General features: G+C 39.8%; 46 protein-coding genes, 1 tRNA gene and 1 rRNA gene (1 of these 48 running past the window's edge). 35 read left to right on the top strand and 13 right to left on the bottom strand.

Annotation, left to right across the window (positions count from 1 at the left end; translation table 11 throughout):
• Positions 1-84: 84 nt before the first annotated feature.
• Positions 85-196 (top strand): 5S ribosomal RNA (gene rrf / locus DFQ12_RS12055).
• Positions 197-861: 665 nt separating this feature from the next.
• Positions 862-4,728 (top strand): TIM-barrel domain-containing protein, encoded by a 3,867-nt coding sequence (locus DFQ12_RS12050; protein WP_120259151.1) that lies wholly within the window; start codon positions 862-864, stop codon positions 4,726-4,728.
• A gap of 246 nt (positions 4,729-4,974) precedes the next feature.
• Here DFQ12_RS12050 and DFQ12_RS12045 read toward each other — a convergent pair whose 3' ends face one another.
• From DFQ12_RS12045 to DFQ12_RS12035, 3 genes are all read right to left on the bottom strand, one after another.
• Positions 4,975-5,853 carry a pirin family protein gene (locus DFQ12_RS12045; protein WP_120259150.1) on the bottom strand — a complete coding sequence of 293 codons (879 nt, stop codon included), beginning with the start codon at positions 5,851-5,853 and terminating at the stop codon, positions 4,975-4,977.
• 175 nt (positions 5,854-6,028) lie between these two features.
• On the bottom strand, positions 6,029-6,346 hold the full coding sequence (locus tag DFQ12_RS12040; protein ID WP_120259149.1) for a hypothetical protein: 318 nt from the start codon (positions 6,344-6,346) through the stop codon (positions 6,029-6,031).
• Positions 6,347-6,769, bottom strand: a complete 423-nt coding sequence (locus DFQ12_RS12035; RefSeq protein WP_120259148.1) for an OsmC family protein — start codon at positions 6,767-6,769, stop codon at positions 6,347-6,349. It abuts the gene before it with no gap.
• A gap of 233 nt (positions 6,770-7,002) precedes the next feature.
• Here DFQ12_RS12035 and DFQ12_RS12030 point away from each other — a divergent pair, with 233 nt between their 5' ends.
• Both DFQ12_RS12030 and DFQ12_RS12025 read left to right on the top strand, forming a co-directional pair.
• A complete protein-coding gene (locus DFQ12_RS12030) occupies positions 7,003-7,713 on the top strand; it encodes an outer membrane beta-barrel protein (RefSeq protein ID WP_147420396.1) in 711 nt (236 codons plus the stop codon).
• Positions 7,714-7,715: 2 nt separating this feature from the next.
• On the top strand, positions 7,716-8,294 hold the full coding sequence (locus tag DFQ12_RS12025) for a TMEM175 family protein (protein ID WP_120259146.1): 579 nt from the start codon (positions 7,716-7,718) through the stop codon (positions 8,292-8,294).
• On the opposite strand, the gene DFQ12_RS12020 is transcribed toward DFQ12_RS12025, so the two are convergent.
• From DFQ12_RS12020 to DFQ12_RS12005, 4 genes are all read right to left on the bottom strand, one after another.
• Positions 8,288-8,854: an AAA family ATPase gene (locus tag DFQ12_RS12020; protein WP_120259145.1), complete on the bottom strand. Its 567-nt coding sequence runs from the start codon at positions 8,852-8,854 to the stop codon at positions 8,288-8,290. The genes DFQ12_RS12025 and DFQ12_RS12020 overlap by 7 nt on opposite strands.
• Positions 8,855-8,934: 80 nt before the next feature.
• Positions 8,935-10,023 carry a DUF6688 domain-containing protein gene (locus DFQ12_RS12015; RefSeq protein ID WP_120259144.1) on the bottom strand — a complete coding sequence of 363 codons (1,089 nt, stop codon included), beginning with the start codon at positions 10,021-10,023 and terminating at the stop codon, positions 8,935-8,937.
• A 31-nt stretch (positions 10,024-10,054) separates the two neighbouring features.
• Positions 10,055-10,513, bottom strand: a complete 459-nt coding sequence (locus DFQ12_RS12010) for an SRPBCC family protein (RefSeq protein ID WP_120259143.1) — start codon at positions 10,511-10,513, stop codon at positions 10,055-10,057.
• Between the two features lie 19 nt (positions 10,514-10,532).
• Positions 10,533-11,351, bottom strand: a complete 819-nt coding sequence (locus DFQ12_RS12005; RefSeq protein ID WP_208642516.1) for a hypothetical protein — start codon at positions 11,349-11,351, stop codon at positions 10,533-10,535.
• A gap of 199 nt (positions 11,352-11,550) precedes the next feature.
• Here DFQ12_RS12005 and DFQ12_RS12000 point away from each other — a divergent pair, with 199 nt between their 5' ends.
• Together DFQ12_RS12000 and DFQ12_RS11995 are read left to right on the top strand one after the other, a co-directional pair.
• The gene (locus DFQ12_RS12000) at positions 11,551-12,084 is read left to right on the top strand and encodes a hypothetical protein (RefSeq protein ID WP_147420395.1); all 534 of its coding nucleotides are present in this window, start codon (positions 11,551-11,553) and stop codon (positions 12,082-12,084) included.
• Between the two features lie 58 nt (positions 12,085-12,142).
• Complete coding sequence (locus DFQ12_RS11995; protein ID WP_147420394.1) at positions 12,143-12,628, top strand: hypothetical protein; 486 nt, start codon at positions 12,143-12,145, stop codon at positions 12,626-12,628.
• Positions 12,629-12,696: 68 nt separating this feature from the next.
• Here the strand turns inward: DFQ12_RS11995 and DFQ12_RS11990 are convergent, their stop codons facing one another.
• From DFQ12_RS11990 to DFQ12_RS11980, 3 genes are read right to left on the bottom strand one after another with little or no spacing between them, the layout of a single operon-like run.
• Entirely contained in the window at positions 12,697-13,926 is a 1,230-nt protein-coding gene (locus DFQ12_RS11990) for an RNA polymerase sigma factor (RefSeq protein ID WP_244211720.1), read from the bottom strand.
• 44 nt (positions 13,927-13,970) lie between these two features.
• Entirely contained in the window at positions 13,971-14,309 is a 339-nt protein-coding gene (locus DFQ12_RS11985; RefSeq protein ID WP_120259140.1) for a YciI family protein, read from the bottom strand.
• Positions 14,310-14,358: 49 nt separating this feature from the next.
• The gene (locus DFQ12_RS11980; RefSeq protein WP_120259139.1) at positions 14,359-14,832 is read right to left on the bottom strand and encodes a carboxymuconolactone decarboxylase family protein; all 474 of its coding nucleotides are present in this window, start codon (positions 14,830-14,832) and stop codon (positions 14,359-14,361) included.
• Positions 14,833-15,055: 223 nt separating this feature from the next.
• On the opposite strand from DFQ12_RS11980, the gene DFQ12_RS11975 reads away from it, so the two are divergent.
• The 3 genes from DFQ12_RS11975 to DFQ12_RS11965 all read left to right on the top strand — a co-directional run bounded on the left by DFQ12_RS11975 (position 15,056) and on the right by DFQ12_RS11965 (position 20,382).
• A complete protein-coding gene (locus DFQ12_RS11975; RefSeq protein WP_120259138.1) occupies positions 15,056-15,760 on the top strand; it encodes an MgtC/SapB family protein in 705 nt (234 codons plus the stop codon).
• A gap of 65 nt (positions 15,761-15,825) precedes the next feature.
• The gene (gene mgtA, locus DFQ12_RS11970) at positions 15,826-18,531 is read left to right on the top strand and encodes a magnesium-translocating P-type ATPase (protein WP_208642515.1); all 2,706 of its coding nucleotides are present in this window, start codon (positions 15,826-15,828) and stop codon (positions 18,529-18,531) included.
• Positions 18,532-18,624: 93 nt separating this feature from the next.
• Positions 18,625-20,382, top strand: a complete 1,758-nt coding sequence (locus DFQ12_RS11965) for a DUF885 domain-containing protein (RefSeq protein WP_120259136.1) — start codon at positions 18,625-18,627, stop codon at positions 20,380-20,382.
• Between the two features lie 98 nt (positions 20,383-20,480).
• On the opposite strand, the gene DFQ12_RS11960 is transcribed toward DFQ12_RS11965, so the two are convergent.
• Positions 20,481-21,449, bottom strand: a complete 969-nt coding sequence (locus DFQ12_RS11960; protein WP_120259326.1) for a GlxA family transcriptional regulator — start codon at positions 21,447-21,449, stop codon at positions 20,481-20,483.
• 137 nt (positions 21,450-21,586) lie between these two features.
• Between DFQ12_RS11960 and DFQ12_RS11955 the strand changes: the two genes are divergently transcribed.
• The 11 genes from DFQ12_RS11955 (at position 21,587) to DFQ12_RS11905 (ending at position 31,541) form a co-directional block, all read left to right on the top strand.
• On the top strand, positions 21,587-22,009 hold the full coding sequence (locus tag DFQ12_RS11955) for an SRPBCC family protein (protein WP_120259135.1): 423 nt from the start codon (positions 21,587-21,589) through the stop codon (positions 22,007-22,009).
• A gap of 21 nt (positions 22,010-22,030) precedes the next feature.
• Positions 22,031-22,450, top strand: coding sequence for a DoxX family protein (locus DFQ12_RS11950; RefSeq protein WP_120259134.1), 420 nt, complete (start codon positions 22,031-22,033; stop codon positions 22,448-22,450).
• Positions 22,451-22,558: 108 nt separating this feature from the next.
• Complete coding sequence (locus tag DFQ12_RS11945; RefSeq protein WP_120259133.1) at positions 22,559-23,008, top strand: SRPBCC family protein; 450 nt, start codon at positions 22,559-22,561, stop codon at positions 23,006-23,008.
• Between the two features lie 22 nt (positions 23,009-23,030).
• Positions 23,031-23,417, top strand: coding sequence for a VOC family protein (locus tag DFQ12_RS11940; protein ID WP_120259132.1), 387 nt, complete (start codon positions 23,031-23,033; stop codon positions 23,415-23,417).
• A gap of 70 nt (positions 23,418-23,487) precedes the next feature.
• A complete protein-coding gene (locus DFQ12_RS11935; protein WP_208642514.1) occupies positions 23,488-24,456 on the top strand; it encodes a dimethylarginine dimethylaminohydrolase family protein in 969 nt (322 codons plus the stop codon).
• Between the two features lie 133 nt (positions 24,457-24,589).
• Positions 24,590-25,105, top strand: coding sequence for a GNAT family N-acetyltransferase (locus DFQ12_RS11930; RefSeq protein ID WP_208642513.1), 516 nt, complete (start codon positions 24,590-24,592; stop codon positions 25,103-25,105).
• A 192-nt stretch (positions 25,106-25,297) separates the two neighbouring features.
• Entirely contained in the window at positions 25,298-26,182 is an 885-nt protein-coding gene (locus DFQ12_RS11925; RefSeq protein WP_120259130.1) for an ABC transporter ATP-binding protein, read from the top strand.
• Positions 26,175-29,819, top strand: coding sequence for a M1 family aminopeptidase (locus DFQ12_RS11920; protein WP_120259129.1), 3,645 nt, complete (start codon positions 26,175-26,177; stop codon positions 29,817-29,819). The genes DFQ12_RS11925 and DFQ12_RS11920 overlap by 8 nt, the downstream gene beginning before the upstream one ends.
• Before the next feature lie 166 nt (positions 29,820-29,985).
• On the top strand, positions 29,986-30,579 hold the full coding sequence (locus DFQ12_RS11915) for a hypothetical protein (RefSeq protein ID WP_120259128.1): 594 nt from the start codon (positions 29,986-29,988) through the stop codon (positions 30,577-30,579).
• A gap of 64 nt (positions 30,580-30,643) precedes the next feature.
• Positions 30,644-31,096 (top strand): nuclear transport factor 2 family protein, encoded by a 453-nt coding sequence (locus DFQ12_RS11910; protein WP_120259127.1) that lies wholly within the window; start codon positions 30,644-30,646, stop codon positions 31,094-31,096.
• 157 nt (positions 31,097-31,253) lie between these two features.
• On the top strand, positions 31,254-31,541 hold the full coding sequence (locus DFQ12_RS11905) for a hypothetical protein (RefSeq protein WP_120259126.1): 288 nt from the start codon (positions 31,254-31,256) through the stop codon (positions 31,539-31,541).
• Positions 31,542-31,699: 158 nt separating this feature from the next.
• Here DFQ12_RS11905 and DFQ12_RS11900 read toward each other — a convergent pair.
• Positions 31,700-31,773, bottom strand: a tRNA-Ile gene (locus DFQ12_RS11900).
• An 89-nt stretch (positions 31,774-31,862) separates the two neighbouring features.
• Here DFQ12_RS11900 and DFQ12_RS11895 point away from each other — a divergent pair.
• From DFQ12_RS11895 to DFQ12_RS11860, 8 genes are all read left to right on the top strand, one after another.
• Positions 31,863-32,495, top strand: a complete 633-nt coding sequence (locus DFQ12_RS11895; RefSeq protein ID WP_208642512.1) for an HAD family hydrolase — start codon at positions 31,863-31,865, stop codon at positions 32,493-32,495.
• A gap of 90 nt (positions 32,496-32,585) precedes the next feature.
• Entirely contained in the window at positions 32,586-32,780 is a 195-nt protein-coding gene (gene rpsU, locus DFQ12_RS11890; protein ID WP_046672133.1) for a 30S ribosomal protein S21, read from the top strand.
• A 103-nt stretch (positions 32,781-32,883) separates the two neighbouring features.
• Positions 32,884-33,765, top strand: coding sequence for a tyrosine-type recombinase/integrase (locus tag DFQ12_RS11885; RefSeq protein WP_120259124.1), 882 nt, complete (start codon positions 32,884-32,886; stop codon positions 33,763-33,765).
• A gap of 14 nt (positions 33,766-33,779) precedes the next feature.
• Positions 33,780-34,139, top strand: coding sequence for a ribosome hibernation-promoting factor, HPF/YfiA family (gene hpf, locus DFQ12_RS11880; RefSeq protein ID WP_120259123.1), 360 nt, complete (start codon positions 33,780-33,782; stop codon positions 34,137-34,139).
• Positions 34,140-34,453: 314 nt separating this feature from the next.
• Positions 34,454-34,828, top strand: coding sequence for a DUF6686 family protein (locus tag DFQ12_RS11875; RefSeq protein ID WP_120259122.1), 375 nt, complete (start codon positions 34,454-34,456; stop codon positions 34,826-34,828).
• Between the two features lie 386 nt (positions 34,829-35,214).
• On the top strand, positions 35,215-35,742 hold the full coding sequence (locus DFQ12_RS11870; protein WP_120259121.1) for a ferritin: 528 nt from the start codon (positions 35,215-35,217) through the stop codon (positions 35,740-35,742).
• A gap of 136 nt (positions 35,743-35,878) precedes the next feature.
• Complete coding sequence (locus DFQ12_RS11865) at positions 35,879-38,644, top strand: TonB-dependent receptor (RefSeq protein ID WP_120259120.1); 2,766 nt, start codon at positions 35,879-35,881, stop codon at positions 38,642-38,644.
• A gap of 79 nt (positions 38,645-38,723) precedes the next feature.
• Positions 38,724-39,692, top strand: a complete 969-nt coding sequence (locus DFQ12_RS11860) for an NAD(P)H-quinone oxidoreductase (RefSeq protein WP_120259119.1) — start codon at positions 38,724-38,726, stop codon at positions 39,690-39,692.
• Here DFQ12_RS11860 and DFQ12_RS11855 read toward each other — a convergent pair.
• The gene (locus tag DFQ12_RS11855; protein WP_120259118.1) at positions 39,681-40,544 is read right to left on the bottom strand and encodes an AraC family transcriptional regulator; all 864 of its coding nucleotides are present in this window, start codon (positions 40,542-40,544) and stop codon (positions 39,681-39,683) included. The two genes, DFQ12_RS11860 and DFQ12_RS11855, sit on opposite strands and share 12 nt — an antisense overlap.
• A gap of 143 nt (positions 40,545-40,687) precedes the next feature.
• Here DFQ12_RS11855 and fucP point away from each other — a divergent pair, with 143 nt between their 5' ends.
• From fucP to DFQ12_RS11820, 7 genes are all read left to right on the top strand, one after another.
• Positions 40,688-41,953, top strand: coding sequence for an L-fucose:H+ symporter permease (gene fucP / locus DFQ12_RS11850; RefSeq protein ID WP_120259117.1), 1,266 nt, complete (start codon positions 40,688-40,690; stop codon positions 41,951-41,953).
• 9 nt (positions 41,954-41,962) lie between these two features.
• Entirely contained in the window at positions 41,963-42,295 is a 333-nt protein-coding gene (locus DFQ12_RS11845) for an L-rhamnose mutarotase (protein ID WP_120259116.1), read from the top strand.
• A 3-nt stretch (positions 42,296-42,298) separates the two neighbouring features.
• Positions 42,299-43,957 (top strand): UxaA family hydrolase, encoded by a 1,659-nt coding sequence (locus DFQ12_RS11840; protein WP_120259115.1) that lies wholly within the window; start codon positions 42,299-42,301, stop codon positions 43,955-43,957.
• A gap of 21 nt (positions 43,958-43,978) precedes the next feature.
• Positions 43,979-45,292, top strand: a complete 1,314-nt coding sequence (locus tag DFQ12_RS11835) for an alpha-L-fucosidase (RefSeq protein ID WP_120259114.1) — start codon at positions 43,979-43,981, stop codon at positions 45,290-45,292.
• 2 nt (positions 45,293-45,294) lie between these two features.
• Positions 45,295-46,059 (top strand): SDR family NAD(P)-dependent oxidoreductase, encoded by a 765-nt coding sequence (locus DFQ12_RS11830; protein WP_120259113.1) that lies wholly within the window; start codon positions 45,295-45,297, stop codon positions 46,057-46,059.
• A 62-nt stretch (positions 46,060-46,121) separates the two neighbouring features.
• A complete protein-coding gene (locus tag DFQ12_RS11825; protein ID WP_120259112.1) occupies positions 46,122-46,979 on the top strand; it encodes a fumarylacetoacetate hydrolase family protein in 858 nt (285 codons plus the stop codon).
• A 25-nt stretch (positions 46,980-47,004) separates the two neighbouring features.
• Positions 47,005-47,819 carry the 5' portion of an amidohydrolase family protein gene (locus DFQ12_RS11820; RefSeq protein WP_120259111.1) on the top strand. 13 nt of this gene lie beyond the right edge of the window, so the window shows 815 of its 828 coding nt (coding positions 1-815); the start codon lies at positions 47,005-47,007; its stop codon lies beyond the right edge, outside the window.

The raw sequence follows: 47,819 nt of genomic DNA, 5'->3' as shown, positions 1-47,819 counted from the left end.
TTAGACGTGTGCGTGGACCAGAGCTATGTGGGACCTGAAAGGATCTCGGTACTCATATCTCCTATCTCACATCTAAAAAAAACTTTAGGTGCCTATATCGGCGGTGTCTACCTCTTCCCATTCCGAACAGAGCAGTCAAGCCCGCCAGAGCCGATGGTATTGCCGTAACAGGTGGGAGAGTAGGTCGGTGCCTTTTTTTACACGGAAGCCCTTGCTGGAAACAGTCAAGGGCTTCTTTCGTTTACATACTTCCCAAAAGGTTCCAGAGAAAATGGCGCCGCGATAAAGCCCACCGGGATGACGCTCGGAAAAGAGGCACAGATGTTCCGCAACCCTATTATCTGGTACAAAGCTGTATGGCTCTGGCCCAAAAGCCACACTGGAATCCACTCCCGAAAACCACTAAGGGATAAGACTCCACAACCGTACTATCCGTACAGATCTGTATGGTATTGCTCTGAGGTATTGCGCTACTACCTTGTAATATATTTCCCAGCGATTACTGGCCCCGCCAAGACAAAAATTCCAGAAGAATGATGCCTCTGCTCCCCAATGTCACAGAGGGATCCAGCTCCGCAACCGTACTATCCGTTACAGATTTATATGGCCCTGATCTAAGGTGTTGCGTGATGACTGCCTTTATATACTTTCCAGAAAACGATGCATTGAGGCAGCAGCGAAAGCTCCGCTAAAAATTACTTTACTCCTGCAACATTATTATTGGACAATCGTTTGCATTCCTGAAGCTCTTTTTTACTTGGATTTACTATTGTATTATTGTTATGTTAATTTAACAGCATCTTGCTGCCTATCCCAAAGATGGAAAAGCAATTGTGCTATTCAATATTATAAATTATATACATGAAGATATCTTTTTGGAGTACAAAAGCGCAAGTTAGTTTGTTGGTTGGATTGGCTTCTCCGTTTATTTTTCAAACGAATAGAGTCAGTGCCATGGCTAGCACAGTCGCTTATTATCAGATAGAACAGCGCTCTACTGTTAGCAAAATTATTGCTGTGCAGAAAATTAACCCAACAACAGTAGAGATTGTATATGACAACAACCAAAGACTGACATTGGATTTCTATGGAAATCATATTTTCAGGATGTTCCAAGATATACACGGTGGGATTATTCGCGATCCGGAAGCAAAACCTGACGCGAAGATCCTTGTCGAACAGCCACGAAAAGCAGTGGATAACTTGGAAGTAAAGGACGATGGTAGTAAGGCGATAATAACGACCAAAGACATCATATTTTCCATAGATAAGCAGACAGCACAGTTTAGTATCCTAAATCGTAATACGAACAAAGTCGTCGTAGAGAGTTTAAAGCCTATCGCTTTCGAATCTAAGCAAGTGAGCTTAGAATTAAAAGAAAACAAGGATGAGTACTTCTTCGGCGGGGGCGTTCAGAATGGACGGTTTTCCCATAAAGGTAAAGCGATCGCAATAGAAAACCAAAATAGCTGGACGGATGGCGGTGTAGCATCACCCACACCTTATTTTTGGTCAACCAATGGTTATGGGTTTATGTGGCATACCTTTAAAAAGGGGAATTATGCATTTGGTACAAAACCAAAAGGAACAGTTAAACTCACTCATGATACAGATTACCTTGATGTCTTTTTTATGATCAATGACGGTACCGTACCGCTATTGAATGATTTCTATCAGTTAACGGGTAATCCTATTCTTCTTCCAAAATTTGGCTTATATGAAGGTCACCTAAATGCATATAATCGGGATTTTTGGAAAGAGGATGAAAAGGGGATTCTATTTGAAGATGGTAAACGTTATAAAGAAAGCCAAAAAGACAATGGTGGTACGAAAGAATCATTAAATGGTGAAAAAGGTAATTACCAATTTTCAGCTCGTGCGGTGATCGATCGTTATAAAGCGCATGATATGCCTTTGGGGTGGATTCTACCCAATGATGGTTATGGTGCTGGATATGGTCAGACTGAAACATTGGATGGTAATATCAATAATCTAAAAGAATTTGGTAATTATGCACGTAAAAATGGCGTGGAAATCGGTTTGTGGACACAGTCTGATTTACACCCCAAAGACAGTATCAGTGCATTATTGCAAAGAGATATCGTTAAGGAAGTGCGCGATGCTGGTGTACGGGTATTGAAGACAGATGTTGCTTGGGTAGGCCCAGGTTATTCCTTTGGTTTAAATGGCGTTGCTGACGTGGGGCATACGATGCCTTATTATGGTAACGATGCACGGCCATTTATTATCTCATTAGACGGTTGGGCTGGGACGCAACGTTATGCCGGTATTTGGTCAGGGGATCAAACAGGTGGTGTATGGGAATATATTCGATTCCATATTCCAACCTATATCGGTTCTGGACTGTCCGGACAGCCAAATATCACTTCCGATATGGATGGTATTTTTGGAGGTAAAAATTTCAAAGTCAACATTAGAGACTTTCAATGGAAAACATGGACACCAATGGAACTGAATATGGACGGTTGGGGATCCAATGAAAAGTATCCTCATGCGCTGGGTGAACCCGCGACTTCCATTAATCGCCTCTACCTCAAGTTGAAATCACAATTGGTTCCTTATAGCTATAGTATTGCTAAACAGGCCGTCGATGGTTTGCCAATCATCCGTGCGATGTTTTTGGAACAGGCAAATCAGTATACACTTGGTAAGGCAACGCAGTACCAATATCTGTATGGACCGAATTTTTTGGTTGCACCGATCTATCAGGAAACACGTGTAGATGAGAAAGGCAATGATATTCGCAATGGTATTTACTTGCCAGATGGAGAGTGGATCGACTATTTTACAGGTGAGAAGTATAAAGGCGGGCGTATCATTAATAATTTTGATGTGCCAATCTGGAAACTCCCTGTGTTTGTTAAAAATGGTGCTATCATCCCGGTCACTAATCCCAATAATAATGTGCAGGAAATCAAGAAGGATCAACGTATTTACGAGGTTTATCCATCTGGGAATTCCGATTTCATAGAATATGATGATGATGGGAAAACTGAAGCCTATCGTTACGGAAAAGGAGTGAACACAAAGATTTCTTCTCAACAGAAAGATAATAAAGTGTTGTTCACAATAGCGCCATCACAAGGTGAATTCGAGGGCTTCGAGAAGGCGAAATCGACTGAAGTTCGCTTTAATGTGACTGGGGCACCAAAGAAGGTAACAGCCAAAGTGAACAAAAAAGGTGTAAAACTTCAAGAGGCTCATTCACTAGCAGAGTTTAATGGCTTAGAAAATGCCTATTTCTATGATGCACAGCCTAATCTGAATCAATTTGCGACAAAGGGATCAGAATTTGAGAAAGTTGCCTTGATTAAAAATCCGATGGTATTGGTGCGTATTGGTAAACAGGATGTGTCATCGACTGCGATTGAAATACAAGTTGATGGTTTCCAATTTACGCCGGCTGATAAGTATTTATCACAGACAGCTGTACTGATCGCTCCGACAGCCAAAGTAACGGATAGTAATACACAAGCTTATACTATAACACCAACTTGGGAGAAAATTGCCAATGCGGACTATTATGAGATCGCTTTCAATGACCTGATCTACTCGACCATTAAAGACAATCAATTGCTCTTTGAAGGTTTAGACGCTGAGACGGATTATGCCTTTAAAATTAGGGCCGTCAATAAAGCCGGTGCTTCCGATTGGAGTACATTCGCCGCAAAAACAAAAGCTAATCCGTTAGAATTTGCGATCGAGGGTATTAAAGCAGAAACTTCTGCAGACAATCAAGGTGGCAATGGCATCAATAAGTTGTTCAACTATGATGAAGGGGACATGTGGCATACCAAATGGGGGCAAACTGCTGTTCCGTTTGACATGACACTAGATCTGAAATCGGTCAATCAACTGGATAAATTTGAGTATCTTCCTCGTACAGATGGTGGCAACGGAATCATTTTAAAAGGGAAAGTATTTTATAGCAATGACAAAGACACCTGGACTGAGGCTGGAAGCTTTGACTGGAAGCGTGATGGTGAAATGAAGCAATTTAATTTTAGCCAACATCCTGTCGCTCGCTTCATTAAGATTTCGGTTACAGAAGCTGTCGGAGGTTTTGGCTCAGGTCGTGAACTCTATGTCTTTAAGGTGCCGGGATCGACTAGCTATCTACCGGGAGATATCAATAATGACCGTCTGATCGACCAAAATGATTTGACTTCTTATATCAATTATACTGGATTAAGAATGGGTGACGGCGATTTTGAGGGTTATGTGAGTAATGGTGACGTCAATAAAAATAATCTGATTGATGCCTATGATATCTCAAATGTTGCTGCAATGATCGAAGGTGGAGCGAAACCAACCAAAGAGGAGAAAGTTGCTGGTAAGCTGAAATTGACAGCCTCCAAGACTACCTTGAAGTCTGGTGATATCGTTGAAATAGCGGTCAGTGGTGAAAACCTTAAAGCGGTCAACGCACTTAGCTTTGCATTGCCTTATAATCAAGGAGATTTTGAGTTTGTGGGAATAGATCCATTACAGCTGAAAGAGATGAGTAATTACACCAATGACCGTCTGCATACAAACGGTAGTAAAGCGTTGTATCCTACTTTTGTGAATTTGGGCAATAAGGAAACACTGAATGGTTCTGAAATTCTGTTTAAGATTAAGCTGAAAGCCAAACGTAACGTTAATTTCAATTTAAAGGCTGTAGATGGTATTTTAGTTGATAAAAAACTCAATTCGATAAGCTTTTAGAAAGTAAAGGCAAACCCCTGAACATTGAATCTTTGAAAAGAGACGATAGGGGATACAAATAGAATCAAACAAAAACGAGGGTATCCAATAGCTGTTTTGGATACCCTCGTTTTTTGTAAAATCATGCGAACAGTGAAACTGTAATTTTGCTGGTCATTATCCCTGAACTTGTTCGACAATGGAAGCTATGAAGCTAATCTATGTCTTGATTATCAATGGGAATAGTAGCTTCAAGATGATGTTTCGTTAGTTTAATATCATGTTGAGATCCATCAAAAGGATTTCGGTATCTGCTGAGGTCGCCGTGAGTTTAATTTCTGAAACATCCCAGATTCCAAAGCCATCTCTTGTTTCCAATTCTTGTCCTTCAACATTGATACTTCCGCTGATGACGAATATATAAACACCATTTCCAGCTTGTTTAATATTATAATTTGTGCTGATACCATGGTCAAAATGTCCCATATGGAACCAGGCATCCTGATGTATCCATACGCCTTCGTCTGACGGATCTGGTGAGAGGATCTGCTGCAACTTATTGTGTCTTTCTGATCTATCCAGGGTAATCTGGTCGTACCGAGGTGCTACATTGCGTTGATTCGGATAGACCCAGATTTGTAAAAATTTAACAGCCTGATCGTTATTTTTATTGTATTCACTATGCATGATACCCGTTCCTGCACTCATGACTTGGATATCTCCCTTTCGAATAATGGCTTGATTCCCCATGCTATCTTCATGCTCCAGGTCCCCTTCTAAAGGAATACTGATAATTTCCATATTATCGTGCGGATGTAATCCGAACCCTCTGCCTGCGGCAACGATATCATCATTCAACACACGGAGTACACCAAAATGCATGCGTTCGGGATTATGGTAATTGGCAAAACTAAAGGTATGATTACTCTGCAACCAACCATGATTTGCATGACCTCGGCTCGTTGCTTTATGGAGTACACTATGGCTTTCCAATTGATCTGAATCGTAATGGACGGCATTGGCATCTAGTGCTTCCAAAGGTTCTATTTCGTCGATGTCATTCTTCATAATACGTGCTGAAGCAGCGCTTGCAGCGAATATGCCGGAACCTAAGAGCCCCTTTTTTATGAAATTTTGTCTATTCATGATCTTCGTATTGATGTATTCAAAATTAATCTACCAAGGATTAATTTTCATTGAACTAGTTTAATAAAAGCCTTGTAATCGAAATTTATAGCTTTCGGAAAATTGGCAAATATGCCTGATGATGGAGATTATTTGCCTTTGAGAAATTTTAGGATATATCTTGAAAGTCTCTCGCTTATTTATCGGGAATCAAATCAGGGAATAAGCTATAAATTTCATTTTTCAAAAGCCCGCTTCCGCCGCCATAATGTTTTATTAAACCTATAGAGTGGTTTAAATGCGCTAAATAGTCTGTGATTTCAGCCTCTTCCTGAGTCGATAGACCAGAGCTCAACAACAGGATATCACCAGGATATTCTGAGAGGTAATTCTTACAGGTGGAAAGATCCTGTTGAATAACGGCCTGCCATCCCTGATTGCTTTCTATAATCCGCTTTAACGTTTGGAGAATTTCTTCGTTTTTTCCAAATACGATAATGACCAAATTTTTCATCTAAGGGTTGGTTTTCATAGTTGTATTGACGATCGCGTTGCCCTTTAGTATCTTAGAAATCGGACATTCGTCGGCAATTTGCTGAAGACGCAATACAGTGTCTTCTTCAACAGCCTGTCCGAATGAAATTTCACGGTCAAAATAAGTAACCACTTGTTCTTTTTCAATTCGTAGATACATATTTGCTGATACCTGAATCTCATCGATGTTAAGTTCCTTTTTGTCAATATACATGCGTAAAGTTGCTAATGTACAGGAAACGAGGGAAGAGATCAATAAGGTATACGGATCAGGACCGAGATCTTTTCCACCAAGTTTCTCAGGTTCATCCGTAATAAGTTCACCATTTCGCCATAAGATGGTTGTTTTATATTTTTGTTGGCCGATATGACCGCTGACGGGATTCTCTAGAATATATTTCATACAATTTTCTCTTTTGCTTCTTGTAAAACAAAATTAAAGTCGAATTGATTCAATTCCATTGATGTAGTTCAATAAATATGGAAAAGATCGAAAAAATGGCTTTTTATTTACCCGCTTATACCCATAGCTATCTGTTACGCGATGGAATGAAAAATATCTCTTCGAAAAATTAAATGCTAATGTAAGTTCAATCGCATAAATTTTCTTAATTTTAGTTTGTTTTTACTTTTTTTATGATGAAGAGATTTTTATTTATTGCATGTATAGCTAGTACAGTTCCATTTGCAGCTTTTTCACAGTCCCACGAGCTTCGTGTTGGTATCACTTCGGGGGTTTCCAATTTTACGGGATCTGGAAGCACTGCCAAGAGTAACCTCAATGGTTCGAGTCAACAGGAGTATTATACCAATAATCCTTACGGTAAGAAGTATGGGATTAATTTGGGGGGTGCAGTGAATTACCGTTATGTCTTTGCGAATAATTTTCTTTTAGGGGTAGAGGGAGCTTTTGAACGTCTACAGACCAAGGTTGACCTCGAAGGCAGCGAATTCGCCAATGGTAGTCGCGGACTGACCAAACTCAATCAACAGTTTTTGAATTTTAATCCCTTTGTTGGTTATCGTGTTTATTTTGAACCGATGACAATGGATATGCAATTCGGTGTTGATGTAGCGAAGACCTTGAGCATCAAAGAAAATGGAAGTATTGAAGACAAGAATGGCAATAAAACAAGCTTTACACATGATAGAGGAAAAGCAATTGATGTGGATATCCGCCCGCGACTACAGTTTAATGTCAATTATGATCGTTATACGATTTTTGCAGGTTATTCGTGGGGCTTAAAGGATTATCTCGATGGGTTAATTGGAGCTAACCCAGGGCCGGCGCGCTTGAATGTATTTCGCCTGGGACTGCAATATCAATTTTTAACACCCAGTTTATAGAAATGACTAAAAGCCGGCTAGAAGCTTTCAGTGATGGTGTATTGGCCATTATTATTACTATTATGGTACTTGAATTAAAAGTTCCAGAAGGCTATACTTTTGCTAATCTAAAACCACTATATCCCAAAATCATATCCTATATTGTCAGTTTTATTTATGTAGGATTGTACTGGAACAATCACCACCATTTATTCCAGATTGTTAGGAAAGTCAACGGTAAAGTACTTTGGGGCAATTTACACCTCTTATTCTGGCTATCTCTGATGCCAGTGACAACCAATTGGATCGGTGAATCCCATTTTGAACGTGATCCTATTATTGCGTATGGCGTTGTATTGATTATGTGCTCTATATCCTATAACATTGTTGAATATTTTGTTATCCAGATCGAAGGGGAGGAGTCCGCATTAAAGCGGGCGGTTAAATCCAAAACCAAAGAAAATATTTCTACAGCACTGTATTTTCTTGGGATCGGTATATCTTTTATAAATCCCTACATCAGTCTAATGATGTACGGTACGGTGGCCATTATGTGGCTAATTCCGGATCGTCGAATCGAAACGTTAATGAAAGATCAATAATCTGTTGATCTGAGTGCGTCAAGTATAAATTGATAACGTTGTTCGACCGTTGTTTTAGGTATTTCTACAACCTCATATCCAAGCTGCTCATATACATTTTTCATCTGATTGAATGTGGCTTCGGCCTCTTCCCATGTTTGTTTTCGCTCATTATCGGTTTCATAAATTTCCTGCCAAGGGGGGAGGATAAATATCTTTTTATAATAGCGGTGTGCTTTGGCTTCGGCAAGCAGGGATTCTTCGATAATTAGATTTTCCATTTCGATATAGGCCAGTGTATCAGGAATACCACGGTCAAAAAAGACATAGCCTGGATCTGTAGCGCTTTCTTGTAATTCATGAAGGAAACTGTTCGTGGACGCAGCCAACATCAATGTCGCATAGTATTGTCTGTTTTTCCAGGGTAAACCATCACCATTGCTATCCAATTGTTCTTTAATGATTCTACGTGCATCTTCCGGTACAGTTCTATACCCCTGTTTTTGTAGTTCGTTAAGTAGTGTGGTTTTGCCTACACCGGGTCCCCCGGTGAGGACAATAAAATAATTTGTCTGATCCATATTAAAAAAATGTCATACCCTTCCAATACAGCCCAGCATTGTCTGTTTGAAGGATATTATTGTGTAATAATCGAAAATGATTAAGCGTATTGTTTGGCGATTTTCTTCTCTGGTTCTATATATAACGTATATAAAAAGAAAAGAAATATATACTCCAGTGGTTTCATCATCATGTAGGTCAGATTTGATGCCCTGACCGAGTTGATTCTGGTGGAGATATTATATCCGTATCTGTCGTAAAAAGAACGTACATAACGATGAAGGACTGGAGATAGATCACTTAAAATTTCTTCAAAAGCATTAGCTACCAATAGTTGACGGTTAACAATGATCGTATTTCCATGTCGCTTACCTAAGCGTAGTGGCTTCACAACTGTTGGATCACCTTTGGCAGCCACTGTACAAAGGTAATGTCCACGGTGATCTAAAATAGGAGGGTGCATTTTTTGAGAGAAAGCCCAGGTCGTGGTCTCCGTGAATACCTTGGCCATTGAATCGCTATCTTGACCAAATAGAATAAGAATTGTGGTCACCACGAGAAAGACAGGAACGAGCAGGATAAGCGCCCATAGCGGATAATCTAATTTGGATGAGAGCAATATATTGATCTTGTTCAGTATGGGATTGCGATAAGTTCTGTGCAAGGATGTCTCTCTCTCCTGGCGGATGATCTTCCAGATAAAGCCTATGCCAAAACAGAAACAGAAAAGAGGCGTGAAAATAAAGTAAAATGTTCCTTCATTACCAACATAGATACTTAGGGTAGATGTATCGTGATAACTTACCTGAGTCAATACAAAGATACTGATTATTGATCCGATCATCAAAATAATGAGGGCGAGGACAAGAGGAATAGGTGGTATTTTCCGGCCTTTTATCCAAATAGCCATCACAGCGACATTGAAAGCAACAAAATAGATAAACAATGATAAGGCATGTTTTCCGCCAAAAGGTAAGTAACAAGCACCGTCAACAGGATCAACAGCCTCATGATATTGACTGGAATGGGTTAATAGACCAACTCCAGAGATCGCTAAGGACAGGATGTAGCCAATAATAACAGCATATTCAACAAAGGATATCTTTTTATTCTGTCTTTTAATTGCAGAGCGCAGTAGATAGATCAATCCGGCAAATAAAGCAACAACAATGAAAAATATAATGTACATGATAGCAAATAAGATTATTAGGCGAATGTAATCAAATCATTGTTTCTAATTCATGTTCAAGGCGATCAAAGTTTTCTTCATTTTTATCCATGACAAAGCTTTTGATTTTGTTGCATTCTTCAGTAGTATTGAATATCATTCGAAAACCGAATTTTGTTTTACCGGGAGCAATATCAGTCAGCGATAGCTCCATTCGGAAAAGTGGTTTGGAGAGTCTGTCCCAGGTAATTAATTTGGGGTAAATTATTTCGGAAAAAATGCATTCATTTTGATAATTACCTTTATCTGGACCATGCATGATAAACTTCCATCGTCCTCCGGGTCTAAAGTCAAATTCTTCGAATGTATTGGTAAAACCAGCTGGCCCCCACCAATTTTCTAAATGAGAGGGATTAGCACATGCCTCAAAGACGAGGTCTATTGCTGCATCTACTATTCTCGAACTGACAATTTCATTATCAGGTGAAAGTATGAAAGGGGGTGTGACCATTGTCTCTGCTGTGTTTATGTTAACCAAATAATCGCTTCCAGAAGCCTTTCTTTTGGATAACCTCATCGGTTTTCTCTGTATCAGTCGTTGTACTTGCGGGTTCTACATGAACTTTTTCGACTTTGACATTATGTAGGATCTCATTTTCAGGGAGACCGTTGCGTTGTTCGATGTTTTTGATCTGTTCGAATGCTGTGGTTTGATAGAGCAGTGTACCTTCTTTATCACAGTTAAAGAGGTTGGAATAGCTTTTAGATTCATTCAAATCAAGGGGCTGAGGTTCTACAACTTCTGTGGCCTCCAAGAGACCCAATCCGCGCTCTTTGGCAAAATTCAAAGCCTTTAGGAAAATGTTGATGCGCCCATCTGAAAATAGTTGATCCAATTCCGATTTAATCTCCAGATTATGGTGATAATCGTCCAATAAACGTACGACCTGATCCGCAGAAATATATACACCCGAGCAATAATTTTCAACAAGCCTGTTTTGTACCTTTTTTGTGAGGGATCCAATTGGGATAAATTCTTCCCATTTTTTATAGTAGGAATCTAACTGCTTGTTCTCTGAAAAGGACAATGCACCGCCGCGGACGTAAAAGTAGGTTTCAAAAAATCCTTGAACAACAGCGATAAAGAAACCATGCGTTTTGTCAAAATAATCATTTTGATCTGTTTCCCGACCTGCGTTTATTGTGTCCTGATATTTGGTTTTATAGAAGTCGTCAATTTGGTGATCGGATGCTAGCGCCTCTATTTTTTCTGGATTTGTAATCACTTCAAAATACCAGGTATTAATCTGTTCTTCAGAAATAGGGTGGTAACTAATATCAAAGCCCATAATTAGCGGTTTTTAATCTGTTGTTTTTGTATTTACTAAAATATTAAAAATTAGCGTGTTGGGCAAGTAAAATATAAAAGATCGTGAGGTGTTTCATTCAATATAACGATTTGCTGACTATTCCGGATGAAGGAGCGGGTCACGAACGGGGTTGTGGGTTTAAGTAATATTAGGTACTTTGGAACAAAATAAAATTTATATGAAGCACTTACTATTTATTATTTTCATGTCGGCAAGTTTATTTTTCACCGCTTGCCAATCCCCAAGTCCGGAAAATTTTTTCGGAAAAGTTGTTCTAAATACAAACCTTGTCGCTGACTTTGCTCCCGAGCGTTTTGGTAAACGTCTTGAACAGGAAACTGTCGAATTTCCAAATACCCCCTCCAGTAAGAAAGAAGGGAATGAGGCTCAAAAAACAGTGGAATTTAAAATTCAAACTGTAGAGAAAGCATTGAAAGACATCAATGAACTTCATGTTTCAGATGATGATGCAAAAGCCTTAAAAGAAAAGTCTATCACCTTATTTGAGAAGGTACTTCCGGTTTATAAAAATGAGTATACGGCCTATGCCAAACTTTGTGATACCAAGGGATCTGCTGAGGAAAAGCAGGCATTGCTTGAAAAGATTCAAAAAGATGCTATGCCTGAGATCGACAAAGTATTTGATGAAGTATATGTTTTAGGAAAATCGTATGCCGAAAAACATAACCTTAATGTGAACTGGGGTAACTAAGATGAATCAGGAAACTAACTTATATAGAAATAGAAGCAAAACCGTTAAGCTTCTCGCTATGTCAGGCGGGATTTGTGTCATTCTTTTGTTGACCTTTTTGTACTGTATTGGACTCTTTGATGGTGAATTAAAAGTTAAACCTGCCGTATTTTCAGGTGCTGCATTATTGGTGATGCTGATTCTGTTGTTGAGCAGTTTATTAAGCCTTCGGGACAAGTCTGCTCAGATTGTATTGAATAAAAACCATTTCTCGGGAAAAACAACCCCATTGGCAAAAGCTTTTGGCGCAGGAAATTGGGAAGATGTTACAGCCATTAATTTGCAAAAAGTAGGTGGTGATACTTTGGTGATTGTCACTTTGAGCAATGCTTCCAATTATAAAGACCGGCTTCCATCGATGTTATGGAAAATGGCTTATTATGAAGCTACACAAGAATTAAATATCATGTATTCTGCTTCTGTGATAGCCATCGAATCTGCCGAACTCTGCGAACTATTTATGAGTTATTGGCAGCACTCAAAAAAAGAATCGGGGATATACTAAAAGCCCGTAATTGGAAGAGTACATGCATTAGCGTACATGCCTTAACACTGTACGACGGCTCGCGAACTTTACAGCATATCGATCTTGCGTTGGATAGTCTCCTGCTCCAGGGAGTTTTTTGCCAATGCTTGCGCACGCTGAAAGTTCGCGATTGCTTTCTGTCTATCTATATCCTTATAGAGTTCTCCTAAGAGTGCAAAATAAAAGTGATTGTCTGATAGATTCAGTTTGTTTGCTTCAACTAGTGCCCTTTTTGCTCCTTTTGCCTTGTATAAAGCAAATGTTCTGTTGAGTACTGCGCCCGGTGAATAATTGACCAGTAGCAATCGGTCGTAAAGCTGAAGGATTTCGCCCCATTTTTCTGCTGTATCTGCTTTTGTACAATGGCATTGTGCAATTTTTGCTTCGATATGATAAGACGTCAGCTGATCACCATCGGCCGATTGATTCAAAAAATAAACTCCTTGATTGATTAATTCTTGGTTCCATAATTTCTCGTTCTGTTGCTCATACAGGATAAATTCACCATCGGTACTTTGCCGGGCGTCGAAACGTGAAGAATGAAAACAGATTAAGGCGATGAGTGCATGTGTTTTTGGAACATTCGTCTTCTCGTAGGCTGATAGCATTAACGCAAGACGCAAGGCTTCTATGCACAGATCTTTGCGTAAAATCTGGTTTTGCGTTTTGGAATAATACCCCTCATTGAATAAAAGGTAGATAATATGCAGTACATTGTCCAGCCTTTGGACGATTTCCTTTTCGGATGGCAACTCCAGCTGGATCTTTTCTGTACGGAGCTTTTCTTTTGCCCGGAACAAACGCTTATTAATTGTTTCCTTATTTGAGAGGAAGGCTTCGGCGATTTCTTCAATACCAAAACCACAGAGAATCCGTAGTGCCAGTCCGATCTGAGCCTCACTAGCAATTGCAGGTGTACAGATGGCAAACAGCATCTTCAACTGACTATCTTTGATGTTTTCCTGCGTGAAGCTAAATTCATCGCTATGATCCACTGCGATTTGTTTTTGATGTATTTCGGGGATTACTTTGTCTTCGAAAATCTTATTCCGTCTAAAGTGGCTTAAGGTTTTCTGTTTGGCTACTGTGTAAAGCCATGCCGTCGGATTTGGAGGCAAGCCCTTTGTCTGCCACGATTCCGTAGCCAGCAAAAATGTTTCACTGACGATATCTTCTGCAATTTCAATATATTGTAGACCAAAGCCTTTTGAAATTACGGCGACAATCTTGGTGAATTCCTGTTGAAAAAGCTGTTTTAGAAAATTAGATTCCATCATACATAATAGGGCAATTGTATACTATACAACTGCCCTTTAATTTTTTAAACTAAAAGTGCCCTGATCTCAACACTACCATTAGATTCTAAAATCGGACAACCATGTGCCAAGGTTGTCGCCTCCTCAAGGTTTTCTGCTGCGATGACAATAAACCCACCAAGACTTTCCCGGATTTCAACAAATGGGCCATCTGTAATGACTCCTCCGGGCTTTAATACCTTTCCGGCTTTTTCAAGGCGTGAACCATGGTCTGAAAGTTTTCCCTGTGCTTCAATGTCGCCGATCCAATCCTGCCATTTTTTGTTTATTTTGGCAATTTCTTCGTCATTCAAAAGAGGCTGCTCATTGCCTGCTTGCCTAAATAATAAGATGAAATCTTTCATGCTTATAGTTTAATGTGTTAAATAATTTTATTTACCTGGTTTCTTGTTATTATGCTGTCTGCACCTTATGTTGACCGACTTTGTACCCACCAGCTTCAGTGCGGAAAGAAATATTAAAACGGTTGTATGCATTGATTGTTGTTACCGCCAAAGTCAGATCGATCAGTTCCTCTTCAGAAAACTCTTGGTTTGCAATGGCATAAACCTCATCAGGTACATCACCATTGGTTATTTTTGTTACCGCTTCGGCCCATTCCAAGGCGGCACGTTCGCGTGCACTGTAAAGTGGTGCCTCACGCCAAGCGTCCAATAAAAATAGGCGCTGTGGATTTTCGCCAGTAGCAAGCAAATCTTTTGAATGCATGTCTAGGCAATAAGCACAACCGTTGATCTGTGATACTCTAAAATAAATCAGATGCAAAAGCTCTTGTTCGATTGCACATTTACCTAAATAAGCACCCAATCCAAACATAGCTTTCATAGCATTTTGGCCTTTTGCGAAAAAATTGATTCGTTGTTTCATTTTATTATTGTTTTAAGTGTAACTGTTTTACACTACAATAATGATTGAAGTTAAAGAAATTGGACATAAGGCTTGAAATATTTTTTTATTTCTTTTTAAATTATTGTTTTTCAGACGTTTAATCTTATTATTTTTCTAATAAAATTCTAATGATTTTCTATATGATCTCTAACGGTCATCCTAGTAACGATTGCTGACCTTTGCACGCAAAGGAGGATGAGCTATGGTTATTTTTGAATTTGCACTACGATTATTGGCAGCATTACTTTTGGGGGCCGCTGTTGGTTCCGAAAGGCAATGGCGCCAGAAGAATGCCGGACTTCGTACGAATACATTGGTGTCGCTAGGTTCAGCTGCTTTTGTACTTCTTTCTATTGAAATAGGTGGTGACGCTACTGGACGTATCGCTTCCTATGTTGTCAGTGGGATTGGTTTCCTCGGTGCCGGAGTAATTATGAAGGATGGATTGAATGTGCATGGCCTCAATACTGCGGCTACCATTTGGTGCTCAGCTGCAGTAGGTGCATTATCGGGTTTGGGTTTGTATCCGCAGGCAGCACTGGTAGCTGCAGCCATTATTCTGACACATTTGATCTTCCGTCCCATTGGTCAGCGGATGGGTTTTATCAAATTTAGTAAATCAGCAGTGGCACAAACCGACTACTTGGTATCTATCCGATGCGGCATCGCTATCGAAAATCATATTCGTGTGCTGTTGATCCAAATGTTGGGCAATGAGGAGAAGGTATTATTGACTTCACTATCCAGCGATGATACTGTAGAGGCGAATGCGGCCGCAATTACTGCTGTTATCAAAGCTGTTGGCCAACAGGATAGTCTGATTGAACGGATAGCCAGTCGACTGACGATGGAAGAAAAAGTAAGCAAAATAAGCTGGGAAATTATCGGCACTGAAGCCGATCTGTAAAACTGTTGTGCCACTTCTTGTGGCGGTAAGTTGTATCGCATATAAATTAAACAAAGACTAGGGTTATGATCAGCGTTAGAAACAAAATAAGAAACCCATTGCATAGCATGATCAGTTCAAATGGTATGAATGTGGGAACGATCACCAAATTGCAGGAAATTGCGAGTCAGGATGAAAAAATGGCTTGTGCTATGCTGGAAAGTAGTGATGGAGGGATTACAGATGATATGGCCAGTGAGCGCCGCCAGAAATTTGGACTGAATGAAATACAACATCAAAAGGCTCCCAAATGGTATATTCAATTGATAAAGGCATTCGCTAATCCCTTTATTTACATATTGCTGGTCATTGCTGCTGTGTCTTTCGTTCTAGATGTCTGGCTTGCATCACCGGACGACAGGGATTATAAGACTGTCCTTGTGGTTTCTATTATGGTATTGATCAGCGCCCTATTACGTTTTATACAGGAGTATAGGAGTAATGCAGCCGCTGAAAAACTCAAAGGCATGGTGAAAACCACAGCTACTGTATTGCGAAAATTCAAAGGACGACGAGAGATCTCTATTGCTGAACTCGTACCAGGGGATATTGTTTATCTCTCTGCTGGCGATATGATTCCATCTGATTGCCGGATTATACAGAGTAAGGATCTTTTTGTGAGTGAAAGCATGCTGACAGGAGAGGCGCTTCCCGTGGAGAAGAATTATTTGCCAATTCGGGATGCAAAAGAAAAGCAGGCCATTGAGCTTAGCAATATCTGTTTTATGGGAACCAATGTTGTTAGTGGTTCAGCTATAGCGATTATTGTAACCACAGGTAACTATACCTATTTCGGGAGTATCAGTAAATCCATTACGGGTGAACGGCCTGAAACAAGTTTTGATAAAGGGATAAACAAGGTGAGTTTTCTACTTATTCGCTTTATGCTGGTGATGGTTCCATTGATCTTTTTGATCAATGGCTTGATGAAAGGGAATTGGACCGAAGCGTTGTTATTTGCGATTGCTGTGGCCGTAGGGCTTACACCTGAGATGCTCCCGATGATTGTGACGGCAAATTTAGCTAAAGGAGCGGTTAATATGAGTAAACGTAAAGTCATTGTCAAACGCTTGAACTCCATTCAGAATATTGGTGCGATGGATATTCTCTGTACGGATAAAACAGGTACACTGACCTTGGACAAGATCGTGATGGAAAAGCACCTCAATGTCTATGGCGTAGAAGACGACGAGGTACTCAAATGGGCCTACCTCAATAGTTTTCATCAGACAGGCTTAAAAAATCTGATGGATAAGGCTGTACTGGAGCATGTGGAACTGCATGATTATCTAAAAGTCGAAGATCAATACCTGAAAGTGGATGAGATACCCTTTGATTTTCAACGGCGAAGAATGTCCGTCATTCTCAAAAAGCATAACGGTAAACATCTCCTGATCTGTAAGGGGGCAGTAGAGGAAATGTTGGAATTGTGTACCCATGCTTTTGATCCTGGGGATGATCGTAGCCTGCATATTGAAAATGACCGTACTGTACCTATGGATGATACCATGCGGAGAATCGTGCTGAATACATCCAAAAAGATGAATGAAGAAGGTTTGCGTGTATTGTTGGTTGCCATTCGGGAATTTGAGGGATCCCATCCATTGACTTATGCGGTTGCAGATGAAGTCAAATTAACGTTGACTGGTTTTATTGGTTTTTTGGACCCGGCCAAACCTTCTGCAGCACCAGCGATTGAAGCTCTGCATAAATTGGGGGTAGCTGTAAAAGTGCTGACAGGAGACAATGAGATCGTCACACGTAAAATCTGTCATGATGTGGGGATCCCTGTGCAACGTATTATTAATGGAAGCGAACTGGATCAGATCGATGATCAAGAATTGGATCAATGTATTGTTGAGGTTTCCGTTTTTGCAAAATTAAGTCCATTGCAAAAAGTACGTGTGGTCAAAGCCTTGCGGTCCAAGGGACATACCGTTGGTTTTATGGGAGATGGCATCAACGATGCGGCTGCAATTAAAGAGGCTGATGTAGGCATTAGTGTGGATACGGCGGTGGATATTACCAAAGAAAGTGCTGATATCATCCTATTGGAAAAAGATCTGATGGTTCTTCGAAAGGGTGTGATCTATGGTCGACGTACTTTTGGTAACATCATTAAATATATTAAGATGACAGCCAGCAGTAATTTTGGAAATATGTTCAGTATGCTCGGTGCAAGCGCGTTTCTGCCTTTTTTGCCGATGTTGCCGGTACACCTCCTAATACAGAATCTTTTATATGATATCTCACAGGTTTCTATTCCTTGGGACAGTATGGATGAAGAATTTATTCAGGAACCGAAAAAATGGGATGCTGGGAGTGTGTCAAAGTTTATGCTTTTTATTGGTCCGATCAGTTCTATCTTTGATTTTGCGACTTTTGCATTGATGTATTTTGTCTTCAAAGCAAATACGGTCGAACATCAGACGCTTTTTCAATCGGGGTGGTTTGTCGAAGGACTGCTTTCACAGACTTTGATCATCCATATGATCCGTACACGCAAAATACCTTTTATACAAAGCTGGGCTGCCGCTCCCGTCGTGGCATTGACCTCCTTGGTTATGGTTATGGGTATTCTGCTGCCATTTTCACCTTTTGCTGAGGCTTTGAAATTGCAGGCGCTACCATTGTCTTATTTTCCTTGGCTAATAGGTATTTTGATCGGTTATTGTCTGTTGACACAGTTTGTTAAGAACTGGTTTATTCAAAAATTCCATACCTGGCTGTAAGTAAAAAGGATGGGGCTGTTTTTAATTGTAAAATCCTTGCGGTGGTTTGATTAAAAATCAACAACAATTGTTATTTTTAATCAAATTACTCCAATGAAACTGATAACATATACATTCACTGTCCTGGGTTTGGGAATCCTGGCATCCTGTGGGTCGGGGTCCAATACAAAAAAAGCCCTTGCGGATACGACTTCGAATGCAAATTTTAAAGCTTATGAAGATCGATTCATCGAACAGCTCTGGAAAGAAAATCCAGAATGGGCCACACAAGTGGGTTTTCATCGATACGATTCGCTGCTAACGATCCCCGATGCCAAAAGCAGGGCTTTACGTTTGGAATTTTCTAAGCAACATTTAGATCAATTGAAAAGTTTTGATCTGAACGAGCTGAATCTCTCACAACAGACGGATTACCACCTGATCCAGAACTACCTGGAATCTAATGTATGGTCAATCGAAAAAGAGCGTTCTTACGAGTGGAATCCTTCATCTTACAATGTAAGTGGAACTATCGCCTTTATGTTGGCTGAGAATTATGCCCCATTGCATGATCGTCTTCATGCTATTGAACAGCGGATGGCACATATTCCAGCTTATTATGAGGCTGCGAAAGGACAGATTAAGAATCCTGCGTTGGTATTAACAGATCTGGCCATACAGCAGAATTTGGGTGGATTATCTGTGTTTGAAACGGATCTGCGTGATTCCTTGAAAAAATCTAATCTTCCAGCGACTGAAAAAGCGGCTATTCAAGCGAAAGCCGATCAGGCCGTAAAGGCGATCAATGGATTTGTAACGTTTTTAAAAACGAACCCGAATCCATCGCCACGAAGCTTTAGATTGGGGCAGGAGCTATACGATCAAAAGTTCAAGTTTGATATCCAGTCGGGGTCTACTGCTGCACAGATCTATGATGCGGCAATGGCACGCAAGAGCTATTTACATGCTGAAATGTATAAAATCAGTAAGGAACTGTGGCCAAAGTATTTTGGAAAGGCGGTACAACCCACAGATAGTTTGGTGCTTATTCGCAAGATGATTGATACCTTGTCTGTCAATCACGTCAAAGCAGATGAATTTCAATCGGCCATTGAAGCGCAGATACCAAAATTGGTGGAATTTGTGAAAAAGAAAGATCTCCTGTACATCGATGATAGCAAACCTTTGGTCGTACGGAAAGAACCTGCTTATATGGCCGGTGTTGCTGGAGCGTCTATCAGTGCTCCGGGTCCCTATGATAAAGGTGGGAATACATATTACAATGTTGGAAGTCTTGCTGGATGGACCAAGGAAGCTTCAGAAAGCTATCTGCGGGAATATAATCACTATATTTTACAGATTTTGAATATTCACGAGGCTATTCCAGGCCATTATACGCAGTTGGTCTATGCCAACCAGTCGCCTAGCTTAATCAAGAGTGTTTTGGGTAATGGGGCCATGATCGAAGGCTGGGCTGTATATACCGAGCAGATGATGTTAGAAAATGGCTATGGCGATAACGCACCTGAAATGTGGTTGATGTGGTATAAATGGCACCTACGTACTGTATGTAACGCTATTTTGGACTATAGTGTGCATGTGAAGAATATGAGTGAAAAGGATGCCATGCATTTATTGGTTGATGAAGCGTTTCAACAGCAGGCAGAGGCCGCCGGGAAATGGAAAAGGGTATCTGTTAGTAGCGTACAGCTAACATCTTATTTTACGGGATATAAAGAAATCTATGATTTAAGAGAAGCTGTGAAAAAGGAGGAGGGTGCTCAATTTAAGCTAAAAGCCTTCAATGAGAAATTTCTGAGCTTTGGTAATTCGCCCGTAAAATATATCCGGGAAATGATGCTGAAAAAATAGGTATAAGAAACCGTATTGGAAAGCCACCTGATATCGGGTGGCTTTCTGCTTTTATTGCTATGCTATTCAGCTACTTTTTGTTAATAAGTCTTTTTCTCTTAGGCGACTTTAGCAAACTTGTTTCGATACTCTATAGGCGTAAGGCCTGTTATTTTTTTGAAAATATCCCGAAATGCTTTTGTATCTGTGTATCCGACATCATACATCACTTGGGAAACGTTCTTCCTTGAAGCTTCAAAAAATTTCTTTGCGGCCTCTATGCGTACACGCTGGATATACTCCACGGGCGTATTATTTGTTGCTTCTTTAAATCTTCGTTCAAAAGTTCGGCGGCCAATATTAACAAAATTGGCTAAATCTTCGACCGTAATTTTTTCCTCATACTTTAGTTCAATATAATCCTGCGCTTTCTGGATATCCAGGTCTTCGTGATTACGTTGGCCGCGGAATATCGCAAATTGGGACTGACTGTCACGGCTGATATCCAGTGCAAAATATTTGGCGATCATAACTGCCGTTTCACGGTCGGAAAATTTTTCGACAAGATATAGTATCAAATTCCACAGACTGCTGGCGCCACCACTGCTGTAAATATTATCGTTTTCTGTAATAACGGCCCCATCTTCGATTTCTATTTCAGGGTATTTTTCCTTGAATTCGCTGACATAGGCCCAATGGGTTGAACATTTTTTACCATTTAATAAACCCGTTTCAGCTAAAAGGAAAGCTCCTACACATAAACTGGCCAGGCGGGTACCTTTTAAATGGAGTTTTCTGAAATAAGGTATGGCCTCGGCATTATCCCTTATTCCGGTGTCAATATCTCCGAAAGTCGGGGGTATGATTAATAGGTCTGTCCGTTCCACATCTTGCAGCAAACGATTGGTTTTTATAGTATACTCACCGCTGTTGGCCGGTACATATTCACTAAGACCTACATACTCAACATTGAATATCGGTTTCTTTCCAAAAGCCGAAAGAAATTCATTAGCCGTAAGAAAGGTTCTAAATGCTGGCGTAATACCTTCAATAGTACCATATTGGGGAACAAAAACAGAGATTTGCATATCTTTTTGGTTTATAGGATAAAGGTACAAATTGTTTTTGTCGTAATCCACCCCTAAAGTTGTCGTTTTTACAATGTGCCGCCCCTTAAAATCCTTCGCATCTTTGCTATATCATAATCAACAAATAAAAAGAAATCATGGAAAGACAAACAAAAATTAAGGTAGAAGCAGCGGTAAACGCGCCAGTAGAAAAGGTATGGCAACAATGGAATGCGCCAGCAGATATTATGCAATGGAATGCTGCGGATCCAAGCTGGCATTGTCCAAGCAGTCAAAACGACTTGCGTGTGAATGGCACTTTTAAAAATCGGATGGAAGCAAAGGATGGAAGTTTTGGATTCGATTTTGAAGGAACTTATGATAAGGTTGAATTGCATCAAGAAATCGCTTATACCATGTCTGATGGTCGGACAGTAAGCACAGTATTTTCTGAAAGAGATGGAAAGACAATCATGAGTACCACTTTTGATGCGGAGCAGATGAATGATCCTGAATTTCAGAAGCAAGGTTGGCAAGCTATTCTCAATAATTTTGTAAAACACGTTGAATCAACAAATTAATCACCATAAAATACCAATATCATGAAAAAGAATAAAATTATCTTCTGGATAGCGACAATATTTATTGTTATCTGGGAAGGCGTTATGCCACTGGGCACATTACTATTTGCACCGCAATATATGAACGCAGGAACCAAACCCTTGGGGTACCCGGATTATTTTGCCTATGCACTTATTATCTGTAAAGTTTTAGGGGTCATTGCTATTGCTATTCCACAGTTTCCGGCTAAACTAAAAGAATGGGCTTATGCAGGATTGACATTCAGTTTGCTATTTGCCTTTATCAGTCACGCTTGTGTGGATCAAAATATAACCTATATGTTATTGCCCCTTATTGTATTGGGTATACTGATGTTATCTTATGTCTATCGGTCAAAGCTAGCTGGTACAAGCCGTGCCTCGCAGCAGAATGCATATACAGGTGCATCAGCAATATCCTAATATCTTGGCATGACAGTGTGCCCATCCGAAAGGATAGGTTTATTGAGAATTTATTAAAAAGAACAAAAAGGTAGTATTATCTATTTACATTATAAACAATCAATCGAGATGAAAACAAATAGTGTTTCTTTACATCGGGTTATTCAGGCAAGCCCTGAAAAAGTCTTCCGCGCATTCGCGGATCCAGTAGCACAGGCTACTTGGTTACCCCCTTATGGTTTTGTCTGTACTGTACAGCAGATGGATTTTAAAGTAGGTGGTCAATTTAAGATGACATTTATCAATTTTGGTACAGGTAATGGTCATTCCTTTGGTGGAGAGTATTTGGAAATTACAGCCAATGAATTTATCAAGTATGTCGATCGCTTTGATGATCCAAATTTACCCGGAGAAATGACAACGACAGTTTCTTTGCGTGCTGTCAGCTGCGGTACTGAACTTAAAATAGAGCAAACAGGAATTCCTGAAGTTATTCCAGCAGAAATGTGTTATTTGGGATGGCAGGAATCTTTGGAAAAAATGAAAAAACTTGTGGAGCCTGTTATACCAGACGCATAGTTTAATTCAATTTGTTTAGGATATGGAACGGTTAAGAAGCGGGGTTTTTATCACATTTTCGGGAAATTGTAGAAAGGCGCTTACCTTTTACCAGTCATGTTTTGGCGGGAGCCTAGATTTTGACAGGCTGGATAAAAAGATAAATGGGTATGCAGAACTGCCCATTGTAAGTGCCTCTCTTACTTCCCCAAATGTGGTTATCTACGGCTCAGATCTGGTACATGATGATGGACGAAAAATCGGTAATTATCTTTCGGTGTTTTTGCCCTGTGCAAATGTGGTTGATCGTGGTCAGCTTGTCACCAAGCTGACGGCTGGACGACAGGCGGTATTGGGAAATAATGAGACGGACCAGCTGGTAGAAGTAACAGATATTTTTGACGTAAGATGGATATTGGGGATTCAATAGTGTTTTCTAAATCTTATTTTTTTGTTAAGTTAAGGCAAAATCAGTAGTATTATAAAAAAGCTTTATTGTTATGGTATATGTAGAAAATGAGTTCGCTCCTTTACAAAAAGTGATCTTGGCGGTTTCAGAGTTTGGATTTCCAAAAGCAGTTCGAGCGGACGATCTCCGTTTTCTCCCCGATACCAACACAGAAAGTGATGTTGCAAATGCTGGAAAAGATTTTGCGGAAGTGTATCCTGAGCAACAAAAAGCATGGGATCTTGAACGCTCAAATTTTGCTGCTGTGCTGGAAAAATATGGGGTGGAAGTATTGCGTCCTCGTCTGTTGACAAACTTGGAGAAGGAAGTCGGAGCTGACGATGGTTATGCCAACTTCTTTGTACGTGATCCATTTTTTACTGTGGGTCATGCTGTCATTGAAGGTTCCTTGCGTTTTCTTCAACGCAGAAATGAAATCTTGCCGATTCGGGATATTTTTGAACAACAGGTCTATCCCGATGATTGCCTCTATGTTGCCGCACCCAAACCTGCGATCCATGATCATGGTGATCTTTCGCGCTGGCACGGACCTTTTATCGAGGGTGGTGATGTATTGGTCCTTGGCAAACAGGTATTTGTCGGTAACTCTGGGCTTGCATCCAATAGCCTGGGTATCCGATGGCTGTCAAAATTACTTAAATCTTATGGTTATCAGGTCGAGGAAATAAGATTGCATCCGGATATTTTACATTTGGATTGTGCTCTCGGACTTATTCGTGAAGGACTAATGGTTGTTTGTGAGGATGCATTTCTTGACGGCATACCGGAACATTTAAAACAATGGGATAAGATTAACGTTACCCTAAGCGAGGCGGGACAGTTGGCAACCAATGGTCTACCGATCAACCCCAATGTATACATCACTGATCCAGTATTTAAACCTATTGGCGATAAGCTTTCGCTTTATGGGATAGATGTCGAATATGTTGACTTCCAGATCAGCAGAAGTTTTGGTGGCTCATTCCGCTGTAGTACGCAACCCCTATTGCGACGATTTTAAGCTGATGATATTCTCTCGGACGGCTGGACTGAGACCGTAAGATATATCTGATCTGTACCCATTACAACGATGAGTGGGAGTGTAACTTTGTATGTGCTTTAGGCACAGTTTTATTATCAATAGCTTAGTCATAATGATGAAATTACAGATACAAAATAGCACACTTCACGATATTGATTCGATCTTTAAGTTTTATAGGATTGCAACTGATTTTCAAAAGGCAAAATTCATGGTTTATTGGCCTGAGTTTGATCGGAAGCTTATCGAACAGGAGCTGGAGGAGAATAGGCAATGGAAAATGATTGCGGATCAGGATATCGCCTGTGTCTGGGCGACAACATTCGACGACCCAGACATTTGGGAAGAGAGAAATGACGATCCGGCAGTTTATATCCATCGCATCGCAACGAATCCCAATTTTAGAGGTAAGAATCTTGTTAACACTATTGTGAATTGGTCGATTGAATATGCTCGTGCAAATAATAAGAAGTTTGTTCGATTGGATACAGTAGGTGAGAATAAAGGACTGATTGACCACTACACGAAATGTGGTTTTGATTTTTTGGGATTAAAGAAGCTTCGTAATACAGCAGGCTTACCGGCTCATTATGACAATGCTAGCGTAAGTTTGTTTGAGATAAAACTTTGAGAGATTTAATCAAGCCAATTTGTTTACACCGTTTTTCCGAGATGTGGAAGCCGTGTAATCAATAACTGTTTTTAGTTGATATTGCGCTGAAAAATAGATAGATCTACGGACTTTCTTGTGAACTTTTGTTATATTGTTGTAACAAATTGTCGTTTTAGCATACTAACGAATTATTAACAGTTAAACTTATTTATGAACTTATCAATAGAAAGCCTCAGTAAAACCTATCCGAATGGTGTAAAAGCCCTTGATGAAGTGAATTTGGAAATTAAACCGGGGATGTTTGGTCTTCTCGGACCAAATGGAGCGGGAAAGTCATCTTTGATGCGTACTATTGCGACACTACAAAAGCCAGATAGCGGTCGTATTACTTTTGGAGATATTGATGTGCTTGGTAGGCAGATGGAACTGCGAAAGGTTTTAGGTTACCTACCACAGGAATTCGGTGTTTATCCGAACCTTTCAGCGACAGATTTGTTGCAGTACTTTGCGAAGCTCAAAGGCATTAAAACAAGTGCCGACCGACAGGCAATCATCAAGCGTGTGCTCGAGGTTACCAATCTTTGGGATGTTCGTAATAAGAGTGTCAGTGGCTATTCAGGTGGGATGAAACAACGATTTGGAATAGCCCAATTATTATTGAATGATCCAAAACTGATTATTGTTGATGAGCCCACCGCTGGATTGGATCCAGCTGAAAGACATCGTTTTTTGAATGTATTACGGGAGATCGGTACCGATCATACCGTTATTTTCTCTACTCATATTGTGGATGATGTACGTGAATTATGTCATGAACTTGCGATCCTCAATGGCGGTAAGATACTATTGCGGGGGACGCCAAAGGAAACGATAGAACAATTAGAAGGCAAGATCTGGGTGCGTATTATTAGTCGCGATCAATTGGATGAATATACCCAGAAATATAATGTCATTTCCACCAACTACAATCAGGATAATACGCTCAATATCCGGGTTTATAGCGATGTGCAACCAGATGAATCTTTTGTCAATGCGCAAGGGCAACTGGAAGATGTTTATTTTGTAGCACTAAAAAATGACCAGCGCCATGTTTAGTCCGATTTTTAAATTTGAGTTTACGCGTTGGTTTAAGAATGCTGCCGTCTATATTTATATGGCTTTATTCTTTGCGCTGTCGCTGTTTATCATGCTCTCTTCCTTAGGGATATTTGATGGGGTCACAGCGACTACTTCATCCAATACGATCAGAAATTCCCCTTGGGCTATTAACGGGATGATTAATGGAATGTCTTCATTTATCTATTTCTTGATCCCTTCAATTGTGGGGGCTTGTGTGTACCGGGATTATCAATATAATGTACATACCATCCTGTTTAGTTACCCATTTACCAAAACAGACTATTTACTGGGTAAGTTTTTTGGATCAGTTGCTGTTGTACTTATAATCGTACTGGCATCCACGCTAGGTATTATTGTCGCACAGTTTGTCCCGGGTATCAATCCAAGCTTATTGGGACCGGTACATGTTTTAGCTTACTTTCAGACCTATCTGATTCAGGTTATTCCTAATTTGGTTATCCTAAGTGCCATTATTTTCGTATTGGTAACCTTCACCCGCAATGTGTATGTCGGTTTTGTCGCCGTTTTGGTGCTTATCATTTTACAGGTGCTTATTCAAAACCTGACTGACAATGCCGATAATCGTTACTTAGGGGCATTGATAGACCCTTTTGGCGATAGTGCCATTTCTTACTATACGCAATATTGGTCTCCCGAAGAAAAGAATACAAACAATCTTCCTTTTCTTGGTGCAATAATTTATAATCGACTGATTTGGCTAGCTGTAGCGGCTTTATTTATTGGTGGATTTTACTTGTTGTTTTCTTTCTCGCAGGACTCCATCTCGATCAAGACAGGGAAAAAAGGAAAACGCTTGACAAAAAATAACTTTGACAGCGTTTTTCGTATCAACCTCCCGAAAGTGGGTTACGATTTTTCAATAACCCATTACTTGAAAACAACCTGGACAATGGCACGGTATGATTATCGCTATATTGTTAAGAATCCAGTCTTTTTGATTTTGACTTTGGTTGGTGTACTTTTTATCATCTTGATGGCTAGTACAATCGGTACAATATTCGGTACCTCGACTTATCCTGTTACTTGGAAAATGCTGATGATACCAGGTACGACTTTTAAGTTCTTTTTGTTGATCTTGACTTTCCTCTTCAGCGGTTTATTGGTCCATCGCGGTAGCATTACACGAATGGGCGGATTATTGGATGCGACACCCGTTCCGAACTGGACACTCATGGGCTCCAAAATAATCGCGATCATCTTGATGCAATTGACCCTACTTGCGGTGGTAATGCTCACCTGTATGGCATTTCAGGTTTACCATCATTATTATAATTTCGAAATCGGGCAGTACGTGATGCTCTTGATGGTATATGGTATGTTGGGAAATATCGTATGGCTATTTGTGGCCATCTTTGTACATACGCTCTTCAAGAACTATCTGGCTGGTTTTTTTATCCTGTTAACTTTATTTATTGGATTGCCATTTTTGTCTTTTGTAGGGGTAGAGCAGGCGATTTATCAATTTAACAAGGGACCTGATCTCGATTATTCGGATATGGACGGTTTTGGCTATATCTTGCCTTTTTTAACCTATCGGGTGTATTGGCTGTTGTTCGCTGTGTTTTTTCTGACCCTAGCCCTTTTGTTATGGCGTAGGGGTGGATTCTCTGGTATAAGAGAGCGCTGGGCTATTTTACGATCGAATGTAAAGGCGAGTAGTATGACCGTACTTATCCTGAGTTTTGTTGGTTTTGTTGCTATCGGTAGTGGGATATATTATGAAGATCATATTAAAAACCCTTATTATACCAGCTTGGATCACGAAAAACAATCTGTGGAATGGGAAAAGAAGTATAAAAAATATCAATTTCGGCCACAGCCCCGTGTTGTTGATATTAAGTTTAATATGGATATCTATCCTTCTGGACGTAGTTTTAAAGCGCAAGCTTCTTATGTGTTAAAGAATAAGACTGCAGTCGCTATAGATTCTATTTTTGTCAATTATAATGATTATGACTATACTTTCTCCTTCAATGTTCCCAATAAGTTGGTCTTTGCAGATGACATTTACAATTTCAATATCTACAAGTTAGCCAAGCCAATGGCTCCAGGAGATTCCATCGTCTTAAATTTCAGTACAACTAGCCCTTCCAATACCTGGGTGAACGAGAAGTCTCCTGTCAAAGGTAATGGAACCTTTATCAACAATATGTTGTTTCCAAACATTGGGTATTTGGATCGGGGCGAACTGGTGGATAATGATATCCGCAAGAAATACGGATTACCTCATCGCGATCGTATGGCTCCACCCACTGATTCAATGGCACTGCGGAATAATTATATCTCAAATGATGCGGATTGGGTCCGGTTTGAGGCGACTGTGAGCACGGATCCGGACCAGCTGGCCATAGCTCCGGGGTACCTGACCAAGCAATGGGAGAAAGATGGACGGAAATATTATCAGTATAAAATGGATTCGTCGATATTGAATTTCTTTGCGTTTAACTCTGCTCGCTATGAAATTAAAAAGGATAAATGGAATGGTGTCAATTTAGAGATATATTACCACAAAGGGCATACTTACAACCTCGATCGGATGATGGCTTCGAGCAAGGCCTCTTTAGCATACTATACTGCAGAATATAGTCCTTATCAGCATCGGCAGTTGCGTATTGTTGAATTTCCCCGGACAGCCGGAACTTTTGCGCAGTCCTTTGCCAATACCATTCCTTTTTCAGAGGCTATAGGTTTTATAGCAGATGTGGATGAGAAGAAAGACGATGCGGTGGATTATCCATACGCTGTCACAGCGCACGAGATAGCCCACCAGTGGTGGGCCCATCAGGTGGTAGGTGCCAATGCGCAGGGAGCAACTTTGATGTCTGAAAGTATGTCTGAATACTCGTCTTTGAAAGTCCTGGAAAAAAGGTATGGAAAGGGACAGATGCGCAAGTTTCTCAAAGATGCGCTGGATGGCTACTTAAAAGGTAGGGGGGCGGAGACATTGGGTGAAAGACCATTGATGTACAATGAAAATCAGATGTATATCCATTATCAAAAAGGGTCGTTGGTATTGTACGCCCTGAGTGATTATCTAGGAGAAACTGTTTTCAACCAGACAGCAAAAGCGTATTTGAAAAATACAGCCTTCCAAAACCCGCCTTACACAACATCATTGGAGTTTGTGGATTCTTTTCGAAGAGCTACACCTGATTCGTTGCGTTATCTGATCAAAGATATGTTTGAAACGATTACTTTGTATAACAATAGGGTAGAGAGCGTAAGTTCTAAAAAACTGAAAAATGGAAAATACCAGGTCGATATTCAATTTGAAGTGGCCAAATATCGCGTGGATGCCAATGGCAAAAAGAGCTATAATGATCAAGGGAGCAAACCACTCGTGTTTAAGAAATCTGATCGGGTGACGCTAGAATCTTTGCCCCTTAGGGACTATATTGAGGTTGGGATTTTTTCAAAATCAACGGATAAGAAAAACGGAAAGCCACAGGAGCTATATCTGAGAAAACATCGTATTGATCAAATTAATAATAAATTGACATTGATTGTTGATCAGCAGCCTATTCAGGTCGGTATCGATCCATATAACAAATTGATTGACATCGACTCGGATGATAATAGAAAAGATATTTAGTTTGGAGACGATGAAAGCAGTCTAAGGAGCATTCAATAGTTAAAAAACAGGTTTTATCCAGCGAATAATAAATAGGGATCTACGGATTTTAGTTGTCGTTGTCAGCCGATAACAATAGCTTGTATATTTGATATAGGTATTCGGTAGATGATTTTATAGTAATTGCATGGATATGTACTATTTGACCTTACTTTGTTGGTTGTTTATTGTTCCCCTTGACGATGTTACATCAAAGGAGTGTGGAGACCGTGGCGAGATTTCAACAATGGAATATGGAAATATTCGGACTGAGACTGATACTTTGCGAGTCTCACAGCATGATACGACTATTTTTAGACGAGTAGAGCGTATCATAGCTCGCCCCTGTAGTAAGCCCGAGTTGGTAGAAAACTACGAACTGATTGCCCCGAAGGATGGGGTATATTACCTTATCAATAATGATAAACAACAACTGGTTTTGGAAGGAAAATTTAGTGCCAGTTTTACTTATGAAGGTGTCACTTACAAGGAGGGAAACTTTTATAATTCAAAGCGATATACCTATAAAAAGAATGGTGATTTGAAGGCGATCTATATTCAGGAGGAGGGTCGAAATAAGACAGCCGAATTTTACGATTCTAAAAAGCAACTGACCAGCAGACGTTATTTTAATAAAAAATCCGGTGACACCGAAAAAATTGAACTATATAAAAAAGGCAGACTAAAAGAAACCCGAGTATATTCAGGCTTTAATACCTATAAGACGATTAAAGCAGATTAATAACGATAAACTGTTGTCTTATTATTATTGTGTTATTTAGTGAAACGAGTAAATCAATTCTGAAATGAGAATAAAATATCTTTTTACCCCGGTCATGTTCTTCGCATGTACCTGTAGTTTATTGGCGCAAACAAAACAGGATAGTGTAGCGATCAAGCAAGCTGCCCTTGATTATATTGAATCGCAGCATCAGGTGAAACCTGAGCAAATGGAGCGAGCTTTACATCCGCGGATGGTGAAACGAACTTTTTGGAAAGATAAGGCTACCGGTAAAGACTATTTGCGCGAGACAACTAGTGAATCCATGATTCTACTGGCAGAGAGTTACAATAAAAATGGAGATAAATTTCCCGCTAATCCAAAGAAAGAGGTGAAATTTCTCGATGTTTCGGCACGTACAGCCTCTGTTAAGCTAATTGCGGATGAATGGATCGATTATATCCATGTTGTGAAATTGAATGGTGTCTGGAAAATTGCAAACGTCCTGTGGCAGTATAATGATGTCAATCAACATTAAGATTTAATGAAATGCCACACCTATGACCGGATCTTTGTTAATAGAATTCTTGACGTACTGAGACTGTCATTTGCTTTGTATAGCCTGATGAAAATCAGATTTCAGAGAATTAAATGGGAGAAATCGTAAAACGCTTGGAATTAAACGGGGAATATTTATGAGCGAAGGCATTCGTTTTGGGGCAAAAATCAGCTTATTTCTGGTGCTTGGAATAGGTTGGATGGTTTTTGTCCTTTATCACTCAGCAGAATTATTGCTTTCCGGTAGTGAGAAGAGCAAACTGACTGCTTTATATGGGCTTTGGCTTTTAGTTCCCGCGGTCTTGATTATCGTTGTTGATAGGTTTGCTGTCAGGAAATTTGGTATTATAAAAGTAAACAAAATAGAATTTTTTATTTTGGTCACTGCGGTTATTATTGGGCTGTTTAATCTGTATTTTCGATAGTATATTTTCCAAAAAAATGATAAGGACATACTTTCGTTTGTCTTTGATGGCCAACGCTATTGGGGCTATCCCAAAGCGAATAAATTGAAGTAGCTGTTTTAGTGGGTATTAAAACAAAAAGTCGCTTTCTTATTCAGAAAAGCGACTTTTTTGTTTTGTGCTCCCACCTGGGCTCGAACCAGGGACCAAAAGATTATGAGTCTTCTACTCTAACCGACTGAGCTATAGGAGCAGGTCGTTTGTTTTGTCAATTTTGGCATTGGTTATGCTGTTTTGACGATGCAATTATCGATATTTGTATCGGTATTTCAAAATAATTCGATGGAAAAAATTAAAAATATTGTTCTTGATTATGGGAATGTAATCTTCATGATCGACTTTGTAAAGTTGAAAGTTGCTTTTACTCAGTTAGGTATAGAAAATGTTGACGAAGTTTTTGGGCATCATGGTCAAAGTGCACTTTTTGACGATTTTGATAAGGGAAAAATTGATGCTAAGGAATTTCGGGATGGAATCCGGGAGGTTACTAAAAATCCAGCATTGACCGATACAGAAATCGATGGAGCCTGGAACAGTCTGTTGATTGGAGTCCCTAAAGGATATCATGAACTATTGTTGCAATTGAAAGATAAGTACCGTACTTTTTTGTTGAGTAATAATAATGCGATTCATTATGCCTATTGTATGAATGATATTCAAGAAAAATATGGCGTGGCCGATAATGATGGGTTTTTTGAAAAAACTTATTATTCGCATTTAGTCGGCATGCGCAAACCCGACGCCGAGATTTTCGAATTGGTGATGACGGAGCAGCAGTTGAATCCCGCAGAGACACTGTTCGTTGACGATAGCCCGCAGCATTTGGCTGCAGCAAAGCAGTTGGGCTGGCATACAGCACTGTGTACCAAGGAAAAACCATTGCAATCGATTCTAGCAGAATTTGGACTGCTATAAAAATTATTTTTCTTTTCATATTCAATGGAAATATTGTACCTTTGTCCCACTTTAAATTTTAAAAGCGACGAAAGGAGGTATATACAACGCATGATTATCGTAAATGTAAAAGAAGGAGAATCTTTAGATAGAGCATTGAAACGTTTCAAGAAGAAATTCGAGAAAACAGGAGTTTTAAGAGAGCTGCGTTCACGTCAAGCTTATGAAAAGAGATCTGTAACTCGTCGCATTCAAGTGAAAAAAGCGATTTACAAACAATCTTTGAATCAAGATGTGGCTAACTAATTGATTCGCTGAGAATTTAAAAATATAAAGGGAAAAGCATTGCTTCTCCCTTTTTTTTGTGCTTTTAAGTTTGTAATTTAAGGATAGTATAGCGAGGGAAATTATGTTGGAAAAGGAATTTATCCGGTATTTACAGATTGAAAAAAGATATTCAGAACATACCGTTATTGCTTATCGGCATGAACTGGAAATGTTTCAATCCTTTTTGAATGTGGAGGGGCTGGTATTATCGGATGTTGTCTATCGGGATCTGCGTCATTACTTTGCTCAGATGATGGAGTCAGGTAAAAATGCAAGTTCTGTCAATCGAAGTATGTCTTCGCTGCGTACCTATTTTAAATTTCTTCAACGTGAAGAATGCCTTGATAAAAATCCGATGACCCTTATTAAGGCGTTAAAAACTGCGAAGAAGCTACCCGTTGTTGTGGAGAAGGAAAAGTTAGTTCAGCTGTTGGATCATCTGGAACAGGAGAAGGATGATTTTGAATCATGTCGGAATTATTTGGTAATGGAATTGCTTTTTGGGACAGGGATTCGCTTGGCTGAATTGTTGAAAATAAAGGAACAGGATATCGATTTTTTTAATAAAAATATTCTTATATTAGGTAAAAGGAGCAAAGAACGTCTTGTTCCGATAAATGATCTTTTAGTAAAAGAATTGAAAAACTATTTGCAACAAAAAGCGTCGCAATTTGTTGATACTAATAACAGCTTATTGATTGTTACAAAAGAGGGGAAACCAGCCTATGCCAAGCTGATTTATGATATTGTGCATCGGTATCTGACACTGATTTCTACTCAAGGTAAACGAAGCCCTCATATTTTGAGGCACACGTTCGCAACGGCCCTATTAGATAATGGGGCGGATTTAAATGCAATTAAGGAACTGTTGGGACATGCAGGACTTGCCGCAACGCAGGTATACACGCATAACTCAGCAGAACGATTGAAGTCTATTTATAAACAAGCTCATCCAAAAGCTTAAAAAAAGGAGGAAAAATGAACATTACTGTGCAATCCATTCGATTTAATGCAGATCAAAAGTTAATCGAATTCATTAAAAAGAAAACAGGAAAATTAGAGCAGTTTTTGGATTCAATCATTGGTGGTGAATGCTACTTGCGATTGGAGAATGTCGATGACGAGGCAAATAAGATTTCAGAAATCAAACTGAATATCCCAGGGAGCCAACTTTTCGCAAAAGGGCAGGCGAAGAGTTTTGAGGAGGCAACGGATATCGCCGTAGAGTCCTTACGTAGGCAGATTAATAAACATAAAACAAAGACAAAAAATACAGTCGTTACTAATCGCAAAGAAGTACTTTCCGTAGAGGAAGAAGAAGAGGAAGAATACGATTAAAATATAATACATACATTTTAACGGAGGAGGTCAATCTATAATTGACCTCCTTTTTTTTGAAGGGGTTTGTCGTATTTGATTGCTGTAGACTTTTATGAATTGGCTAGTCAGTTAATTTATAGATCTGTTTAGTCGGTTCAGGACTATCCCGGGCTTTTCGCGCTGTTTATATTACGATAGAGGAGGGCAGTTTCGCGATGGTATCAACAATAAAGTAGTTTATTTATATTAAATCAAAATAATCACTTATTTTACTTGGATTGATTATAAATAATATTTATTTTTGAGCAGTTTAAAAGAGAAGGGTAATAGAAATGTCAGAATTGGTTTGTCCATTAGCACATGTTGAAGAAGTGTTTTCCACTGCAGCTGGTAAGGTTTATCAATGTAGTCGTAAAAATTGCTTCTGGTTGGAGTATAATAATGAGACTACATCTTTTTCGGTGTCGGATTTTTTGAAATTCAAGAAACGTATGGATTCAATTGATGTGGAGCGGATGATTAATGATACAACACGTTCTTCTGATTTTGAAATTGTTATGCCTTTTCGTACAGAAAGATGTTTTATTCTTGCTGTAGAGGATGTGCTTCACCTTCGTGAATTACTGGATGGAGCTAAATTTATGATGGAATTAAATTCCGTCATCAGAACCTGTCTACAAGTTTCTCCATTTGCTGTCTTAGCATAAAGAAGAGTACCTTATATAAAAATATCGGAAAAGCGGTGTATGTCCAATCAGGGCATACACCGCTTTTTCCTGTTATGCTAAATACTTATTTAAATTAAAATTAAATAAGTGTTCGGTGTCTCTCTCCTGTGTTTATTGTAATTCGGTATTTATTACACCTAAATACCTTCCTATTCTTTAAATTTATGGGCTATTGAAAGTATCAATGATCGGTATTTGTAATTGTATTGATTCTAAACAAGTTGTGGTTTATTTGTCTAATTTAGACTGAATTTGTATTGCATATTATTTATACAGATTTTCGAAATCCGATGTATCTTTGTAATGTAATCAGATGATAAGGTATATCACTTGATGTTGTTTTAGAAATTAAACTTAAGGTAAATATGAAAGATTTATTGAAATTAAAATCTTCTTTGAAAGAAGAGATCGAAAATATACTAAATGCACAAATTAAAGTTGAAGCACATTCTTCAGCGTTATATTTGGCAATGTCTTCATGGTGTGATGATCAAGGTTTGGAAAATGCGGCTGAGTTTTTTGCAAAACAGTCCAATGAAGAGCGTGAGCACATGTTGAAACTTTTCAACTACATCAATAATCGTGGTGGTCGTGCAATCTCTCCAGAGATTACAGGAATTCCACAAGATTTCGAATCATTCCGTGGTGTATTTGAGCAGACATTAGAGCAAGAGATGTTTGTAACAGAGCAATTTAATAATATTGCTGACAAATGTGCAAAAGCTAAGGATTATGTGACATTCAACTTCGTACAATGGTTCTTAGAAGAGCAAGTAGAGGAGGAGTTTGTTGCAAGACGTATCCTGGAACTATTTGATGTAATTGGTGAAGATGGTACTGGCCGTTGGGAAATTGACAAACACCTTGTTAAGGTAGCCTTTGCTGGTGAGTAACAAATTATAAGAATTTTAGTAGTAATAACGAGTTGTTTTCCTGACAACTCGTTTTTTTTTATACAAAATCACAACTTTTTACGTTAATAGCTTAAGAATTTCTTATATTGAATTGTATTATTGCAAAGTCTGTTTGATGAAACTAAGGGGCGGGAATATCATCCGGTTTATACTTTTGTTAACTATTATAAGCTTGTTTTTTCTGCCAAAGAATACGTTTGGTCAGGCGACAAAAAAAGAGGTTTATGGAATTGTTATAGATACTGCGGGCAATCCTCTCAAAGGTGTTAGTGTGCATTTGACGAGTTCTCGGGACACACTGTTTACGTCAACGTCAGCGACGGGATATTTTCACTTCGGACGTGTTCTAGGAAACGATATTCGGATAAGCTGTACGCAAATAGGTTTGAGTATTCTCGAACGTAGTTATCCGCTTTACAATAGTAGTACGGCCAAACTGGACGTCGGGAAATTGACCATGTTTCCGCATGTTTCCTTATTAAAGGAGATTGTTATTCTCAAATATAAGCCTATTGTCTATAAACAAGATACTGTACAATTTAATTTAGACGCTTTTCAATTCGATCGGCGTGCACTTTTAGAGGAGGCACTTAAAGCCTTACCCAATGTGCAAGTATCTAGAGATGGATCTGTCTACGCCTTCGGAAAACCCATCTCTTCGGTAAAAGTTGATGGTAAGCGATTTTTTGGCGGGGATGTTCTGACTGCTACACGAAATCTTCCCGCAGATTTTGTGAAAAGCGTGCAGGTTATTGATTTTTATGGAGACGAAGCGACGGCCAAAGGAATCAAAAGCACCGAATCTGAAAAGATATTGAATATTGTACTTCGAGAGGATAAGAAAAAAATTACTTTTGGACAGGCAACAGTGGGCGGAGGTACCGCCGACCGCTACCTTGGAAGTATTGGTGTAAATAGATTTGATAATGGAAAGGAATATTCTGTTGTATCCTCTATCAATAATACAAATACCAATCTCTTTTCTTTTGGCTCTCCAAATGGAGGCGAGCGGGAGCGGGAAATGGGGGAGTTGGCCGATTTTGCTGACCCTACAGATGGTGTTAACAAAATAAGTTCAGTCGGGGCTAGTTTTTCCAGCCCACTTTCAAAGACTGTCAATGCCAGCGGAAAATATTCTTTTACACAACGCAACAATTATACCGTCGGAAATTCTCTTTTACAGTCCATCTATGGGTCTGGAAAAGGAGTGAATACATCGATTAGTAATTATGAGGACTATAGGATAAAGTCTGTTGATCGGACACACAAAATGGATTGGGATTTCGATATGAAGCTCTCTCCAAAAGACCAATTGAAGATTTCCCCAAAGCTCTCCTGGACTAATTCGACGAGTCGAACATTAAAGGATCGACGGATCAAGAACAACAGGTTGAGCAGTACAGGTAATTATGAAGCTGCTAATAGCACGGAAAGCCCCGCCGCAGCTCTGGATCTGTTTTATACGAGGAGTTTTGACAAGCCTGGCCGGAAAATATTATATACTTTTCATACAGATTTCAATGCGTTGGATAAGGACGAAGTACTGCACGATAACAATAAGGGGATAGACAGTACTGCGACTCCACCTAAAATAACGGAGACCTTTCTAAATCAAATGATCCGAACGGATAACGAGAGCAAAAATATTCAGAGCCGCCTGTCTCTTGTCGAACCGGTGGATCTTGGAGGCGTGTTAGAGATCAACTATGACATTGATTACACAAAAATCGATGCCAACCGTTCAACTTTCGATCATACGAATTCTGAGAAAGAACCTATATTTATCGATTCACTCAGTTTAAAATATAATTATTCTTTTTCGAGTAATAAGGTCGGAATGATTTATCGGCAGGATGTGGGGAAAAACGTCAAATTAAATTTTGGCTTTGCTGTTCAGGCTTCAGAATTGAAAGGTGCCCTAACCGGTCAAGATAATCCAGCCTCCTATCCGAATGTAAATTTTGTGCCCTCAGCCGGATTAAAGTGGAAGTTTACCAAAGAGGAAGATCTATCCATAGATTACTATGGCCGTAATAATCAACCTAACTTCTATCAGATACAACCCGTGGTAGATAATACAAATACACAAAATATTGTTGTTGGAAACGGGGAATTAAAATCAGAATTTGCAAATACAATTGTTTCAAAGTACCGCAAATCAATGACAGGAAAAGGACAGTATTTTGAGGCAAGTTTTGCTTATAACCTGGTAAATGATAAAATTGTTGCAGATCGTACCATTGAGCCTAACTCTACAATACAAAAGACAACCTATCGGAATACGGATGGGTATTTTGATATTAAAAGTTATTACCTTTTTACAGCTTCTTTATTCTCGGATAATTTGCAGTTGAGTCTCAATGGAAATGGGGATTACTATAACAATATCTCCTACATTAATGATAAGAAGAGTTTTGGTGGGCATATTTTAATTACTCAGGCCATTCAATTTCGTTATGCTTGGAATGATATTTTTGAGGCCGAATTAAATGGTAATTATTCGCTGAATCGGGCGACTTTTGATTGGCCTTTTCGGGACAATATCACGGCACATTCTGGAATAGTAGGGCTTGGTTCCAAGGCGTATTTAGGGAAGCATTTCACGATGGGGCTGGAGCTATCCCAAAAGTTTAACGCGGGGTATTCAAGTTCTTGGAGCAATATTAGTCCAACGATCATCAATGCATATATGGAATATACTTTTGGACGAAATAATCTGGGTATGTTGCGGTTTCAGGGCTTCGATTTAATGAATCAGAATACTGGGATATCCCGTGCTGTTGTCGGAAATGATATCTTGGATGTTCAAAATAATCGCTTGGCCCGTTATTTTATGCTCTCACTCAATATTCGTTTACAAAAATACCCGAAGAAAACCTGATAGGCATCCAGGCGTAACATGCTATTATTGTCGTGATTGAATGTGAGCTATTAAAAATGTAATTAGAAATTATTTACAGATGAAAGCAGTTGTGATAACCAAACCGGGGGATCCTGAAGTGTTAAAGGTTGAGGAACTAGAGCGACCACTGGTTGGAGATATGGAGGTATTGATCGAAGTCAGGGCGGCGGGTGTGAATAGGCCCGATGTTTTCCAGCGAAAGGGAAATTATCCGGCACCTCCAGGTGTTGATCCACGTATCCCAGGGCTGGAAGTGGCAGGTATTGTAGTGGAAAAAGGCTCTTTGGTCGATGGTTGGAATATTGGTGACTTGGTATGTGCGCTGGTTGCCGGTGGTGGGTATGCGAGTTATGTTTCTGTTTACCAGGGACATTGTCTCCCTATTCCGGCCAATCTAAGTTTTGAAGAAGCGGCGGCACTCCCTGAGACAGTATTCACCGTGTGGGACAATGTCTTTCGCAGGGGAAAACTACAATCTGGGGAACACTTCCTGGTGCATGGTGGAGCCGGCGGAATCGGTAGTACAGCTATTCAATTAGGGGTATTATTCGGTGCAGAGGTTTATACAACTGTTAGTTCGGAAGAGAAAGGTCTTTTTTGCCAATCACTAGGTGCATCAAAAGTAATAAACTATAAAACGGAGGACTTCCAACAGGTATTGGCCGACTTGGGTGTCGATGTGATTTTAGACAGTATAGGTGGTGCCTATTTCGAAAAAAACATCAATCTCTTGAACCCCGATGGCCGCCTGGTCTATATCAACGCCATGCAAGGGGCTAAAGCAGAAATAAACTTGCTCAAATTGATGCAAAAAAGAATTCTACTTACCGGAAGTACCCTAAGAGCAAGAGATCATCAATTTAAAGAAACATTACGTAATGAGATCTGGGCTGAGGTATGGCCTAAGATCATTTCTGGTGATTTTAAACCCAGACTGTTTCGTGTTTTGCCTTATCATGAAGCTGCAAAGGCACATCAATTGATGGAGGATTCGAATTTGTTGGGAAAAATCGTATTAAGTTTTTGATTTTTGATAGTTAAGTGGGGTTGTGCCCGTGATATTCTTGAAATATTTATGAAAGCTCGAGAAGTTTTGAAATCCAGACTCGAAGCAGATTTGCTTGATCGTTTGTTTATTTTCAAGTAATAAATTACATGCCGTCTTTACACGCATTTCAATTAGAAACTGAAAAAGTGTCTTACCTATCTGCGATTTAAAATAACGGCAAAATGAATTTGGCGTCATTCCTGTCAAAGAAGCAAGCTCCTGTAGGCGGATCTGATCACGATAATTTTCGCCGATGTAGTGCATGGCTATGCGCATGCGGTCAGCGTCCTGATCCTGAGACTGAATCGTAAAGCCTGTGCTGGTTAATAGATCATGCTGCTCTTCTGTCGCAATGGATGTGAGGATTTGCAGTAGGTGGATGATTCTTGTTGTGCCGGAGCTGTCTAGTATGGCATCAATATGTGCTATTATTTCAACCTTACTTGCTTTAGAAAGCGCTATCCCCCTTTTCGAAATCCGTATCAAGTCTTTGATGTTTTTGTTCTCAGGGAGGTTGGTGAATTCATTCCCCCAGAAATTTTCTTTAAAATGCAGTACACGTATATCCGCCACTTGTGGATTATCCTCCCTTAGGTAGATTTCATCAAACAGCCAATAATGCGGGAGATTAGAACCTACCAGTGTAATATCTCCAGATTCAAAACGGCGAACGCTGTCGCCAATAAACTGTGTACCAGATCCCTCTGCAAAATAAATCAATTCAAGTTCTTCATGATAATGCCAAATGTTGTGGTATTGCGGTGTATTATCTCGTCTAGCGTTGAATGAATGGGTGAGATTGTTATTTAAATGAAGTAATTGCGCTTTCATAACTATGAAATATATGCATTAAAGTTACATATTCCTGTTTATATATGGTAATATAGCTTAATAAATTGATAATATACTTGAATATTGTCTAGGTTTTTTAGGCTTATTTTACATAAAATAACTACTTATAACCATTTGAATATATGACTAACAAAAAGAGTTACACATTTGCCTTGATTTTGGTGACCTCCTTGTTCTTCTTTTGGGGATTTATCCATAACCTTGATCCGATCTTGATTCCACATTTGAGGAATGCCTTTAGTTTATCGCATTTCCAGGCTTCTTTGGTCGATTCAGCGGTATTTATTGCCTATTTTGTAATGGCGATCCCTGCGGGAATTATTATGAAACGTTATGGCTATAAGGCCGGTATTTTGATCGGATTGTTATTTTTCGCGCTAGGTTGTTTTTTATTTGTTCCTGCAGCAAATACCATAAGTTATGCTTTCTTTTTGGGAGCCTTGTTTGTGGTCGCATGTGGATTGACTATTTTGGAAACAGCTGCCAACCCTTATGTCGCCATTTTAGGTGATCCTGCAACATCTGCCCAGCGGTTGAATTTTGCACAGTCATTCAATGGTCTTGCAGCTTTCTTGGCTCCGATATTTGGTGGGAAATTTATCTTGTCTCACGAGCCGAAATCGCAAGAAGAACTTGCGCAGATGGCTGAACAGGCAAAACTGGCTTATATCCAGTCGGAAACAGCTTCTGTAAAAATGCCTTACCTTGTTTTAGGCGTATTGATCCTGTTGATTGCTGCTTTGTTCTTCTTTACCAAATTGCCTGATATCAAGGATGAAGAGGAAGAAGGTAAAGCAGGCTTCTTTCATGCCTTGAGACATAAAAATGTAAGATGGGCGGTCATTGCTCAGTTTTTTTATGTTGGTGCTCAGGTCTGTATCTTAAGCTTTCTAGTGCTATATGCAACAGAAGTAGCAGGGATATCAGGGAAAGATGGTGCGGACTATGCAGGTTTTGCAGGATTAGCATTTATGTTAGGCCGATTTATTGGAACTTTCTTTATGCGTTTTGTTTCAGCATCGAAACTGTTGATCATATATTCATTTGTTACGATCGTATTATCACTGTTCGTTATTTTTGGAACAGGTGTACAAACATTATATGCCTTGATTGGAATCGCATTTTTTATGTCCATCATGTTTCCGACCATTTTTGCCTTTGGAGTACAGGGGATCGGCGCAGATACTAAATCTGCTTCGAGTCTGATTGTCATGTCTATTGTTGGCGGAGCGTTATTGCCGCCACTTTTGGGCTTAATATCGGATACAACAGGCCATTTTCAATATGGTTATTTTGTGCCTTTGGTATGTTTTATCGTGGTATTGGCTTTTGCCTTTCAGAATAGGAACGTGAGCATCGCGGAAACAGAAAATCTTAAATCACATTAATAGATAGTAATGAAAAAGTATGTCATGGCATTGGATCTTGTCAATGATCCACAATTGATCAGAGAATATGAGGATTACCACCGTGCAGTGTGGCCAGAGATCAAGCGATCGATTTTGGATGCTGGGGTAACGCAAATGGAGATCTATCGTTTTGAGAATAGATTGTTTATGAATATGGAAGTTGGTGAAGATTTTTCATTTGAGCGTAAATCTGCTATGGATGCTGCCAATGAAAAAGTTCAGGAATGGGAGCAGTTGATGTGGAAATATCAGGCCGCTATTCCGGGATCCAAACCAGGTGAAAAGTGGGTAATGATGAATAAAATATTTGAATTAGTATAAGTTATGGCCATACAACGTTATTTACAAATCCATCCGATGGATAATGTCCTGGTTGCATTGCAGGACCTGGCTGAAGGAACAGCAATTGTTTTCGAAGGTAAAGAGTTTACATTGAAGCAAGCCGTTGCGGCCAAACATAAGTTTACGATTCAGCCCATGGAGCAAGATGCCGAAATATTGATGTACGGTGTTTTGGTTGGGAAGCTGAACGGTGATTTAGGTGCGGGTGAGTTGATCACAACAGAAAATCTACGTCATGCATCCGAAGATTTTAGAATGGGTGATCGCAAGACCACTTGGACCAAACCGGATATTGCTGCATTTAAAGATAAAACATTCAACGGATTCCACCGTTCGAACGGTACGGTAGGAACGGCTAACTATTGGTTGGTCATTCCATTGGTATTTTGTGAAAACAGGAATGTACTGACGCTAAAAGCTGCTTTCGAAGAGAAACTAGGCTATAAGGTCAAAGCCAACAATTATATCTCCGAAGTAGAAGACTTGATCGGATTATATAAATCCGGTGCAGATGTAAACCAAATTTTGGGACAGGATTTATTGGCTAATTCAACATCAAATGAGCAAGAACGTTTGTTTAAAAACGTGGATGGCATTAAGTTTTTGAACCACGAAATGGGCTGTGGCGGTACACGTATGGACTCTGATGCGCTATGCGGTTTGCTGGCAGGATATATTACACATCCCAACGTGGCCGGTGCGACTGTATTGAGTTTAGGCTGCCAACATGCACAGGCTTCCATTTTAAAGGCTGAAATAGAGAAAAGGAATCCAGGTTTTGACCGTCCTTTATACATCTTTGAGCAACAAAAAGAAGGAACTGAAAAAGAATTGATGCAAAAAGCAATCAAAGCAACTTTTGCAGGAATGATGCAAGCGGATAAAAATGAGCGCAAACCAGCCACGCTAGATAAACTATGTATCGGTTTGGAGTGTGGTGGTTCAGATGGCTTCTCAGGTATTTCGGCCAATCCGGCACTTGGTTTTGTTTCGGATATTCTGGTGACTTTGGGTGGTTCTGTTATTTTAGCTGAATTCCCAGAGCTATGTGGCGTGGAGCAGGAACTTAGTGACCGTTGTGTTGATGAACCTACTGCCGAGAAATTTATGAGCTTGATGCGTACCTATAATGCGAAAGCAGAAGCGGATGGTTCGGGTTTCTACATGAACCCATCTCCGGGTAATATCCGTGATGGTCTAATCACTGATGCGATCAAATCTGCGGGAGCAGCTAAAAAAGGTGGTACCTCACCAGTCGCTGCCGTGATTGACTATCCTGAATTGGCGAACGGGGCAGGGTTGAACTTGCTATGCACTCCAGGTAATGATGTAGAGAGTACGACGGCAGAGGTTGCCGCGGGTGCTAATGTTGTCTTATTTACGACCGGCTTGGGAACGCCTACAGGAAATCCGATTACACCGGTTGTAAAACTATCGACGAATACGAAGACTTTTGAAAAAATGCCTGATATCATAGATCTTAATTGTGGTACCATTATCGAAGGTACAGAGACTATTGAACAGGCCGCGCATCGTATACTTGATTATGTCATTGAAGTTGCTTCAGGTGAGGTCAAGCCTAAAGCAGTCTTGTTGGGACAGGATGATTTTATTCCTTGGCGAAGGGGCGTTTCTTTGTAAATAACCAAAAAATCGAACATAATGAAATTAAAACATGTCATCTGCAGTTTGGCCTTACTCATAGGATCATTTTCTTATGGTTATAGCCAACAACAGTACCAGCCAAGTCCTGAAAATTTAAAAAATAGGGAATGGTTTGAACAATCCCGATTCGGAGTCTTTATCCATTGGGGTGTCTATAGTGTGTTGGGGGATGGTGAGTGGGTCATGAATAATCAGAACATCAGCTTGGATGAGTATGCACTCTTGCCTAAATTTTTTAATCCTATTTCTTTTGATGCAAAAGAATGGGCTAAATTATTTAAACAAGCTGGGGCAAAATATATTACATTCACGACAAGGCACCACGATGGTTTCGCCATGTGGAATAGCCAAACTTCGGATTATAACATCGTGAAAAAATCGCCATTCAAACGCGATATCGTCAAAGAGTTGGTCGCAGCATGTCATGCAGAAGGAATAAAAGTCATGTTTTATTACTCGCTTTTGGATTGGAACCGCAATGATTACCTACCTGCAGGTAAAACAGGAGGTGGCATCGCTGGGCGTGATTCTACAAAAGGTGATTGGAATCATTATGTCCAATTTATGAAAAGTCAGTTGACTGAGCTTCTTACAAGCTATGGTCAAGTTGATGGAATTTGGTTTGATGGTCATTGGGACAAACCTAAAGAAGATTGGCATTTTAAAGAAATCTATGAGTTGATCCATAAGTTGCAGCCACAATGTTTGGTGGGGAATAATCATCATTTAGCTCCTTTTGAAGGAGAGGACTTTCAGATGTTTGAACGTGATCTACCCGGAGAAAATACCACAGGATTTGGGACAAGTGCACATGATGTGGGTAAATTGCCCAAAGAGGTTTGTGGCACCATTGCTGGATCTTGGGGCTTTGAATTAAAAGATAGGACACGTAAATCGTTTAGAGAGGTATTGACTTACTTGGTTAAAGCTGCAGGACATGGTTCAAACCTGTTACTCAATGTGGGACCGATGCCGAATGGCGAGATTCAGGACTATCAACAAGATCGCTTAAAAGATCTTGGTAAATGGCTAGCTGTTTATGGCGAGACTATCTATGGAACTGAAGCGGGAGGGGTACCACCTACGGATGATTATGCGTTGACTAGAAAAGGAAATCAGGTATACTTGCATATCCTTAAACCTGAAAAGAAGGAATTGTATATTGCCAAGCTTCCTTATCAGGTGAAGAAAGTAAAGACATTTATCGGCAATAAGGACATTAAATTTAGTAATAAAGATAATAGTTTACGACTGGATTTGCCGGCATCGACTGACGAGGCAGATCTAGTTTTAACACTAACAATTAAATAACAATGGGAAAATTAGAACAAAAAGTAGCTGTTATTACAGGCGGTGGTAGTGGGATTGGTCGTGCTATCAGTGTGCAATTTGCTACAGAAGGAGCGAAAGTCCACATTCTGGATTTAAATGAAGAAGGTGGGAATGCTGTAGTAGCGGAAATTTTGGCTCTAGGTGGGCAGGCTGTATTCAATCGTTGTAATGTAACCGATCAAGAGGAAATTATCGGCATAGCTCAAAATATCGGGAAAATTGATATTTTAGTGAATAATGCTGGCATTGCTCACGTTGGCAATTTGGAAAATTGTAAATCCGAAGACTTTGAACGCGTTTTTAATGTGAATGTGAAAGGTGCCTACAATGCGTTATATGCTATTGTACCGATCATGAAAGCACAAGGTTCAGGTGCTATCCTTAATCTCGCTTCGATTGCAGCGTGGGTGGGAATTACGGATCGTTTTGCCTATTCCATGAGTAAAGGTGCGATCTATGCAATGTCTTTGTCGGTAGCACGTGATTACATGGCTTTCGGTATCCGTTGCAACAGTATCTCGCCAGCGCGTGTACATACCCCTTTTGTAGATGGTTTTATCGCGAAGAACTATCCTGGTAAAGAGGCTGAAATGTTTGAAAAGTTGTCTGCAAGTCAACCAATAGGTCGTATGGCACAACCCGAGGAAATTGCTAAACTGGCACTTTTCCTTTGTAGCGACGACGCAGGGTTTATTACAGGAAATGACTATCCTATCGATGGTGGTTTTATTAAATTGAATAACTAAATGTTAGATTTGAGACATTAGATTCTCATATCTACTATCTCATATCTCAAATATAAAAAAATATGAAATTAATACGTTTTGGAGCCTTTGGCAAAGAGAAGATTGGAGTTCAGGTTGACGGAGTAAACTACGATGTAAGTGCATTTGGTGGTGATTACAATGAGCAATTTTTTGCGGAGGATGGCTTGGCTCGTTTAGAGGAATTTGTCAAAGCCAATACAGGTAAACTGACTGAAATCCCACAAGACGAGCGTATCGGAGCACCTTTTGCCCGTCCATCTAAAATAGTTTGTATCGGACTGAATTATATGGATCATGCCAAGGAAACAAATGCACCGATTCCTGCGGAACCTATTATTTTTATGAAATCCACTACTTCATTAATAGGACCATACGATAATGTGATGATTCCTAAAGACTCTGTAAAGACGGATTGGGAAGTGGAATTTTGTATTGTAATTGGTAAAAAAGCTTCTTATGTAGCCGAAAATGAGGCTTTGGATTATGTTGCAGGTTATGTACTTCACAATGACGTATCTGAACGTGAGTATCAACTGGAACGCGGCGGAACCTGGGATAAAGGAAAGGGCTGTGATACATTTGCGCCTATGGGACCATTTATGGCCACGAAAGAGGAAATCAAGGATATTAACAATGTACGTATCTGGTTGAAAGTTAATGGTAAAACCTATCAGGATGGAAATACCAAAGATTTAATATTTTCAATTGCACATGTTGTTTCTTATGTGTCTCGATTTATGACCCTATTGCCAGGAGATGTGATTTCAACAGGAACTCCTGCGGGTGTAGGTCTTGGATTTAATCCTCCTATTTACTTAAAACCTGGTGATGTGATTGAATTGGGTGCAGATGGACTTGGCGAATCACGTCAGACTGTGGTTGCTTATTCAAAAAATTAATTTATCTCCTATTTTAGGTTTTATTATGCGCATAGATACCCATCAGCATTTTTGGCAATTCGATCCTGTGAGAGACAGTTGGATTACAGACGAGATGCTCGTTATTAAACGAGATTTCACACCATTGGATATTCAGTTTGTATTGGAACGAAATGGATTTGCAGGTAGTGTGGCCGTTCAGGCTGATCAATCTGACGCGGAAACGAATTATTTGGTTCAGCTGTCCAAAAGCCACCCCTTTATAAAGGGTGTAGTTGGATGGATTGACCTTCAGGCCGACGATATTGAACAGCAGTTGACAAGTTATAAAGAACTACCGGTGATCAAAGGCTTCCGACACATTGTTGAGGGAGAGTTGGACCCAGATTTTCTGATTCGACCAGCTGTGTTGAATGGGTTAAAAGCATTGGCCGAGTTTGGCTATACCTACGATTTACTGATCCGTCCGCGTCATTATGAGGCTACATTACAATGTGTTCAGCAAAATCCAAACCTTCAATTTGTACTGGATCATATTGCCAAACCTCCGATTAAATCAAGGGAGTTTGATGAGTGGGCTGCGTTTATCGATAAACTTGCTGCCTTTTCAAATGTGGTCTGTAAAGTGTCCGGACTGGCTACAGAGGCAGATTGGACCAGCTGGAAGTTGGATGATTTCAAACAGTATCTCGACCATATTTTCCTACGTTTTGGAAAAGAAAGGATTATGTTTGGATCGGACTGGCCTGTATGCCTGTTAGCGGCCTCCTATGAGGAAAGTCTCGCTATAGTGGAAGACAAGTTGGGCGACTTTACAGAAAAGGAAAAAAATGCGTTTTGGGCTGAGAATGCCATACGTGT

Origin of the sequence: Sphingobacterium detergens (assembly GCF_003610355.1) — a bacterium.
Taxonomy (GTDB): domain Bacteria; phylum Bacteroidota; class Bacteroidia; order Sphingobacteriales; family Sphingobacteriaceae; genus Sphingobacterium; species Sphingobacterium detergens.
This window is presented reverse-complemented; position numbering and strand designations above follow the sequence as displayed.

Bases quoted from the DNA above. Each gene is read 5' to 3' on its own strand.
- DFQ12_RS11950 (WP_120259134.1), top strand. From the start codon at position 22,031: ATGAAAAAGAATAAAATTATCTTCTGGATAGCGACAATATTTATTGTT.
- DFQ12_RS11870 (WP_120259121.1), top strand. From the start codon at position 35,215: ATGAAAGATTTATTGAAATTAAAATCTTCTTTGAAAGAAGAGATCGAA.
- DFQ12_RS12015 (WP_120259144.1), bottom strand. From the start codon at position 10,023: ATGTACATTATATTTTTCATTGTTGTTGCTTTATTTGCCGGATTGATC.
- DFQ12_RS11985 (WP_120259140.1), bottom strand. From the start codon at position 14,309: ATGAAAGATTTCATCTTATTATTTAGGCAAGCAGGCAATGAGCAGCCT.
- DFQ12_RS11865 (WP_120259120.1), top strand. From the start codon at position 35,879: ATGAAACTAAGGGGCGGGAATATCATCCGGTTTATACTTTTGTTAACT.
- DFQ12_RS11835 (WP_120259114.1), top strand. From the start codon at position 43,979: ATGAAATTAAAACATGTCATCTGCAGTTTGGCCTTACTCATAGGATCA.
- DFQ12_RS12010 (WP_120259143.1), bottom strand. From the start codon at position 10,513: ATGGTCACACCCCCTTTCATACTTTCACCTGATAATGAAATTGTCAGT.
- DFQ12_RS11825 (WP_120259112.1), top strand. From the start codon at position 46,122: ATGAAATTAATACGTTTTGGAGCCTTTGGCAAAGAGAAGATTGGAGTT.
- DFQ12_RS11925 (WP_120259130.1), top strand. From the start codon at position 25,298: ATGAACTTATCAATAGAAAGCCTCAGTAAAACCTATCCGAATGGTGTA.
- DFQ12_RS11840 (WP_120259115.1), top strand. From the start codon at position 42,299: ATGGCCATACAACGTTATTTACAAATCCATCCGATGGATAATGTCCTG.
- DFQ12_RS11860 (WP_120259119.1), top strand. From the start codon at position 38,724: ATGAAAGCAGTTGTGATAACCAAACCGGGGGATCCTGAAGTGTTAAAG.
- hpf (WP_120259123.1), top strand. From the start codon at position 33,780: ATGAACATTACTGTGCAATCCATTCGATTTAATGCAGATCAAAAGTTA.
- rpsU (WP_046672133.1), top strand. From the start codon at position 32,586: ATGATTATCGTAAATGTAAAAGAAGGAGAATCTTTAGATAGAGCATTG.
- DFQ12_RS11895 (WP_208642512.1), top strand. From the start codon at position 31,863: ATGGAAAAAATTAAAAATATTGTTCTTGATTATGGGAATGTAATCTTC.
- DFQ12_RS12025 (WP_120259146.1), top strand. From the start codon at position 7,716: ATGACTAAAAGCCGGCTAGAAGCTTTCAGTGATGGTGTATTGGCCATT.
- DFQ12_RS11955 (WP_120259135.1), top strand. From the start codon at position 21,587: ATGGAAAGACAAACAAAAATTAAGGTAGAAGCAGCGGTAAACGCGCCA.
- DFQ12_RS11990 (WP_244211720.1), bottom strand. From the start codon at position 13,926: ATGATGGAATCTAATTTTCTAAAACAGCTTTTTCAACAGGAATTCACC.
- DFQ12_RS11830 (WP_120259113.1), top strand. From the start codon at position 45,295: ATGGGAAAATTAGAACAAAAAGTAGCTGTTATTACAGGCGGTGGTAGT.
- DFQ12_RS11930 (WP_208642513.1), top strand. From the start codon at position 24,590: ATGATGAAATTACAGATACAAAATAGCACACTTCACGATATTGATTCG.
- DFQ12_RS12030 (WP_147420396.1), top strand. From the start codon at position 7,003: ATGATGAAGAGATTTTTATTTATTGCATGTATAGCTAGTACAGTTCCA.
- DFQ12_RS11920 (WP_120259129.1), top strand. From the start codon at position 26,175: ATGTTTAGTCCGATTTTTAAATTTGAGTTTACGCGTTGGTTTAAGAAT.
- DFQ12_RS11965 (WP_120259136.1), top strand. From the start codon at position 18,625: ATGAAACTGATAACATATACATTCACTGTCCTGGGTTTGGGAATCCTG.
- DFQ12_RS11885 (WP_120259124.1), top strand. From the start codon at position 32,884: ATGTTGGAAAAGGAATTTATCCGGTATTTACAGATTGAAAAAAGATAT.
- DFQ12_RS11975 (WP_120259138.1), top strand. From the start codon at position 15,056: ATGGTTATTTTTGAATTTGCACTACGATTATTGGCAGCATTACTTTTG.
- DFQ12_RS12005 (WP_208642516.1), bottom strand. From the start codon at position 11,351: ATGGGCTTTGATATTAGTTACCACCCTATTTCTGAAGAACAGATTAAT.
- DFQ12_RS11940 (WP_120259132.1), top strand. From the start codon at position 23,031: ATGGAACGGTTAAGAAGCGGGGTTTTTATCACATTTTCGGGAAATTGT.
- DFQ12_RS11910 (WP_120259127.1), top strand. From the start codon at position 30,644: ATGAGAATAAAATATCTTTTTACCCCGGTCATGTTCTTCGCATGTACC.
- DFQ12_RS12045 (WP_120259150.1), bottom strand. From the start codon at position 5,853: ATGAATAGACAAAATTTCATAAAAAAGGGGCTCTTAGGTTCCGGCATA.
- DFQ12_RS11845 (WP_120259116.1), top strand. From the start codon at position 41,963: ATGAAAAAGTATGTCATGGCATTGGATCTTGTCAATGATCCACAATTG.
- DFQ12_RS12040 (WP_120259149.1), bottom strand. From the start codon at position 6,346: ATGAAAAATTTGGTCATTATCGTATTTGGAAAAAACGAAGAAATTCTC.
- DFQ12_RS11915 (WP_120259128.1), top strand. From the start codon at position 29,986: ATGGATATGTACTATTTGACCTTACTTTGTTGGTTGTTTATTGTTCCC.
- mgtA (WP_208642515.1), top strand. From the start codon at position 15,826: ATGATCAGCGTTAGAAACAAAATAAGAAACCCATTGCATAGCATGATC.
- DFQ12_RS12000 (WP_147420395.1), top strand. From the start codon at position 11,551: ATGAAGCACTTACTATTTATTATTTTCATGTCGGCAAGTTTATTTTTC.
- fucP (WP_120259117.1), top strand. From the start codon at position 40,688: ATGACTAACAAAAAGAGTTACACATTTGCCTTGATTTTGGTGACCTCC.
- DFQ12_RS11855 (WP_120259118.1), bottom strand. From the start codon at position 40,544: ATGAAAGCGCAATTACTTCATTTAAATAACAATCTCACCCATTCATTC.
- DFQ12_RS11980 (WP_120259139.1), bottom strand. From the start codon at position 14,832: ATGAAACAACGAATCAATTTTTTCGCAAAAGGCCAAAATGCTATGAAA.
- DFQ12_RS11960 (WP_120259326.1), bottom strand. From the start codon at position 21,449: ATGCAAATCTCTGTTTTTGTTCCCCAATATGGTACTATTGAAGGTATT.
- DFQ12_RS11905 (WP_120259126.1), top strand. From the start codon at position 31,254: ATGAGCGAAGGCATTCGTTTTGGGGCAAAAATCAGCTTATTTCTGGTG.
- DFQ12_RS11945 (WP_120259133.1), top strand. From the start codon at position 22,559: ATGAAAACAAATAGTGTTTCTTTACATCGGGTTATTCAGGCAAGCCCT.
- DFQ12_RS12050 (WP_120259151.1), top strand. From the start codon at position 862: ATGAAGATATCTTTTTGGAGTACAAAAGCGCAAGTTAGTTTGTTGGTT.
- DFQ12_RS11935 (WP_208642514.1), top strand. From the start codon at position 23,488: ATGGTATATGTAGAAAATGAGTTCGCTCCTTTACAAAAAGTGATCTTG.
- DFQ12_RS11875 (WP_120259122.1), top strand. From the start codon at position 34,454: ATGTCAGAATTGGTTTGTCCATTAGCACATGTTGAAGAAGTGTTTTCC.
- DFQ12_RS11995 (WP_147420394.1), top strand. From the start codon at position 12,143: ATGTCAGGCGGGATTTGTGTCATTCTTTTGTTGACCTTTTTGTACTGT.
- DFQ12_RS12035 (WP_120259148.1), bottom strand. From the start codon at position 6,769: ATGAAATATATTCTAGAGAATCCCGTCAGCGGTCATATCGGCCAACAA.
- DFQ12_RS12020 (WP_120259145.1), bottom strand. From the start codon at position 8,854: ATGGATCAGACAAATTATTTTATTGTCCTCACCGGGGGACCCGGTGTA.